The sequence below is a fragment of the Corynebacterium sp. USCH3 genome (assembly GCF_037619475.1).
Lineage (GTDB): Bacteria > Actinomycetota > Actinomycetes > Mycobacteriales > Mycobacteriaceae > Corynebacterium.
Map to the genome: position 1 here is coordinate 1 of NZ_JAQPZT010000008.1, position 57671 is coordinate 57671.

Consider the following 57671-nt stretch of genomic DNA (forward strand, 5'->3'; position numbering starts at 1 on the left):
ATCTTTTTTGTGTGTGGGAAGGCCTCATGGTCGTCAGTGTTGTGCTGGCGGTTGTGGGGTCTTCCCCTTTTTTTGTGCGTGTTCCGGGGGGGGTGGTGCCCACCACCACACGACGAGGGGCGGGGGGGGGGAGAAGAAGGCGGCTGGCGTCGCGGCGACGTTGCTGCACGAGCGGTCGAGACTACCCGTGGGGGGGACAGCCCCGTCGTGTCCGGCGTCGAGGATAGAGGGGGGCACCGCTCTGCCCGCTGAGTGCGCGGGTGGGGCTACGCCTCTGCCGGTGCCGTTGACGATTGACAGTGAGGGCCGTGGCCCCGGTAGCGCCGCTGGGTTCTCGGTCGGGGTACTTCAGCGATCACCCTGTCGGCCTATGTGGGTCTCGTCGGGGCACTACGACCTTGAGCGGAGCCGTCCCCTCAGCCCATACCGATTCAGTCCCGGCCCACAGTGCGTTGACGCAGTCGCGCCGCCGTCGGCCGGAGCATTGACCCCCGACGTAATGCGCTAGACCGAGTGCGTCACGTGTGGCGGTGGAGTGCCCGAGGCAACGAGCGTCTGCGGAGTGGTGCCCCCGTGTCTCACGGAGTAGTTCTGGAGTCTGGCGGGAGCGAATTGATGATTTCAGGGCCGCCGGACTCGCACGTGCTCCCGTGACGCTTCCCGGAAACGCTGCTAGGGGTGCGGCCATCCCGGGGCGCGGAAATCGGCAGCACCAGCGGCTGTGGGTTGACGGCATACATGCCCTCAGCACCACCGAAGGCGGTCGGCGGCCCCCAATCCCAGACCGTCGTGGAGGTCAGGAACCCCCGCCGCGGTGTTACGCGTCGGTGTGCTCCTCGAGCAACGGCACCAGCCTCTTCAACGCGAACTCAATCGCCGACGGCGAACCCAGTGCATACGCGCTGGAAATCTCCTTCGGCATTGCGAATGAATGCCCCTCCTCGGTCGCCGAGAGTCGCTGCCATGCGGCATTTCCCTCGACGTCCTCCGGGGTCACCCCGACGGCGAAGGCGACGACGAGATCAGAGTCCGCCTTCGACAACGTCTCGTCGCTGAGCTTCACCGAGAATCCGGTGTCACCGACATCCTCGCCCGCCAGCGTCGCATTCTCCTGGAACCCCAGATCCAGCAAGGTGTCGTAGCGCTCGGAGCCGCGGATGTACGCGCCCCAGCCTGTCGAGGACAGGGCGACTGTCGCCGCAGTCTTGTCAGCCCACCCGGGGTGCTCGTCGCGGATACCGGCGACCATGTCGTCGTAGCCTCGGGTGATCTCCTCACCGGCGTCGGGGCGGCCCAGGGCAGTGGCGATCATGTCGACCTGCTCCTCACGCGGCGTGAGATAGCTGTCCGCCCCGTCCGGGACGCCGATGGTTGTCGCTATGTCCGAGAGTTTGTCGTGTCGGTCCTCATCGCCGGAGCTGCGGACGTCGAGGATGAGGTCGGGTTCCAGTGCGGCGATTTGCTCGTACTCGGGTTCGAGGGTGCTGATGATCTCGGGGGAGGAGTCGTACGCGCCCTCCATCCACGGACCGACGCCGTCGCCGCCGAAGTCGAGCCAGTCGGAGGCACCGACAGGCTGCACGCCGAGGGCGAGTGCGGTCTCCGCGTCGCCCCATCCCAGGGCCACGACGCGGGTCGGTTGCTCCTCGACGGTGACGTCACCGAACTTCGTGGCGACAGTCTGGGGGAACGTTCCTTCCTCCTGGACAGCGCCGGACGACCCGGACGTTCCGGAAGAGTTGGAGTCGTCGGAGGAGCCCGAGCAGGCGGACAGGGCGAGGGCGCAGCCGACGGCGGTGAGGACGCCGACGGTACGCCGGGAGGCACGTAAGGTGGAAGTCATGAAGGTCAGCCTACGCTGACTGATTCATCCGCCGAAGGAAACTACCCCATAAGGTCGAGAGAGGCGATACGCGCCCCTTCGACCAGCGACTCGAGTTTCGCCCAGGCGATCTGCTCGTGCAGTCGACCGCCGAGGCCGCAGTCGGTGGAGGCGATGACGCGGTCGGGTCCGACGACCTCGGCGAACTGCAGGATCCGGTCGGCCACGGTGCGGGGATGCTCCACGACGTTGGTGGAGTGGCAGACGACACCGGGGTAGATCAGGGTGTTCTCCGGCAGTTCGTGGTCCTGCCACACGCGCCACTCGTGGGCGTGGCGGGGACTGGCGCCCTCGAAGGAGAATCCGCCGACCTCGGCCTGCAGCACCTCGTCGATGATGTCGGCGAACGGGATGTCGGTGGTGTGGGGGCCGTGCCAGGAACCCCAGCAGATGTGCAGGCGGGTCTGGTCCTTCGGCAGTCCGGACAGCGCCCGGTTGATCGCGGCGATACGGATGCGAATCCACGCCTGGTAGTCGGCGACGGACGGTTCCGGGTTGATCTGGTCCCAGGCCTCGGCGAGGTCGGGTGCGTCGATCTGGACGGTCAGCCCGGCGTCGGTGATGGCCTTGTACTCGTGGTGCAGCGCGTCGGCGCACGCGTTGACCAGGGCGGTCTCGTCACCGTAGTGCTCGTCGGTCAGGCGGGCGGCGGAGCCCGGGGAGATCGCGGCGATGAAACCGTCGGACGTGGCCTTGTCGGCGGCGCTCAGCGCGTGGGTCAGCAGACGGACGTCCGCGCCCACCTGGTCGCCACCGATGTAGCCGACCTCGCCGGTGAACTTCGGGTTGCCGACCTTGGAGCGGCCCGTGAAGATCCCGGACTCCGGGTCGTCGTAGGCGGCGCTGAAGGCGGCGCGGTCGCGACGGTCGGGGAAGGACGTCAGCCGGATGTTCCCGGGGGTCGAGCGGACCTTCTCCGCGTTCGCCCAGCGGTCGGTGTCGGTCATCGTGAGGCCGCTGAACCGGGAGAAGATGTAGTTCCACCAGGCACCGTAGTCGACGGCACCGGAGGTGACGTGGCCGTACTCGCCCTCGTTGATGATGTCGAGGCCCAGGTCGACCTGGCGACGGACGACCGAGTCGACGCCGTCCTGGAGGATACCGAGGAACTCGTCCTGGGTGATGTCGCCGGTGCTGCGGCGTTGGTTGGCCTCCAGCAGCTCCGGGGTGCGCGGCAGGGAACCTACGTGGGTGGTGCGGATCTGAGTCATGGGCACCATCGTAGTGGTTAGTTACCGGCCTTATGCAGGCGCGTCCAGTCGGCGGTCCGCAACCGTTCCTCCGCCCGGTCGAGCGTCTCATCGGCCTTGCAGAACGTCCACCGCACGAGGGTCCTGACCTGCTCGTCGACGTCCGCGACGAAGCTGCTCACCGGGATCGCGGCGACCCCCACCGCCTCGGGCAGTCCACGGCAGAACTCCTCGGCGCTGATGCCGAGGCCCAGCGGGGCGATGTCGCTGACCAGGAAGTACGTGCCGTCGCTGTGCAGGACGTCCTGCCCGGTCGCACGCAGCACCGCGGCCAGGCGGTCCCGACGGTCCCGCAGAAGTCGGCCCCACCGCCCGCTCCAGTCGTCGGCGTGGCCGAGGGCCCACGCGACCGCGGGCTGCAAGGGGGTGACCCCGACATAGCTGAGGAACTGTTTCGCGGCGGTGACCGCGTCCAGCAACGGCGGTGGGGCGATCGCCCAGCCGGTCTTCCACCCGGTGACGTTGAAGGACTTCGCCGCGCTGGACAGCGTCACCGTGCGGTCGGCCATGCCCGGCAGGGTGGCGAAGGCGATGTGGGGGCGGTCGAAGGCGAGGCGCTCGTAGACCTCGTCGCTGATGACGACCACACCGGTGCCGCGCACCGTGTCCGCGATGAACTCCAGGTCGTCGCGCCCCAGGACGGTGCCGGTCGGATTGTGCGGGGAGTTGAGGATCACCGCCGCCGGACCGTCGGCCACCGCGGCAGCGAAGCGGGCGCGGTCGAGGTGCCACCGGCCGTCGTCGAGCAGCAGGCGTACCGGCCGGGCGACGGCCTCGGCCAGCCTGATGGCCGCCGAGTAGGCGTCGTAGGTGGGTTCGAGGACGACAACCTCCCGGCCGCGGTCGACCAGGCCGAGGACCGCGGCCGCGATCCCCTCGGTCGCACCGACAGTGACCAGCACGTCGTCCGGGGCGACGTGGTGGCCGAGCCGTCGTGCCCGGTCGTCGGCGACGGCACGGCGCAACGACGGCAGCCCACGTCCGGGGCCGTACTGGTTGTTGCCGCCGGTGATCTCGGCGGCGGCCAACCGCAGCATCTCCGCCGGGCCGTCCTCGTCCGGGAAGCCCTGGCCGAGGTTCGCCGCGCCGGTGCGCACCGCCTCGGCGGTGATCGTCGCGAAGACCGTCGGGCCGACGCCGGCCACCCGGGCCGCCGGTGCCGCCGGAGACGACGGAGACGCCAGAACAGAGGTGGGGCCGTGATGCTGTGATGCCATGCCGCCATAGTATGGGGTCATGAGCATTCATCCGATCACCGGAACCGGGGCGGACCCGGACGAGACCGTCTTCCTCGAGCAGACCGACCCCGCGACGCTGCCGAAGGGGCATCCGGTGGACGCCCAGGCCGGCAGGGACGGCATCAGCCCCCGGGCCCAGCTCACCCAGCTGCTGAACTTCTTCGAGGACAGCTACCCGGAGATCTTCCGGTCGTTGACCACCGACGAGGCGGCGGCGTCGCCGGACGGGGTCACCGCCGAGCTCAGGGACCGTACCGAGCGCATGTGGGCGCGTGTGCCGGACCTGATCACCCACTGCAGCCTGCTGGTTCTTGGTGCGGGACTCGACCACGCCATGCCGACGTCGGCGTTCCTGAAGACCGGTCCCTCGGCGGAGCAGGTGACCGTCGCCGGGGTACCGGGCACAGTGCTCACCCCGAGTGAGCCGACGGGTGCGGTGGCGGTGAGCCTGCACGGCGGGCCGGGGTGGTTCGGTGACGCCGAATCCCACAACCAGCTCTGGCTGCCGTTGTTCGCCGCGCTGGCGGAGAAGTCCGGGGTGACCGTGGTGGACCTGGTGTACCCGCTGCCCGCCTACGGCGAGGGTGCGTCACAGGAGCGGACGCAGGCGGCCGTGGCCGCGGCGTTCCGCGAGGTGCGCGGCTGGGGGCGTCCGGACCAGCGCACCGGTCTGATCACCTTCGGGTCCGGTTTCGGACTGGCGCGGGACGTCGTCGAGGACGCCGACTTCCTGCTGGCCATGACGCCCCGGATCTCGCCGGAACTCACCGCCGCTCCTCCGGCCCTGTCGGCGGTCCCCACGCTGGTGTCGGTGGCGTCGGAGGACTCCCGGGGCACACCGGCGGAGCAGGTGCAGGACTTCTTCACCGGCAGCGCCCCGGACCACGAGTTCCGTGCCTACCTCTCCGAGCACCTCATCGGGGTCCCCGACGTGTGGCGGCGACGCATCAGCGACGACGCGGCGTGGCTGGCACGGTGGTAGAGGTGCAGGACATCAACCGGTACGACGCTCAGGGACGCCGGTGGCTCGCCGCGGCGATCGCGAAGGTGAAGGCGGACCAGTGCCGCTCCGCCGACACCCACCTGCTGTCCGTCCCCCTCCCGGAGACCTGGGGTGTGGACCTCTACCTCAAGGACGAGTCGACGCACCCCACCGGTTCACTGAAGCACCGGCTCGCCCGCTCGCTGTTCCTCTACGCGCTGAGCAACGGGTGGATCCGCCCCGGTGCGCCGGTCGTCGAGGCGTCGTCCGGCTCCACGGCGATCTCCGAGGCCTACTTCGCCCGGCTCGTCGGGGTGCCGTTCATCACCGTCGTCGCGGCGTCCACCAGCACCGAGAAGGTGCGTCTGATCCGGTCGTACGGCGCCGACGTCCGCTTCGTCGACGACCCGTCCACCGTCTACGCGGTCGCCGCGGACATCGCGCGGGAGAGCGGCGGCCACTACATGGACCAGTTCACCTACGCCGAGCGGGCGACCGACTGGCGGGGGAACAACAACATCGCCGAATCCGTCTTCCGGCAGATGGCGATGGAACGCCACCCGGAACCGACGTGGATCGTCGCGACGGCCGGCACCGGTGGTACCTCGTCGACGCTGGGGCGCTACGTGCGCTACACCGGACGGATGACGGGCCTGTGCGTCGCCGACCCGGAGAACTCCGCGTTCCTGCCCGGGTGGGAATCCGGGGACACGGGGGTGACGACGCAGGCGCCGTCGCGGATCGAGGGCATCGGACGCCAACGGGTCGAGCCGAGTTTCACCGGTACCGTCGTCGACCGGATGACGGGTGTGCCCGACGCCGCGGCCATCGGGGCGGTCCAGGCGCTGGAGCAGGTCACCGGGATCCGGGCTGGCGGGTCCACCGGTACCGGACTGTGGGCCGCGCTGATGCTGGTCGCCGAGATGGTGGAGGCCGGTGAGCAGGGCAGTGTGGTCTCGTTGATCTGCGACTCCGGGGAACGCTACCTCGACAAGTACTACTCGGAGGCGTGGCTGTCGGAGCGGGGGATTGACGCAGGAGTGTACCGCGATCGGGTGCTGGAATTCCTCGAGACCGGGGTGCTGTCAGGCGATCAGTGAGGACAGCGACTCACTCGTGGCCAGCAGGGAGGCCCGCAGCACGGACGCCGCCTCCGGACGGTCGCCGGCCTGCAACAGGGTGACGATACGCCGGTTGACCGGGACGAACTCCCCGTGGAACCCGGGATCGTGCCGCTCGGCCTGCAGGAACACCAGCCGCATCCGGGCGAGCAGGCGCTCCATCTCCTCGTTGAGCAGGTCTGATCCGGCCGTCGCCACCACGGCGCGGTGGAATTCCTGGTTCGCCGTCGCCGTCGCCGCCAGGTCACCGGCGGCCAGGTCCGTTTCCGCGGCGGCGACGATCCTGTCCAGGGCGGAGACGTCGGTCGCCGTGCCCCAGAGTAATGCCCCGGGTTCGACGACGGCCCGGGCACGGAAGAGGTTCTGCACCTCGGTGGCGTCGGGGGACGCGATGAAGACGCCCCGGTGGGGGATGCGCACGAGGACGCCGTCGGCGATGAGCATGGCGTAGCTCTCCCGCAGGGTGTTGCGGGAGACCCCGAGTCGCGCGGCGACGGTGACCTCGCTGAGTTTCTGGCCCGGTGCGAACTCGCCGGCGGAGACGGCCAGCCGGAGGCGTTGGGCGGCGTCCTGGGCGCGCACCTCCTAGTTCCCTTCGACCCGGGCGATGACGTCGCCCCGGGCGACCGTATCCCCGGGGCCGGCGACCAGGTGGACCGTGCCGGAGACCGGGGAGGCCACCGTCGACTCCATCTTCATCGCCTCGACGGTGGCGATCGTCTGGCCCTCGTCCACGCTCGAACCGTCCTCCACCTCCCAGCCGACCAGAGTTCCAGCGAAGGGGGCGCGGACGTCGCCGGGTTCGGCGTCCCGGTCGTCCGCCGTGACCGCCGCTGCGCCGCCGCCCTGCAGCAGCAGCACGGACGGGACCCGTACGTGCTGGAGGACGCCGCCGATCTCCACGGCGAGGGTGCTGCGCTCGGCGTAGATGTCGTCGAAAGATACGTCGGCCACGGTGTGCGCGCCCGGCACGTACTCGCGGTCGACCCAGTCGGTGCACATGGCGAAGTCGTCGGCGCCACCGGTCAGCACCGGCTCGCGGACGATGTCGCGGTGGAACGGCAGCACGGTCCGCACCCCCTCGACGCGGAACTCGTCCAGCGCGGCACGGGCCCGCCGGAACGCCACCTCGCGGTCCGGGCCCCACACGACCAGTTTCGCCAGCAGGGAGTCGTAGCTGCCCGGGATCGTCGAGCCAGAGCGCACACCGCTGTCCACCCGGATTCCCGGCCCTGTCGGCGGCTCGAAGCGTGTCACGGTACCCGGGCACGGGGCGAAACCGTGGGCGACGTCCTCGGCGTTGATCCGGAACTCCACGGCGTGGCCGTGGGCGACAGGGGCGGCGTCCGGGTCGACGGACAGCCTCCCGCCGGCGGCGATGCGGAACTGCTCGGCGACGATGTCGATCCCGGAGACGGCCTCGGTCACGGGGTGCTCGACCTGCAGGCGGGTGTTGACCTCGAGGAAGGACACCGTGCCGTCCTCGGCGACGATGAACTCCACCGTGCCCGCCCCGACGTAGCCCGCCGCACGGCAGACCTCGCGGGCACCGTCGATGATGCTGCGGTTCTGCTCCCCGGTGAGGAACGGGGCGGGGGCCTCCTCCACCAGCTTCTGGAACCTACGCTGGGTCGAGCAGTCCCGGGTGCCGATGACCGCGACCGCGCCGTGGGAGTCCGCCAGCACCTGGGCCTCGACGTGCCGGGGACGGGCGAGGAACTTCTCCACGAAGCACTCCGTCCGCCCGAAGGCCTCCTGGGACTCCCGTCCGGCCGCGGCGAAGGCCCCCTCGATCGCCGCCGGTCCGTCCTCCTCGGTGACGACCTTCAGTCCCCGTCCACCACCGCCGAAGGCGGCCTTGATCGCGATCGGCAGGCCGTGCTCCTCGGCGAAGTCGCGAGCCTGTTCCCACGAGGTCAACGGTTCGGACGTGCCCGGTGCCAGCGGGGCGCCGGAGCGCTCCGCCAGCTGACGTGCCGCCATCTTGTCGCCCAGGGTCTCGATCGTCTCCGGCGACGGGCCGACCCACACCAGCCCTGCGTCCTGTACGGCACGGGCGGCGTCGGCGTTCTCCGACAGGAACCCGTACCCGGGGTGCACGCAGTCCACACCGGCGCGGGACGCCACCTCGAGCAGCGCGTCGACGTCGAGGTAGGAGGACACGGCGTACGCCTCGTCGGCGATCTCGGTGTGCAGGGCGCCCACGTCGGCGTCGGTGGAGACGGCGACGGTGCGGATACCCAGGTCACGGGCGGCGCGGGCGACACGGACCGCGATCTCCCCGCGGTTGGCGATCAGGACGGACGAGATGGTGTTCACGGGTACTCCTCGAATCTGACCGTCGCGCCGGGCGCCAGCTGGGCGGCGGCGTCGAGGTCGTCGGCGATGACGGTGGCGATGACCGGGTAGCCGCCGGTGACGGCATGGTCCCGCAGGAAGAGGACGGGCTGGCCGTCCGGCGGCACCTGGACGGAGCCGGCGACCATGCCTTCGCTGGGCAGCTCCCGGTCGTCGCTGCGGTCCACGGCGGCTCCCGACAGCCGGACACCGACCCGGTTCGACGACGTGCTGACCGTCCACTCTTGTCCGGTGAGGGCGGCGACACCGTCGGTGAACCAGTCGTCGCGCGGGCCGGGGACGACGCGCAGCACGTCCGGGACACGCAGCGGGTTGGTGCCGGTGCGCGTGGGGCCGTGGGCACGCCCACCGACCCTCAGTACCGCTCCGTCGGACAGCGGGTCCGGCCCGAGACCGGAGAGGACGTCGGTGGACACCGACCCCAGCACCTCCCCGTCGCATCGCACACCCCCACGCACCGCGACATAGCTGCGCAGACCGGCCTGCGCCTCACCGACACCCACCGTGGAGCCCGCGGTGAGCAGCAGGGCAGTGGCGAGCGACCGTGGGCGACCGTCGACCGTCACCGCGGCCTCGGCCCCGGTGACCGCGACGACCACGTCCTGCACGGCGGTCAGCGACAGCCCCCCGATGTTCTCCAGGACCGCCTCCCCGGGACGGTTGCCGACGACGTCATTGGCGACCTGCGCCGAGGTCATGTCGGCGGCTCCGGAGGTGGTGACACCCAGCGCGCCGTGGCCCGGACGGCCGGCGTCCTCGACCAGTGTGAGCAGACCCGCGTGGGTCAGCGTCAGCGCCACCGGGTCCTCCGGGCCGCCGTGGTTCCGCGGCGCCGGTGGGCAGACCTCCACCCGCTGCCGCACCTGCCGGTAGACCACCCGGTCGCCCGGACGGATGAGGGCAGGCTCCTGCTCCGAGGCGTCCCACACCGGAGTCGCGGAGGTTCCGATCAGCTGCCACCCGCCCGGTGAACTACGGGGGTAGACCGCCGAGAACTCGCCCGCCAGGCCCACCGCACCGGAGGGCACCCCGGTACGCGGGGAGTCGCGGCGCGGGACCGACGGCACCCCGTCGCCCACACAGTAGGTGAAGCCCGGTGCGAAGCCACCGAAGGCTCCCGTCCACGTCGACGAGGTGTGGTGCTCGATCACCCCGTCGACCGTCGTGCCGAGCTGGTCCGCGACGGTCTCCAGGTCCGGGCCGTCGTAGACGACGTCGACGGTCACCGTGCGTCGGGCGTCGTGGCCTGCGGTGGGGGAGGGGTGAAGGGTCCCGAGCTGTGCCAGCGCGGCCGTCGCCGCCGCCGGGGAGTCGCACACGACGAGCACGGTCCGGGCCGCGGCGACGACATCGCGCTGGCCGTCGACCGGGGTGGCGGTGAGGTGGGCGTGCCAGGCCATCGCCGTGTCGAGGTCGGGGAGGTCGACGAGGACCGCCCGGGTGCCGACCCGGTGGATGACCGGGTGACCGTCCGGGGCACTCACAGGACGCTCCTGATGTCGATACCGTCGGCGCGAAGTTTCTCGACGATCATCCGGGAGAGCTCCACCGCGCCCGGCGAGTCACCGTGGATGCACACCGATTCAGCATCGACCCGCAGGACCGTGCCGTCCACTGCGGTCACCGCGCCGGTGGTCGCCACCTGCAGGACGCGGTCGCCGACAGCCTCGGCGTCGTGCAGGACGGCGTCCGGCCGGGACCGCGGGACGAGGGTGCCGTCGGGCAGGTAGTTGCGGTCGGCGAACGCTTCCCGGATCACCCGCAGCCCCTTCCCCTCGGCGAGGTCGATCGCGACACTGCCGGGCAGGAGCATGAGCGGCAGGTCGCCGAACGCCCGCACGCCGTCGACGACCGCCCGGGCCTGCGACGTGTCGTGCACGATGGTGTTGTAGAGCGCACCGTGGGGTTTGACGTAGCTGACCTTGGTCCCGTGGGCCCGTGCCAGGGCGTCGAGTGCGCCGATCTGGTAGAGGGTCTCGTCGGCGAGTTGGGCGGGGTCGATGTCGAGGGCGGTGCGCCCGAAGTTCCCCGGGTCGCGGTAGCCGATGTGCGCCCCGACGGTGACTCCGCGTTCAGCGGCGGCGCGGACGGTGGCGGCGATGTCGTGCGGGTCACCCGCATGGAACCCGGTGGCCACATTGGCGCTGGAGACCAGGGCGATCATGGCCGGGTCGTCGGCCACGGCGACGCCACCGGTGGTCTCGCCCAGGTCGGCGTTCAGGTCGATGGTGGCTGGACCGGTGTCGTGCATGGTGTCGTAACCCTCGCTCTCAACGACATTGTTGAACAAAGCCAAGCCTAGCGGAATGGTGGGGAGGGGTTGGGGGAGGCGGCGCAATCATCGCACCCCATCACTATCTTATGTTCCTAAAGGGCCTGGTCAGGTTTTCATAAAGAGCTGAAGGGGTGCGAAATCTGGTCAGTGGCAGTGACGGCCGCCTCGGGCCGGTGCTGCATCGGCTACTCTGAACCGGTGTCCACGGGGGTGGACCGAACGGAAGTACGGGGGAAGACGTATGGCGTACCGGGGGATACACCTCGACGATGACCTCATCCGTGGTTGGCCCACGCCGGGTGCAGACCGGGCACTTCGGCGTCCGGACACCCGGGAGAACATCGAGGCAGACCTGCGTGGTCGCGAGGACATCGCCGACAACTTCCTCCGGGTCGGTGACCTGTGGGTTCCCAGGGCGGCGGTCAGGGAACCTGCGCTGGTGGCGTGCGGAGCCGCAGAGCATCCCCGTGGCCTGGCCTACGATCTCGACGCCCTGACCAGGGTGCGGATGGCGCTTACCCGACGACCGGACTGGATCGCACACAGCTGGAGCGCCGCGCGGCTCTGGGGGATGCCGTACTTCTGCGACGACGCCGACACCTGCGTCCTGTCCGGCGGTCGGTGTCGGGCGGCGACGACTCCGCAGGAAGTCTCCCGGTTCCGCAAGGAGGGGACGCTGGCGGCGGTCACGCCCCGCTGGCGGGTGGACGGTGAGATGCCGGAGCTTCAGGTCACCCCGCCGGTGCTTACCGTCATCCACTGTCTGCGGTCTCTCCGCGCCGGTGACCATTCCTGGCGTGTGGTGCCCGGGACCGGGTTGGATGCGAAGCGCGTCCGGGCCGTGCAGTTCATCGATGCGTTCTGCGCCTTGTCCGGGTGTGATCCGCTCCGCCTCGTCGCTGCGTGTGGAGACCACTATCCCCAGCGGGACCTGGCGGTGATCGCGGCGATGGCGGACCGGGGTGCGGAGTCGCCGATGGAGACCGTGCTGCGGCTGCAGGTGCGCCGGATGTTCGGGGAGGGATTCATTTCCCAGCTGGTGATTCGACGGGACGGTACGGTGGCGGACCCGGTACACACGACGGACGTCGCCGGCCGTGGCGTCGTGGCGCGGGTGGACCTCGGTTCGCCGACGTTGAAGCTTGCCCTGCAGTACGACGGTTCAGGGCACCTGGACCGCCGTCGACGCGACACGGACTCCCGCATCTCGACGGAGCTGGCGAACCTGGGGTGGCATGTCCTGAGGCTGACCTACGGCCATCTCAGGGACCCGGACCTCCTGGAGCACACCATCGCGGGCGGTATCGCATTATGCCGTCGCCGGGAATCGGTTGACTATCGCACCCGATAAGGCGGTAATAGTTCCAAAAGGCCAGCTCGTCATGTCTATCAGCGAGTGATGGGGTGCGATAGTCGACCAGCTCGGGAACGGCGCCGCCACCTACTCCAGTTCCAGCAGCAGGTGCCGGGTCTTCTGCACGTCCTGGAGTCGGTCGATCAGCGACTCCAGCCGGGCCCACTCGGACTCCGGGATGGCCCTCTCCGCCTCAGCCACCACAGAGCGGTCCTGCGTCCCCCACGCCACCGGCATCGGGGAGATCTGCTCCCAGTGGTCCTGTTTACCCACCGAGCGCATGCCGGTGACCGCCATGGCAGGCACCCGCTCACCGACCTTGCGCTCCACCCCGGGGATCGAGGTCACGGTGCGCAGCGCGAGGGCCGGACGGGACCGGGCACCGCCGGTGGCGGCGGTGTCCACGAGCGACATCAGGACGACGTCGCGCGGGTTGACCTGGGCGATCACGGTGGGCGCCAGCGAGTAGGCGTCGTAGTACTGCTGCGGTGACCCGAGCTGGCGGGGGAACACCGGCACCATGATGAAGCAGATCACCGCCATGATCACGGCGGCGGCGCCGACGATCACGGCCCAGCCGCCGTCCACGACCACGAACAGGACCACGGCGGCGATGACCATGATCGCCCCCATCAGCCCGGCCGACCACTGGAACCGGCGGGAGTCACGGAAGAACTCGTTGTGCTTGCGGGCGAAGGACTCGTCGACGGGGAAGTTGAAGCTGACCACGGTGGATGATCCTACAGGTCGACCGCGTCGATGATGCGGTAGCCGTAGCCCTGTTCCGCCAGGAAGCGCTGGCGGTGGGCGGCGTAGTCGGCGTCGAGGGTGTCCCGGGCGACGACGGAGTAGAAGAACGCCGGGCCGCCGTCGGGCTTCGGGCGCAGGATCCGGCCGAGCCGCTGGGCCTCCTCCTGCCGGGACCCGAAGGTGCCGGACACCTGGACCGCGACCGAGGCGCCGGGCAGGTCGATGGAGAAGTTCGCGACCTTCGACACGATCAGGACGCGCAGCTCGCCGTGGCGGAAGGCGTCGTAGAGCTCCTCACGGCGGTGGGTGGTGGTGCGCCCGTCGATGACCGGGGCGTCGAGCTCCTCACCGAGTTCCTCGAGCTGGTCGATGTAGGCGCCGATGACCAGCGTCGGTTCGTCCGGGTGCTGGTCGAGGATCTTCTGCACGATCCGGTTCTTCGCCGGCGAGCAGGCGGCGAGCCGGTACTTCTCGTTCTGCTCGGCGGTGGCGTAGACCATGCGCTCGGACTCGGAGAGCTGTACACGGACCTCGGTGCAGTCGGCCGGGGCGATCCACCCCTGGGCCTCGATGTCCTTCCAGGGGGCGTCGTAGCGTTTCGGGCCGATGAGGCTGAAGACGTCGTCCTCACGGCCGTCCTCGCGCACCAGTGTGGCGGTCAGCCCGAGGCGTCGACGCGACTGCAGGTCGCTGGTCATCCGGAACACCGGTGCGGGCAGCAGGTGTACCTCGTCGTAGATGATCAGCCCCCAGTCGCGGGAGTCGAAGAGTTCCAGGGCACGGAACTCGCCCTTCGTCTTGCGGGTCACGACCTGGTAGGTGGCGATGGTGACCGGGCGGATCTCCTTCTTCTCCCCGGAGTACTCGCCGATCTCGTCCTCGGTGAGGGAGGTGCGCCGGACGAGCTCGTCCTTCCACTGCCGTCCGGCGACGGTGTTGGTCACCAGGATCAGCGTCGTGGTCTGGGACTTCGCCATCGACGCCGCGCCGACCATCGTCTTGCCGGCGCCACAGGGCAGGACGACCACACCGGAACCGCCTGCCCAGAACGACTCGGCGGCCATCTCCTGGTAGTCGCGCAGTTCCCACTTCTCCTGCTCGGTCGACAGGGCGATGGGGTGTGCCTCGCCGTCGACGTAGCCGGCGAGGTCCTCGGCGGGCCAGCCGACCTTGACCAGCTCCTGCTTGAGGCGTCCACGCTCCGAGGGGTGGACGATGACGGTGTCCTCGTCGATCTCCTCCCCCAGCATGGGGCGGATCTTCTTGTGCCGGCGGATCTCCGCGAGGACCGCACGGTCGGTCGACTCCAGGACCAGTCCGTGGGCGGGGTGGTTGGCCAGGATGAGCCGACCGTAGCGTTCCATCGTCTCGGCGACGTCGACCAGCAGGGGCTGGGGGACGGGGAACCGGGAGTAGGTCTCCAGGACGTGCACGACCTGTTCGGCGTCGTGTCCGGCGGCCCGGGCGTTCCACAGCGCCAGCGGGGTGATCCGGTAGGTGTGGACGTGTTCGGGTGCGCGCTCCAGTTCGGCGAAGGGGGCCAGCGCGGTGCGTGCCTCCTGCGCCCGGGCGTGACCGATCTCCAGCAGAACGGTCTTGTCCGACTGGACGATCAGTGGTCCGTCGCCGAGTCCCACGGGTGCCTCCTGACAGGGGTTGGTACAGGGTTGGTACAGGGTTGGTACGGGGTGACGAGCGGCTCTCGCCGCTCGTGCAACCAGACCATCCTACGCGTCGGCACCGCCGCGTGAGCAGGTCAGTGTTCCGGCGTCCCGACCCAGGCCACGCGGTGCGGCTGGATGTGCAGCGACTGCCCGCCGGCGTCGGTGACCCCGATGATCGACACGGGGCTCATCGTGACCACCGAGATCCACTCGTGGACGGCCGAGCCGGCGGCGTCGACGTACCCGATCTCCACGGAGGTTCCCGCGTCATAGGCCTGGCGCAGGGCGGTCATGATGGCGCGGGGCTCGCGGACCCGGGTGGTCTCCCCGCTGTGGCCCGACTCGTCCTCCTCGTCCTGCCGGGTGCGGCGGAACCCCTCCACCGCGCCGGCGAGCTGGTCGGCGACCCGGTCGAAGTCGGTGCCGGCCCGCTCCGGGTCCGGGACGGTGGAGAACACCGGTGCGGCGGTGGCGCGCCCGGCACCGGAATCACCGTCCACGCTGATCGTCACGCCCTCGTCCTCGAGTGCCTCGACGACCAGGGACAGCTGGACCGAGCTGGCGGCGACGGTGGGGGAGAGCAGGCGGAGCCCGGTCTCCGCCGCGGCGTCGGTGTCCATGATCGCCGCCATGGACTTCTCGTCGGGGGCGGTCAGCACACTGGCGGCGGTGCTGCCGACGACGGGTGCGTCGGGCCGGTGCGTCCGGAAGGTGTCCTGGATCAGGTACCAGAGTGACTGGGGGACGTCGGGTGCCATGCCGGCGAGGAAGTCCTCGATGCCCTCGGCGGTTTCACCGTGCTCCACGGCACGTTGCATGCTCTCCCTGGTCACCCGCCAGACGCTGGCCATACCGGTGGACTCGACGTCGGCGAAGGTGCGCAGCGTGGCCTCGGTGTCCCCGTCGAGCAGCCCGGGGGCCAGGATCGTCATGTCCGCCTGCACGATCAGCATCCGCACCGGGTCGGGCAGGATGGCCGCCAGTGCCGCGGTGAGGCCGTCCTCGTCGGACGGGTCGGTGACGGCGAGCGCGCCGGCCGCGGAGGACGGGTGCCCGTCCGCCGACAGGCCCAGGATCACACACTCGTCGCGCACGCTGTCCACGGCGAGGACGGAGGTGACCGCGGCGACGGAGGGGCGCAGCCGCCACAACTCCTCGGCGGTCGGTACGACGCCGCTGTCGGCGACGACGCCGCGCAACGCCGCAGTTTCCGGGGCATCGAGCGACTCCTGCAGCAGGTGGGCGTCGGTGTCCTCGTCCCTGGTCAACCACGGGGAGTGTGGACTGTGCCGCCACCCGGCCACCAGCATCGCCCACCGGCGGGACAACGGTGCGGAGAGATAGGTCGCGCCCCGCTCGGTGAGCGACCAGAACTCACCGGCGCCGACGACATCCTGCGGGGCGGGGACCGGAAGCCCGACGGCGACCAGGTCGGCGTGACGGCACAGGACGAGCGTGTCACTGACCAGCGCAGCGTCGAGGCCGAGGGCCTTCGAGAGCCGTGCGATCTCGCGGACGCCGACTCCGCCGGCGTTGAGCGGGCGTACCGGGGTGCGTCCGATCTGTTCCAGCACGTCGGCGACCAGGCGGACGGTCTCCACGACCCGGGCCACGGCGGTGGCGTCGGTACGGGAGTCGGCACGGGGGGTCCCGTCCCGCGTGTTCTGTGCGGTCGGCCGCGCGCTGAAGTCTCCGCCGGGGCGGGGGACGACGCGGCCGGAGACCGCGGCGGACACCCGCGGGGACAGGCGGGCGGTCTGGGCGTCCACCCGGTCCAGCAGTCCCGCGGCGATCATCCGTGCCAGGGGACGCTCCGGATCGTCGAGCGTGGCGGAATGCCCGATGCCCCCGGACACCTCCAGCGTGTCGAGCAGGCGACGTTGACGGGTCGGCAGGGCGGCGAGCATCTCCGGCAGGTCGTCGGTGGGGACCGGGCACCGGTACCCGTCGACGAGGACCCAGGGCAGGTCCGTCGTGGCGGCGAACAGCGGCGGCAGGTGCATCGGCACCTTCATCGCGCCGGGGTCCGTCGCACCGGCCGTGGCGGGATTCTGCGTGGACACCGACAGTCCCGGGCCGAACACCAGCCCCCAGGACGCGAGAGTGTGGACCGTCGCCGTGACCGTGGCGTGGTCTGCACGGCACGCGGCATCGGTGCCCGCGGAGTCCCACAGCCCGGTGAGCGTGGCCTCGACGTCCGACAGGGTCACCGGTCGGTGGTCGGCACCGGCGGTGACGAGCGCGTGCAGGACGGCCAGCCCGGTGGCGTCGAGCCGTCGTAGGGCGGCCACGTCGGAGACCGACCCCAGCGAACCGGGGTGGAAGGCACGCAGCCGCCAGAGCAGGTCGACGAGCACGTCGTCGGGGTGGCCGGACAGCCAGTCGGCGTAGGTGGGGAAGGAGTCAGGCATAACGTGGGCAACTTTACCCGGACGGGCTCCCCCGGGGTGTATGGCCCGTCGCCGGAAAGTCGCCCCATCGGGGCGGATGTGGAATGATCGACGGTATGGCTGACGCACACAAGAAGCACTACGTTGATCCGGGCTGGCCGCAGAACCTGCCCGAAGGTAAGCACGCCGTGACCGAGCTCGTGGCCGACGACGCCGGGGCGCTGAGCCCTTTCGGTGACGTCGAGCTCCCGGTGCCCGCGGAGCAGCTGTCCTACGTGCACCCGTACACGGTGATCAACCGCTAGATCGGCCGCTAGCCGCGGGACACGCGGGGGGGGGACCGAAAAAGTCTTCGCCCGGGTCATTCCGACTGTTCGGAATGACCCGGGCGAAGACTTTTTCGTCAGGTTGGGACCTGGGTGCCGGGGCGTGTCTCGCCCCGGCGGGGGTGCCTAGTGCGCGTCCGGCGGGGGACGCAGCGGACTAGAACAGGTTGCCGGCGAGAGCCTTGTACTGCTCGCCTGCGGCCTCGGCCTGCTTGACGGCGCCGGTGTAGTTGTCGTTGAGGGCCTCGCGGTTGTCCTTGTAGAGGGACTCCAGCTCGGTCGGGACCTCGATGCCGTTGGCGGCGAAGGCTGCGGTGACCTGCTCCCAGATGCTGTCGATGGCGAGCACGTCGGTCTGGCTGCTCAGGTCGGCGGCGGCCTCCTGGGGAGCGGCGGCGTAGTTGTCGGTGGCCGGTGCGGCCGGTGCGGAGCGCTGCTCGGGAGCGGAGTTCAGGCCCAGCTGGGAGGAGCAGGACGGCCATGCGCCCCAACCCTGTCCCTCGAGCACGCGCTCGGCGACGACGATCTGCTCTTCGCGGGAAGCCTGGTCGGCGGACGGGGCGAACTCGCCGCCGCCGTAGCCGCTCCAGGTGCTCGGGGAGAACTGCAGACCACCCTGGAAACCGTTGCCGGTGTTGATGTTCCAGTCGCCGCCGGACTCGCACTGTGCGAGGCGGTCCCAGTCGGAGTCGGGGGCGGCGTTGGCGGCCGGGGCGGCGACGGCGCCGAGTGCCAGGGTGGCCATGCCGGCGACGGCGAGGCGCTTGGTGCTGAAGCTGCTCTTACGGATGGTGTGTCGTCCCATGTGGGTTGATTCCTTTCGGAGTCGTGGTGCGGTGGTCAGGTCCCGTGGATCACCGCGGTGTTCATTGCTGGGGACCGACACTAACGGTTTGTCACGATTGAGTCACGCTGATTGGCCGGATTCGTGGCTGTTCAGGCGGCATGACGCCCGACGGGCTCCGGTGTGAGGGGGAGCGTCGACGGGGCGGAAACCCCCTTTGCCCAGTGCGTTACCGTTCCGTGTCTGGAACGTTATCGAACCGTTATTATTGGTGTGTGACCTTCGTCACATCAGCGTTCGTGTCGCCGGTGAGGATACCGTGCGGGGGTGGGGCGCCGGTGGCCGTCGATGGGTAAACTGGCGAATTCCCCAACCGTGGACAGACAAGTATGGAGAGAAAGGACAGGCCGACATCATGCCGACCGGAAAAGTGAAGTGGTACGACCCGGACCGGGGATTCGGCTTCGTGTCCAACCCCGACGGAGAGGACGTCTACGTCGGGTCGCAGGTGCTGCCCGAGGGTGTCACCGAACTGCACAAGGGGCAGCGGCTCGAGTACGACTTCGCCGAAGCGAGGAAGGGTCCGCAGGCGATGCGGGTCGCGGTGCTGGACGACGGTCCTGCGGCGTCGCAGCAGACCGGTGGCCGGGCACCGTCCCGCGGATCCGCCCGGGGATCGTCCCGGGGTCACAGGTACACCCCGGACAAGCTCCATGAGCTGGTGCAGGACACGGTCACACTGCTGGAGTCCCGGGTGCAGCCCAGTCTGGAGGCGGGACGCCGGCCCGACCGTAAGGAAGGGCACCAGGTCGCCGAGATCCTGCGCACCATCGCCCGCGAACTCGACAGCTGAGCGTCAGTTCCCCGTGTCATCCCCGGTGTCATCCCCGGTGTCATCCCCGGTGTCGGCACCGGCTTCGGGGTCCGGGTCGACCCCGGTGTTGAACGCCCACACCACGCCGTAGGGCACCTCCTCGCCGTCCTCCTCGCCGAGGATCAACGCGTGGATCTCGACGACGCTGAGCCGGGCAGTCCCGTCACCGTCGCTCTCGACGGAACCCCGCACGGTGACCTCCGACTTCTCCCCGGCCGCCCACGTGTTCTCGGTGTCCGCCGACTGGTCGTCGAAGATCTGCAGCAACGACCAGTCCTGGCTGGTGACCTCGTCCGGCAGTGACAGCGTGATCTCGTCGTCCGGGCCCACCTCGACCGTGGTCGGGTCGCCCTCCTCGCAGTCGCCGGTGAACCGCTGGCAGACGGAGTAGGGTGCGTACTCCTTCTCGTCACCGGAGGCGTCGGTCACCGTCACCCGCAGGTCCTGCGGGGCCGGTGCGGGGCGGTTGTCGCTCCAGTACTGGTACCCCAGCACGGCCGCGGCGACCACGACGACCAGCAGCACGATCGCGCCGAACGTCATGGCCTGCTTACGCTGCGCGGCCCGTCGCCGCTGCTTCTTCGACGGTTTCGGGGTCTGCTTCGGGGTCTGGTTCTCGGTGCTCATTCGGTGGGGAACTCCTGTCCACGGGGCCGGGACCGGACCTGTTCACCGGGGGCTCCTCGCCCGACCGATCAGGGCTCCCAGACCGACACCACGCGCCGCGGCGATGACATTGACGTACATCACTGTACCGACGACCGCGAGCACGGCCATACCGACAGTGAGCTCAGGGGGAAGCAGGATCCCCAACGTCCCGCCGAACACCCACGACAACTGCAGGGACGTCTCGGAGATGCCGAACGCCGACGCCTGTGCCGACGCGTCGAGACCGGACTGGATCGCCGCGTCCAGGCACACCTTCGACATCGCGCTGCCCAGCGACAGCACGGCGGTGGCGAGTGCGGCGGTGACCGTCCCGTCCCACACCGCCGCACACACCACCGACGCCAGGGACACCGCGCCCAGCGTCAGGACCGCGACCTGGGGCCGGGCGAACCGGACGCGTGAGCCCAGGGCGTTGCCGGCGAACGTCCCCACCCCGCCGGCCGCGCCGACGGCGGCGAGCATCGACAGCTGTTCGACGCCCGACAGGTGGGAGGACGACTTGGCGACGAAGGCGACGTAGATCGTCATGAACCCCGTCCCGCAGCGCTGCAGGGCCGTCCCCCACATGCAGGTCCGGGCGGCGTCGGGGAAACGCACCCGGATGGAGTGGCGCCAGCGGGTGAACCGGTTGCCCTCCGGCACGAACGGGCTGACGGTGACCTCGTCCTTCCCACGTTCGGCGGTGGCGGGGATCAGGGCGCACCCGTAGATCCCGGACAGGGCGACGACCATGAGGATCCACAGCGCCGCCTGCGGGTCGATGAGGTAGGCGACGGCCGCGGCGAGGCCACCGGCGACCAGGGACCCGCCGATGTGACCGGCGATCGTGAGCCGGGCGTTGGCACGCACCAGGTCCAGCGCCTCCGGGGCCACGCGGGGCGTGACCGAGGATTTCAGCACCCCGTAGGACTTGCTGAGCACCAGCATGCCGAGCGCCGCGGGGTAGAGCATCCAGGAATGGAAGTTCTGCAGCAGCACGGCCGCCAGGATCACCCGTCCCGCGAAGGTCAGGGAGAGGGCGAGGCGTCGGCCGGTGCGGATCCTGTCCAGGGCGGGGCCGATCAGGGGGGCGAGCAGTGCGAACGGGGCGATCGTCACCAGCAGGTAGGCGGCGACCGACGTCCGGGACTCCGCCTCCGCGGCGGAGAAGAACAGGGTGCCGGCCAGGGAGACCGCCAGGACGGCGTCCACCGCGAAGTTCGCGATGGAGGTGTACATCAGGGCGGTGAGCCCGGACTCGCGTGCCCCGTCGGCCCCCATCAGACCGGAGACCCGGTTGGCCGAGCGTGACATCACCCCGCTATTCCTCACGGAAGGTCACCTCGTAGAGCGTGTCCCAGAGCTTTCCGGTGACGAAGAAGCTGTCGTCGGCACCGCTCGCGGCGATGCCGTTGAGGACGTCGGCCCCGTCCCGGTCACCCGCCGGGAGGTCGAGCTCGGCGACCCCGGTCACCTCGCCGGTGGACGGGTCGATGCGCAGGATGTCGTCGGTGTGCCACACATTCGCCCACACCGTCCGGTCGTCCCCGGAGCCGGTGCATTCCAGTTCGTTGATCTCCTCGACCGGTTCGCCGTCGAGGGTGACCTCCACGGAGCCGGTCGCGGCGAAGGTGCCGGGGTCCCGGAACGTCAGGGTGGGGGAGCCGTCCGACATCACCAGGCGTTCGCCGTCGGAGCACAGCCCCCACCCCTCACCGTCGTAGGAGGCTTCGTCGGTGATCTCGAGTGTGTCGGCGTCCCGGGCGAACGCGACGCCGGACTTCCAGGTGAGCTGCCAGACGGTGTCCCCGTGCCGGGTGGCGCCTTCGCCGAAGTAGCGCTCGTCGAGGTCGTCGCTGACGGTGGGGGAGGCCGCGTCGTCGACGGGGGCGCGGTAGATGCGCGACTCACCGTTCAGCCCCGTCGACACCAGCAGGTCGCCCTCGGGCATGACCTCGAGTCCCTGGGTGAACGACGAGGGGTCGAAGCGGTGCTCGGCGGTGACGTCGGCAGTCAGTGTCGGGACGGTGGACCCGGCAGACCCGAGGCTGCCGGTGGCGTCGTCGGAGGCGTCGTCGGCCGACGAGCAGCCGGTCACCGTGGCCGCCAGCAGGGTGGCGGACAGGACGGACACCGTACGTGCGCCGCGCGGCGCGGACTGAACGCGGGGGGTCATGTCGTCCATGCTGCCACACCGCTTGCACGCAGGCCTGCCTGGTGCGATTCTTACTACTTATGTCAGATTCCACCGGCGAGAAGACCGCCGTACCAGCACCCGGGGCACTCGACCGGTACTTCCACATCACGGCACGTCGGTCGACGATCGGCACCGAGGTCCGCGCCGGTGTCGTGACGTTCTTCGCGATGGCCTACATCATCATCCTCAACCCGCTGATCCTGGGGACGGTCGAGGACGGCAACGGCGATGTCCTCGGGACGTCCCGGGTCGCCGCCGTGACCGCGCTGGCGGCCGGCGTGATGACCATCGCCTTCGGCGTGTTCGCGAAGTACCCCTTCGGTATCGCCGCCGGCCTGGGCATCAACACGCTGGTGGCGGTCACGTTCGTCGCCTCGGAAGGGCTCACCTGGCCACAGGCGATGGGTCTGGTGGTGATCGATGGTGTGATCATCGTGCTGCTGGCGGTCACGGGTTTCCGCGAGGCGGTGTTCAACGCCATCCCGAATTCGCTCAAGGCGGCGATCGGCGTGGGCATCGGGCTGTTCATCGCCATGGTCGGCGTGGTGGACTCCGGCTTCGTCCAGCGCATCCCCGATGCGGCGGGAACCACCGTGCCGGTCACCCTGGGCATCGACGGCTCCATCGCCTCCTGGCCCACCGCCACCTTCGTGCTCGGCCTGGTCGTCTGCGGCATCCTGGTCGCGAAGAAGGTGCGTGGCGGACTGTTCATCGGCATCATCGTCACCACGGTCTTCGCGATGATCGTGCAGGCCCTCACCGGCGACTTCGGCGAGGGAAAGGGATGGCAGATGGCCACCCCGGAGATCCCTGACTCGCTGGGGTCGGTGCCGGACCTCAGCCTGGTCGGGGCGGTCGACCTCGTCGGCGCCTTCGCGAAGATCGGGGCCCTGTCCGCCTGTCTGCTGATCTTCACCCTCGTGCTGGCGAACTTCTTCGACGCGATGGGCACGATGACCGCGCTGGGTAAGCAGGCACGACTCGTCGACGAGCAGGGCAACCTGCCGAACCTGCGCACCGCGCTGATCATCGAGGGTGCCGGTGCGGCCGTCGGTGGTTCGGTGTCCGCCTCGTCCAACACGGTGTTCGTGGACTCCGCCGCCGGTATCGGCGACGGTGCGCGCACCGGTCTGGCGAATGTGGTGACCGGCGTGATCTTCCTCGCGGCGATGTTCCTGACGCCGCTGTACTCCGTGGTGCCGATCGAGGCCGCGGCACCGGTGCTGGTCGTCGTCGGCGCGATGATGATGGGTCAGGTCACCGAGATCGACTTCTCCCGGTTCGAGATCGCGCTGCCGGCGTTCCTGACGATCGTGATCATGCCGTACACCTACTCGATCGCCAACGGAATCGGCATGGGGTTCATCGCCTACGCGATCATGGCGCTGGTGACCGGGCGCGGCAGGACCCTGCACTGGTTGATGTACCTGGTGGCCGTGCTGTTCGTGGTCTTCTTCGCCATCGACCCGATCATGGACGCGGTCGGGTAGGGGCGGTGGTCATGGACACCCCTGTGCCGGTCACCGATCCGACGGACCCCCGTCTCGACGACGTCCGCGATCTCAACTCCTCGGACAAGCGCCCCGACCTGCCCGGTGGTAAGGGGCTGGTCGTCGCCGAGGGCAACCTGATCGTCCCCCGCCTGGCGGCGTCCCGGTTCCCGGTCCGCCGGGTGGTCGGGTTCGCACACCGCCTGGAACAGCTGCGGGACGCCGCGGCCGCCGACCCGCAGGTCGCCCGGGGGCTCGAGGGGGTGCCTGTCCACGAGGTCACCCGGGACGTGCTCGCCGAGGTCGCGGGATTCGACATGCACCGGGGGCTGGTCGCCACCGCCGACCGGGTGGAGGAACCCTCGCCGCAGGACGTGTTGGACGACCTGCCGGCGGGGAACAGGGTGGTCGCCGTGCTGGAGGGCGTCGGTGACCACGAGAACATCGGTGCGCTGTTCCGGAATGCCGCCGGGATGGGTGTGGGGGCCGTCCTGCTCGGCGCCGGGTGCGCGGACCCGCTGTACCGGCGGGTGGTGCGGGTGTCGATGGGGCACGTGCTGCGTACCCCCTTCGCACACCTCGGTTCCCGTCCGACGACGTGGCAGCGGGGCCTGGAGGACCTGCAGTCGCGCGGGTACCGGGTCGTGGCGATGACACCGAACACGGAGACGACGTTGGCCGAGGCTGTTGCCGGGGCCGGCAAGGTGGCGGTCATGGTCGGCGCGGAGGGCCCGGGGCTGACCGAGCACGCGATGCGCGCCGCGGACGTGCGCGCGAAGATCCCGATGTCCCCGGGGACGGACTCGCTGAATGTGGCGACGTCGGCGGCGATCGGGTTCTACGCGACGCAGTTCTGACGGCCGTTCGGACGTCAGGCCCTGTCGCTCGGTGCTGTGTCCGGGCTATTCTGAGGTCATCGCCGACATCAGGGAGGCCGGGCATGGCTGGTGGACCGACAGTGACAGACGGGGTCGACGGTGCGCCGCCGGTGCCCCGGGTGGTGGGACCCGAGGAGTGGGCGGAGGCGCGCAGGACGCTGCTGCTGCAGGAGAAGGCCCTGACCCGGATGAAGGACAGCGTCGCCGCGATGCGCCGCCGGATGCCCGTCACCGAGGTCACCATCGACTACACCTTCGCCGGGGTGGACGGTCCGGTGACCCTGCACGAGCTGTTCGACGGTCGGCCGCAGCTCATCGTCCAGCACTTCATGTTCGCCCCGGACTGGGAGGAGGGCTGCGACGGCTGCTCGATGATGACCGACCACATCGGCCCACTGTCCCACCTGCACGCCCGCCGGACGTCCTTCGCGCTGGTTTCCCGCGCGCCGGTGGAGAAGCTGGAGCCGTTCCGGCGCAGAATGGGCTGGGACGTGCCGTGGGTCTCGTCGGGGGAGAGCACCTTCAACGAGGACGTCGGTGCGACGGTCGACGGCGAGGAACGCCAGGCGCTGAGCGTCTTCCTGCGCCACGGGGAGCGGGTCTTCCACTCCTGGTCCACCTTCGCCCGGGGTGAGGAGCCGTTCATGCTGGTCTTCGACCTCCTGGACCTCACCCCGTACGGGCGTCAGGAGACCTGGGAGGACTCTCCCCGGGGATGGCCCCAGGATTCGCCCTACACGTGGATGCGACTGCACGACCGGTACGAGGAGTGAGCTGATGTTGCTGAACGGGAAGAACGCCGTCATCTACGGTGGTTACGGCCAGGTCGGACGGGCCGTGGCCCACGGCCTCGCGGCAGAGGGTGCCGTCATCCACCTGACCGGGCGCAGCCGCGCGAAGCTCGACGAGGTGGCGGTCGGCATCCGTGCCGCCGGAGGCACCGTCCATACCGCCGTCGTCGACGCCCTCGACGAGGACCGGGTGACCGCACACGCGGAGGAGGTCGTGGAGTCGGCGGGGAGTATCGACATCAGTTTCAACGCCATCTCCCTCGGCGACGTCCACGGCACACCGCTGGCGGAGATGACGGTGGAGGCGTTCGAACGCCCGGTCGTGACCTCGGCCCGCACCATGTTCCTCACCACGCGGGCCGCCGCGAGGCACATGGTCAGGCAGCGGTCCGGGGTCCTGCTCTTCTTCGGCGGGGACGACGGGCACGACCCGATGCGCGACTACTACATCGGCGGGTTCCAGGTCGCCATCGGACTGGTGGACACCTTGCGCCGCCAGCTCGCCGCCGAACTCGGTCCGTACGGTGTCCGTGCCGTGACGCTGCAGACCGGGGGGATCACCGAAACCATGCCGGAGGACGACAGGGAACTGCAGGCGATCGCCTCGATGATCGCGGACAAGACGATGCTGAAGCGGGCAGCCACGTTCAGCGACGTCGGTGCCGTGGCGGCGTTCGTCTGTTCCGACAAGGCGCGGTCCATCACCGCGGCGTCAATCAACATCACCGCGGGTGCCGTGGCGGACTGACGTGCCGGTGTCAGCGTCCGGCGTTGCGGGCCCGCCGGCGGACCTCGTCGCCGATGCGGTGCGCGCCGGTCTGAAACAGGCGCACACTGCCGCGCAGGCCCCGGCCCACCCCGGTCACCACGGAGACCGCAGCCCCTTTGAGCAGGTCGGACGTGGCCCTGGTCGCGGACTCCTTGCCGTCGGCGTAGTCGTCGTAGCCGGGGGTGTTCGGGGTGACGGCACTCACCGGCCGGTGCGGGGCCGACGGTCCCGCACCGCTACGTCCGGGCCGGGGCGCGGGTCGGCCGTCCAGGGCGAAGGCGCAGACGGGAATGTCGATCCCCTCCCGCTCCACCCGGAACCCCAGCCAGTACTCCTCCGCTGCGGCGGCGAACTCGCCGGGCCGGAACGGCAGCTGGATCCCGGTGGACTCCACGTTGCCCTCCCAGAACGGTGCCTCGAAAGGCTCCGGCAGCCCGGTGTCCTCGAGGATCTTGTCGCGGGTGGCGGTGAAGCACCGCTTGAGCGCCCCTCCCGACCAGTGGGCGAAGCCGCCCAGCCCGTCCGGGTCGTCCGGGGTGCGGCACGTCACGTACAGGTCGGCCGCGGCGATCAGGTCGCGCAGCGGCTGTGGTACCTCTGAGAGCAGTCCCGCGCCGGGCAGGACCGTCTGGACGACAGACAGTCCGGAATAGCCCCCGATGTAGAACTCCCGGCGCCCCGGGGGCGCGGACCGGTTCATGTCGAAATCGCCGATATGGATCGGCGAGGAGAAGTCGCCGAACGCCGCTGACGCACCGCTACGTTCCGCCTCGAGGCGGACGCCGAGCTGGGCGAGGTACTTGCGGGCGAATCCTCGGTCCGGCGTCGGCTCAGCGGTGAGGACGTCGCGGGGGACGGCGGCCGTCGCGAACCAGAACGTCACCACCGTCTCGGGGGTGCCCACCGCCGCCTACTTCTTCTTGTTCCGGCCGGTGGACTTCGGGTTTGTCCGCACCCCGAGCAGGACATCCTCCCAGTGGGGGGTGACGGCCTTCTTTCTCCGCCTGGCAGGGTCGTCGTCACCGCCGGCAGGGTGGGTGCGCCGACCGAAGAGATCCACCGGGGCATCGGCGTCGGAGTCGGCGGCGGAACCGGCGGTGGAAGCGGGGGAGGCGTCGACGGGGACGTTGTCCGGTCGGGTCTCGTCGCCGCCGCGGGGCGGCACGCCGCCCGACCGGGACCCGGTGGTCCGGGCCTCGGTGCCGCCGTCGTGGCCCCGGTACCCGTCCTGCTCCTCGTCCTCGACATCGTCCTGTCGGCTGGAGGGGATGACCGGGGAGACCGTGCGGACGGGACGCTCGAAGCGCGGGTCGATCAGATCGGAGGCGACCGAGTTGACCGGTTCAACGGTCGACGGGCCGTCCTCTCCGGGGACGTAGCGGAAATCTGCGACGAAGCGCGAGGCCCCCTCCCGGTTCCCCTTCGTCCAGCTCACCGAGATGATCCAGTGGTCCGAGGAGTCCATCGCCGCCGACCAGTCCGCCGCGCGGAAGTTCTCGCCGCGCGCCGAGAAGGCACCGGCCAGGATCTCGCGCAGCGGGGCCTCCGTCGGCCCGTCGGCGCGCACGGGGTGAGCGTCCCGGGCCATGTCGGCGATGCGGTTGCGCTCCATGGCGATCGGCACGGCGAACGGACGGACGCGCCTGTCCTCCATGCCGGTCTCCGCGACGATCTGTTCGACGGTCTCGCCGTGGCGGATCCGGTCCTGGATCTCCTTGGGGCGCAGGTGGATGCGCTCACGCGTCGGGACGGCGACAGGCTCGGGGGTCGACGGTGCGGGGGTGGTCTCCCCGGCCGCGTCTGTCTCCGCCGGCTCCGCGAGATCTGAGGGATTCGAGGGATTCGAGGGATCCGGCGTCTCCGGGGAAGCTGCGGCGATGCCGAGGAACCCGGTCAGCTCGTCGGTGACCGGCAGGAAGAACTCGCCGGAGCCGTCAGCGCCGTCGGTGCCGTCAGTACCGGCGGCACCGTCAGCACCGTCGGTGGCGATGCGGAGAACGAGGGACGCCCGGTCGCTGTCGTCTCTGACGAAGCGCAGTTCCTGCATCGGTGGGACCTCCATCCACTGGGTGTTTTCCGCCACAGTAGCGCAGAAACCCCCGGAAGACGGTGAGCTTCCGGGGGTGAGTCAGCGACAGGGGTCCTGTGCGGGGTGGGTGCCGGTCCTACTTGCCGGCCTTGCTGGCGACGCCGGAATCGAGGATGTAGTCGATCGCCGTGGTGAGCGTCTTCACGTCCGCCGGGTCGATGGCGGGGAACATGCCGATGCGCAGCTGGTTGCGTCCGAGCTTGCGGTAGGGCTCGGTGTCGAGGACGCCGTTGGCGCGCAACGTCTTGGCGATGATGTCGGCGTCGACGGACTCATCGAAGTCGATGGTGCCGACGACCAGCGAGCGGCTGGACGGCTCGGTGACGAAGGGCGACGCCTCCGGGCGGGACTCCGCCCAGGAGTACAGCGTGGAGGACGACTCCGAGGTGCGGGCCACCATCCCGTCCAGGCCACCGTGGGCGTTCATCCACTTCACCTGGGCGTCCATCATCAACAGGGTGGACACGGCAGGGGTGTTGTAGGTCTGGTTCTTGCGGGAGTTGTCCACCGCGGTCTTCAGGTCCAGGAACGCCGGGATGTAACGGTCGGTGGCGGCGACCTCCTCGACGCGCTCCAGGGCGGCGGGGGAGAACGCGGCGAACCACAGCCCGCCGTCCGAGGCGAAGCACTTCTGGGGGGAGAAGTAGTAGACGTCGGTCTCGGCGATGTCGACGGGCAGTCCACCGGCACCGGAGGTGGCGTCGATCGCGACCAGGGCGTCGGTGGCGGGGCGGGTGACGTCCACCATCGCGCCGGTGGAGGTTTCATTGTGGGCCCAGCCGACCAGGTCGGCGTCCACCCCGTCGAGCTGGTCGGGGGAGGGGGCGGTGCCCGGCTCGGAGGCGACGACCTCGGGCTTGTCCAACCACGGGGCCTTCGCGGACACGGAGGCGAACTTGCCGGAGAACTCACCGTAGGTGAGGTGCGCGGACCTGTTCCGGATCAGACCGAAGGACGCCGAGTCCCAGAACGCGGTGGCGCCGCCCAACGAGGTGATGATCTCGTAGCCCTCCGGGAGGTTGAAGAGCGTCGCGAGACCGTCGCGGACGGAGCCGACGACATTCTTCACCGCGGGCTGGCGGTGGGAGGTACCGATGATGTCTCGGCCACCGGAGACGATGGCGTCGATCTGATCCTGGCGGACCTTGGAGGGGCCGCAGCCGAACCGGCCGTCGGCGGGCAGGAGATTCTCGGGCAGGGTGGGGAACTGGTCGCTCATGGTCGGCTTTCCTGATCTCTTCCTAAGTCTTCCAAGCACGGTCGTACGGGAACGTCGTCAGCCTAGCTGCTCGGGCCATTTCGTGGAACCGCACGTCCCACACTCCGGGACACAGCGGGGGTGGCTGACGGGGATACCGTACGACCCTACTGTGTCCGCCCGGGGGGTATTGGGTACAGTGTGTCCTATCCCACGATCGTCCACGGTCCGCAGCATGAGCTTTATTCACGCCGGGCCGCTCGGTTCGAGGCGGGCCCCGGGTCGGTGATCTCCGGCACAGGGGACACAACCGAAAGCATCGAAGTACCTGAATAAACGAAAGGGCTGTCAATGGCTTCCGACAACCAGGACAAGGCCGTTCTCCACTACCCCGGTGGCGAATATGAAATGCCGATCGTCAAGGCCAACGAAGGGAACTCCGGTTTCGCGCTGGGCAAGCTGCTCGCCGAGACCGGTCTGACCACCGTTGACCCCGGCTACGTGAACACAGGTTCCACCCTCTCCGAGATCACCTACATCGACGGTGGCGAGGGAATCCTGCGTTACCGCGGCTACGACATCGCCGACCTGGCCAACAACGCCACCTTCAACGAGGTCAGCTACCTGCTCATCAACGGCGAACTGCCGAACAACGACGAGCTCGAGAACTTCAACGCGAACATCCGTCGGCACACGCTGCTCGACGAGGACTTCAAGAGCCAGTTCAAGATCTTCCCGCGCAACGCGCACCCGATGAACGTCCTGGCATCGTCGGTCAACATCCTCGCCACCTACTACGAGGACGAGCTCGCCCCGCTGGACAAGGACTTCCAGAAGAAGAACACCTACCGCCTCATGGCGAAGGTGCCGATGCTGGCGGCCTACGCCTACCGCGCATCCAAGGGCAAGCCCTACATGTACCCGGACAACAAGCTGAACGCGCGCGAGAACTTCCTGCGCAACATGTTCGGCTACCCGACCGAGGACTACGAGGTCGACCCGGTGCTGTCCAAGGCACTGGACAAGCTGCTCATCCTGCACGCCGACCACGAGCAGAACTGCTCCACCTCCACCGTGCGTATGGTCGGCTCCTCGCACGCGAACATCTACTCCTCCATCGCCGCGGGCGTCAACGCCCTCTCCGGCCCGCTGCACGGCGGTGCGAACCAGGCCGTCCTGGAGATGCTCGAGGAGATCCACGACAACGGTGGCGACGCGACCGACTTCATGGACCGCGTGAAGAACAAGGAGCCCGGCGTCAAGCTCATGGGCTTCGGCCACCGCGTGTACAAGAACTACGACCCGCGTGCGGCCATCGTCAAAGAGTCCGCGCACGAGATCCTGGACCACCTCGGCGGCGACAACCTGCTGGATCTCGCGATGAAGCTTGAGGACATCGCCCTCAACGACGACTACTTCATCTCCCGCAAGCTGTACCCGAACGTGGACTTCTACACGGGCCTGATCTACCGTGCCATGGGCTTCCCGACGGACTTCTTCACCGTCCTGTTCGCCATGGGTCGTCTGCCGGGCTGGATCGCCCACTACCTGGAGCAGATCAACGAGCCGACGGCGAAGATCAACCGTCCGCGCCAGATCTACACCGGCGAGGGCAAGCGCGCCTTCGTGCCGCGCGACAAGCGCTAGACACGCACCCGGTCCGCACACCTGACGGACCACCGATGCCCGGTACCTGCCGCAGAGCAGGGGCCGGGCATCCGGCATTTCCGCTTCCGGTGGGTACGTCCTGGTAATCTGAGACGGTTAGCATGACAGCGAACCGTCAGGAGACATCCCATGAGCAAGCCCACCATCGACGTCCAGCCCGGCCCCGCGCCGACACAGCTCGTGATCGAGGACATCACCGTCGGTGACGGTCCCGAAGCCGTGCCCGGCGGCATGGTCGAGGTGCACTACGTGGGTGTCGACTACGAATCCGGTCAGGAGTTCGACTCCTCCTGGGACCGTGGGCAGACCATCGAGTTCCCGCTCTCCGGGTTGATCCAGGGCTGGCAGGAGGGGATCCCGGGCATGAAGGTCAACGGCCGTCGCAAGCTGACGATCCCGCCGGAGCTGGCCTACGGTCCCGCCGGTGCAGGCAACCCGCTGGCCGGACGCACCCTGGTGTTCATCATCGACCTGGTGGACGCCCGCTAGGACGGACCGGACTACTGCACCACCGTGCGCAGCCGGAGGGCGTTGATCCTCCCGAGCTCGCGCACGGTGGTGTCCCATTCGGTGACCGTGGGGTTCTCCAGGCGCCGTTTGAGCAGCAGCAGTACCTCGTGACCGCCGATCCCCTGGGCGCAGACGAGGAAGATGTGGTGGAAGCGTGCCTCGTAGCGTCGGCCCAGTTCGGCGATGTCGGCGAGGACCTCGGGTGGGGAGTCGAGGATGAACGACTGCTCCTCACGCGAGTAGGAGTCGGTGGTCTTCTCGCCGAGCACCGGGTGCGCCTGGATGCTCGCGAGGATCTCCACCCGGGGCAGGCGCAGCAGTTCGCGGTGGGCGGCGTCGAGCAGGTGCTCCAGACTTCTGAACGGTGCTGCGGCGGCGATCGCCGCACCCAGTTGGGGTGAGTACAGCAGGTCTCCGATGATATCGGTGACCTGGGTGGGGGTCATCCTGTTGAGGTCGTCGACGGTGGTGACGGGAACGGTGTCAATCATGGTCTCCAGTGAACTGGGGGTGCATTTCCGTCCCGTTTCCCCATGGTGAACTCCCGAGGCTGAGGAGACTGCGAGCTGAGCCACCGCACAGGTCATTTCCGGGGAGGAATGTGGCCCCTGCGGTGGCTCAGATGACACCGGCAGGTTCCTAGCTGGAGCGGATGGCGCGCATCCAGGTCATCTTCTTGCCGTTGTTCAGGATCGACCCACGGTAGATGCGGGCGACCAGCAGCAGGACCAGCAGTGTGGTCAGCGCGAGCACGCCGTAGGACGCGGCGAGGAGACCGAAGGACATGTCGCCGGCCGCGTAGCGCATCGGGGCGACACCCAGTGACATCGGCGGAATCCAGGCCAGGACCTCCATGACGGTGGAGTCCGGTGCACTCCACCCGAAGATCGGCGGGTAGAGGACCGTGAAGAAGGTCAGCATCACCGGCATCTGGGTGCTGCCCAGGTCCTCGGCCTTGCTGACCAGTGAGCCCGCTGCGGCATAGAGGGCGCTGAAGAAGAGCATGCCCAGCACGAAGGAGACGAGGAGTACCGGTATCGTCGCAGCATCGATGCTGACCTCGTCGAGCAGCCCCGCAACACTCAGCGACGCCACAGCGGCGCCGAGGATGACGACCGTCCCGATGAATCCGACGACCAGCATGGCGAGCACCTTGCCGATGAGCAGGTCGATCGGGCGGATGGTAGCCAGGATGATCTCGACGACGCGGGAGGACTTCTCCTCGGTGACCCGGCCACCGACATTACCGGCGAAGATCATGATGAAGGTGAGGACAACCATGGTGCCCAGCATGGTGGTGACCACGGCCGGGGTGGTGTCCTCCTGTCCTTCATCGGACAGGTCGACCGTGGTGACGCTGGAGTCGGGGAGGGCTGCGGCGAACTCCGCCGGGTCCACCCCCACCGACGACAGCGCCTCGTTCTGCGCGACGGCGGAGGCCGCGGCCTGTGCTGCGGCGGAGATCACCGGGTCGGGGGTTCCGTCACTGATCAGCTCGAATCCGTTGTCCGCCCGGACCAGCGCTGCGTCTGCCCCGTCCTCGACGGCGCTGACAGCCGCATCACGGTCGGAGGCGCTGTCGACGTCGACGCCGGTTCCGGCGATGTCTGCGACGACGGAGGTCTCGGTGCCGGCGACGACGAGGCGGGGATCGTCGCTGTCGCGGTTAGCGAAGAAGTTGATGACGAAGATGCCTGCGACCACGACCACCAGGACGATGATGAAGGTGGCGATGATGCCCTTGTTCTTCGTGGCGACCTGGATTTCGCGCCCGGTGACGGTGCGGATGGCGCTGGCCCGTGAATAACCGGTCTGGGTGTTCATCTGGGTACTCATGCGGAGACGACCTCCTTGAAAAGATCGGTCAGGTCGGGGACTCGTCGGGTGAATCCGTGGACGGTGCCGGCGTCGAGGGCGGCGCGGAGGATCTCCTGGTCGCCGACATGGCCGGCGTCGAGGATCACGGTGTCCGTGTCGGACTCGACCACACGGGTCCCCGCCGGGTACCAGTCGCGGGCGGTGGTCTCCACGGCGTACAGCGCGGGTCCGCGGCTGCGGAGGTCATCGACCGTGCCCTCGGCCTTCATCTGCCCCTTGGTGATGATTCCGACCCGGTGGCACAACCGTTGCACCAGGTCGAGCTGGTGCGAGGAGAAGAGGACCGGCACACCGTCAGCGGCCTTCGACAGGAGTATGTCGCTCATCACGGACACGGCGACGGGGTCGAGGCCGCTGAACGGCTCGTCGAGGATGAGCAGTTCAGGATGGTGTACCAGCGACGCGGCCAGCTGGACGCGCTGCTGGTTACCGAGGGAGAGCTCCTGGAGTTTGGCCTGGGAACGTTCAGCGAGTCCGAGTTGTTCGAGCAGCTCCTCGGCGGACGACGTCGCGGCTTGTTTGGTGAGACCGTGGAGGCGACCGAAGAAGACCAGCTGATCGGAGATCTTCTCCTTGTCGTAGAGCCCGCGTTCCTCGGGCATGTACCCGATGGTGCGGCGGATGTCGTCGTTGACGGGTGTACCGTCCACCCGGGCTTCGCCGGTGTCGGCGGTGAGCACGCCCAGCGCGATGCGCATGGCGGTGGATTTTCCGGCGCCGTTGGAGCCGACGAATCCGTAGATCTCGCCGGGGCGCACCGTGAAGGTCATGTCCGTGAGGGCCCGGACCGCGGAGTCACCGCTTCCGAACGTCTTGTTGAGGTGGTCGAGTTCCAGGGTGGGCATGAGGTTCTCCTCTGGTTGAGGGGCAGTGACAGCCAGACTAGTTGTTTGACGGGGGAACGGGTCCGAACGTCGTCGCGTAGGCGACGGTGGGCAGGGCCGTAGCTGTCATCATCCCGAGAATGCTGAAGAGCCCACCCGTGTAAACCCAACGGCCCAGGTTGTCCGGATTGAATACAGCGACGAGGACCATGAATAGGCTGACGGCGAGGATGATCATTGTCATCCACCCGTAGCCTGCGACCTGCCAGGTGCGAATGATCTTCGCTTCGTACTCATCCAGTTCTGCGTCAGGGGCGACATCACGGGTGTTGATCACGGTACGCAGCATCGTCCAGCTCGTGCAGACGATCACGGTGAACGGAACCCATGCGAACAGGAAAGGTGTCCAGAAGATCTGGGCGATCGCGGTGAGGAGCCCTGCCGCCAACGACCCGAGGTAGATCCTGATCAGAAGACGTACCCGGCTGTCCGTCCTCCATGCGGGTAGCTGGCTGGACAACGACTCCTCCCTGGCTGCCCAGCGTTCATCCCGTCGCTCGACACGCCTCTCCGCCCAGTCGTTGATGGTGTTGATAATGCTCATGAGGTATGTACCTCCTCATTGTCATCTCCGGAAATAAGAAGGTCTTTGTTCATGCCGTTCGCGATAGTCCGCAGGATGAGAAACGGGATGAAAAGCATGAATGCGGTGGTGCAGTACAGGCAGGCCACGACTGCGTCGAGGAAAGTCTCGAAACTTTCAGCTCCCTGGCGATTGAATATAGCGAGAAGCACGATGAGGGCGGTCCACAGCGTAACGAGGAAAGCTATTGCCCAGCGTAGGGCGGTGCGGTGAGCCCGATGTCTGCGTAGGAGCTCGTACTCGTCGAGCTCCTCCTCGTGTCGGACATCTTGACGCCGAATGGATCGTCTCAGACGATCGCAACTGACGGCAGTGATGAAGATTCCCACAACGGCACGTAGTTCGGACAGGCCGTCCCAACGGAACCTGAGTGCTGCGGCGAGGATGATGCAGGCGATACCGATGTCACCGAGGAGGCTGAATTGTCGTCGGTGCCGAACGGTTGTGAGTGTTGGTCGGTTCATTGCTGATCCTTCCGGTAGATCTCGGTGGACATCGGCGCGAACTCCGTGCGGCTGAAGACTGCCTCGACCGGCAGGTCGAAGACGTCGCAGAGGCGGAAGGCGAGGTCGAGGCTGGGGGAGTGGTCGCCCCGTTCCAGCGCGCCCACCGTCTGGGGGTTCACGTCGATGAGGGCGGCGAGCTCGGCACGCGACATGTCCCGCTCCGCACGTAGCACCCGGATCCGGTTGTGGATCGGGAGTGCCGGTTTCTTCTTCGGGGACATGGCACAGAGTGTTGTATAAACCCAATGACTTGTCAATACTTGTGGGTATCGGACAATGTTTTCGCGCCGATGCACGCACGGCGCAGGAGGCCTACGCTGGTCGCCATGACAGATTCGACGCAGACACAGGCAACAGTCATCCTCAACGACGGACACGAGATCCCCCAGCTCGGCCTCGGCGTCTGGGAACTCTCCCCGCAGGACGCCTACACCTCGACCCGCGCGGCGATCTCCGCCGGAGCACGGCACATCGACACCGCCGCCGCCTACGGCAACGAGAAGGACGTGGGCCGCGCGATCGCCGATGCCGTCGCCGACGGCGAGGTCACCCGTGAGGAGCTCTATGTCACCACCAAGCTCTGGAACGCCGACCAGGCACCGGGCAAGGCGGCAGAGGCCATCGACACCTCGTTGGACAACCTCGGCCTCGACTACGTCGACCTCTGGCTGATCCACTGGCCGCTGCCGTCCTACGGCCGGTACGTCGATGCGTGGCGTGCGCTTATCGAGGCCCGGGAGTCCGGGAAGACGAGGTCGATCGGTGTCTCGAACTTCTACCCGGAGGTCCTTGACGAGATCATCGACGCCACCGGCGTCGTCCCGGCCGTCAACCAGATCGAGCTGCACCCCGGCTTCTCCCAGCAGGCGCAGCGGGAGGACGACGCCAAGCGTGGCATCGTCACCGAGGCCTGGTCGCCGCTGGGACGGGGGCTCCTCGACCACCCGGTGATCACCGCGGTCGCGGAGTCGCACGAGGTGACCCCGGCCCAGGTCATCGTGCGGTGGCACCTGCAGCAGGGCATCGTCGTCTTCCCGCGGTCCAGTCGGCCGGAGCGTGTCCGGGAGAACCTGGACGTCGACGGCTTCGACCTCACCGAGGACCAGATCGCCGACATCACCGCCCTGGACGGTGACGCGGCCGCGGCCGGGCGGGTCGGTGCCGATCCGCGTGAGGCCGCGTTCGGCGTCCCCGAAGAGTAGGGCGGCCGCCGGAGACCCCCTCGATTGCGGTGTCCGCCCCACCTCCGCCCGTACTTTGGGGGACAATGGGGCACCGGAGAGACACTGGATAACCCGCTTTACGGTGAGAGGCAGTTGAGGGCATGGCAGAGACACAGGACACCCCGGTCGACGCAGGGATCCGGGTGGTGCGGGACAGCGCTGCGTCAGGGGTGGGGATCATCACCCTCTGCCGACCCGACAGGCGCAACGCCCTGGACGCCGACGTGTGCACCGGCATCGCCGAGGCAGTGGAGGGGTTCGTCGCCGCCGAGGACCCGGTGCGCATCATCCTCCTCCGCGCCGAGGGGCCGGCGTTCTGTGCGGGTGCGAACCTGAAGGGCGGGGTGTACGCCACCGACTTCTTCGGCAGTCTCGAGCGCATGATCCGGGCGATCACCGAGGCGCCGCTGCCGGTCGTCGCCGACGTGCAGGGGCCGGCGGTGGGGGCCGGATGCCAGCTCGTCCTCGCCTGTGACCTGCGTGTCATGGGGCCGAAGGCGCGTGTGTGGGTACCCGCCGTGCACCACGGTTTCAGCCTGGACCGCTGGACCATCCGGCGGGCGGTGGAACTGCTGGGCGGCTCGGTCGCGCGCAATGTCCTGATCGCGGGTGCCCAGGTCGGGCAGAGTATGGCGGTGTCCAGCGGCTTCGCCACGCTGGGCGGACCGTCGCACGACGCCCTGGAGCTCGCCCGCACCATGTCCCGGCAGGCGCCGATGCCCATGCACTACTTCAAGGTGGCGATGAACAACCCTGACCCGGACGCACAGCTCGCCGCGGAGATCGACCGGCTCGGTGGCGCCTGCTGGCTCAGCAGGGACGCGGCAGAGGCGCGCCGGGCCCGTGAGGAGAAGCGCGCACCCGTCTTCGAGGGGCGGTAGCGACGATGACGCAGACCACCGGCGCCGCGCTCAACGGACTCAGTGCCGCGGAGGTCTCCCGGCGCGTGGCGGAGGGGCGGACCAACACGGTTGGACGAAGCACGGGACGCAGCGTCTGGCAGATCATCCGGGCGAACGTCTTCACCCGGGTCAACGCGATCCTGGGTGTGCTGTGCGCGATCGTGCTGTCCACCGGGTCATGGATCAACGCCGCGTTCGGCCTGCTGATCATCGCCAACTCGGCGGTCGGTGTCATCCAGGAACTGCGGGCCAAACGGACCCTGGCCAACCTGCGCATCGTGGGCGAGACCCGGCCGACCGTCCTGCGCGACGGGGAGAAGCTCACCGTCCACCAGTCCGAGATCGTCGCCGACGACCTCATCGTGCTCAGGTCCGGCGACGAGATCGTGGTCGACGGCACGCTCGTGGTCAGCGCGGACTCCGGGTTCACCGTCGACGAGTCCCAGCTCACCGGTGAGGCGGACGCCGTGCACAAGCACGTGGGCGACGAGGTGCTGTCGGGCTCGTTCGTCACCGGTGGAACCGCCGTGTTCCGTGCCGAGAAAGTCGGGCAGGACGCCTACGCCGCGCGCCTCGCCGCCGAGGCCAGTGAGTTCTCGCTGACGGATTCGGTGCTGATGAGTGGCATCAACAGCATTCTGCGGGTCATCACGTGGCTGTTGATCCCCACCGGTGTGCTGACCGTCTGGACGCAGCTCGTCCGCTCGGGGACGGGCCTGCGGGAGTCGATCCTGTCGATGGCCGCGGCGATCGTGCCGATGGTTCCCGAGGGACTCGTGTTGATGACCTCGATCGCCTTCGCCGCCGGTGTGGTCAGGCTGGGGCAGTACAAGGCGCTGGTCAATGAGTTGGTCGCGATCGAGGGCCTGGCCCGGGTCAACACGGTGTGCACCGACAAGACCGGGACGCTGACCACCAACCGGATGGAGCTCGAGGGCGTCTACACCGCGACCGGTGAGACCGCCCCGGACGGCCTCCGCGAGGCGCTGGGGAGGCTGGTGGCCTCCCAGGAGGACCGCAACACCACCGCCGAGGCGATCCTCGCCGCCGCGGAGGCGGGTGCGGATGCGCCGGTGCCGTTCGAGGGCACGGAGATCCCCTTCAACTCGACATGGAAGTACTCCGGTGTGCAGTGTGCCGGGCACGCGTGGATCCTCGGTGCCCCGGACGTCCTGTTGGCGGACGGTCCTGCCGCCGACACGGCGAAGCGGTTCGGGGACCGGGGGTTGCGCGTCCTGGCGTTCGGTCGCGTGGACGGCACGGTGCAACGCCCGGACGACACCTCCGGGATGACGGGTGCCCCGTCGTTGGTGGAGCCGACACTGGTCACGCTGGGGCAGCAGCTGCGTCCCGATGCGCGGGAGACCCTCGACTTCTTCGACACCCAGGACGTCGACCTCAAGATCATCTCCGGGGACAACCCGGACTCCGTCGCCGCCGTGGCGCGCGGTGCGACCGACCGTGATCTCGTCGCCGTCGACGCCCGCACCCTCGACGATCTCTCCGAGGCGGACTTCGACGTCGAGGTCGGACGGGCCAACGTCTTCGGGCGGGTGCGTCCCGAGCAGAAGCAGCAGATGGTGGAGTCGCTGCACCGGGCGGGGAGGACGGTAGCGATGACCGGGGACGGTGTCAACGACGTCCTCGCCCTCAAGAAGGCCGACATCGGTGTCGCGATGGGCGCCGGTGCGCCGGCGACGCGTAGCGTGGCGCAGCTGGTCCTGCTGACCAACCGGTTCTCGGCACTGCCGAGGGTGGTCGGGGAGGGGCGTCGGGTCATCGGGAACATCGAACGGGTGGCGAACCTCTTCCTGACGAAGACCGTGTATTCGGTGGTGCTGGCCCTGGTGGTGGCCGTGCTGGGGATGTCCTTCCCGTTCCAGCCGATCCACGTGACCGTCACCGGCTGGTTCACGATCGGCATCCCTGCCTTCATCCTGGCGCTGGCACCCAACAACGAGCGCCCGCGCGACGGCTTCCTGCGACGGGTGCTCATGCTGGCGGTGCCGTCCGGCGTGCTCGTCGGCGGGTTCGCGGTGGCGATGTGGATCGTGGTCTACCCCGGCGGGGACGCCCCCGAGATCGAACGGGCGCAGGCCGGCACCGCGGTCCTGCTGGCACTGATCGTGATGGGACTGTGGGTGCTGGGCATCGTCGCCAGGCCGCTGGTCTGGTGGAAGGTGCTGCTCCTGGCCGGGTGCGTGACCGGCTATGTCCTGCTGTTCACCGTGCCGTTCCTCCGCGATCTGGTCCTGCTGGAGCCGGGGGACACCCGGCTGATGGCCCTCGGACTGGGCGTCGGAGCCGCCGGTGCGGTGGTCATCGAGCTGGCGCACCAGGTGGTCCGGAGGTGGCCGTCGCGAAAGTAGTTGACATGTCATCTACTTCGGGTGGATCATGGGTCCATGGACTTCGGAATCTTCACCATCGGCGACGTCACCCCCGACCCCACCACCGGGCGTGCCCCCACGGAACAGCAACGCATCGCCGACACGGTGCGGTACGCCAGGAAGGCCGAGGAGGTCGGTCTCGACGTCTTCGCCACCGGTGAACACCACAACCCTCCGTTCGTCGCCCCGGCCAACCCCCCGATCCTCATGGCCCACCTGGCCGCGCAGACCGAGAGGATCCGCTTCTCCACCGCCACCACGTTGATCACCACCAACGACCCCGTGCGCCTGGCCGAGGACTACGCCTACGTCCAGCACCTCACCGCAGGACGGGTCGACCTGATGATGGGCCGCGGCAACACCGGCCCGGTGTACCCGTGGTTCGGCAAGGACATCCGCACCGGAATTCCGCTGGCGGTGGAGAACTACCACCTGCTGCGCAGGTTGTGGCGTGAGAAGGACGTCACCTGGAAGGGCGAGTTCCGTACCCCGCTGCAGAACTTCACGTCCACGCCCCGCCCACTCGACGACACCCCGCCGTTCGTGTGGCACGGGTCGATCCGCTCCCCGGAGATCGCCGAGCAGGCCGCGTACTACGGCGACGGCTTCTTCCACAACCACATCTTCTGGAACATCGAGCACACCACGCAGATGGTCCAGCATTACCGTCAGCGCTTCGAACACTACGGTCACGGGGCGGCCGACCAGGCGATCGTGGGCCTGGGCGGTCAGGTGTTCATCGGCGAGACCGAGAGGAAGGCCACGGAGTTCTTCCGCCCGTACTTCGACAACGCCCCGGTCTACGGTCACGGGCCCAGCATGGAGGACTTCACCCGGATGACCCCGCTGACGGTCGGGACGGTGGACCAGGTCATCGAACGTTACCTCGGCTACGCCGACGCGGTGGGTGACTACCAGCGACAGATGTTCCTGGTCGACCATGCCGGGCTGCCGCCGGAGGTCGTCCTGGAACAGATCGAGATCCTCGGCACCGAGGTCGTCCCGGTCCTACGCCGTGAGCTGGAGGCCCGACGTCCCGCCCACGTGCCCAGCGGGCCGCCGACGCACGACGCCCTCGTGGCGGCAGGAATGGACGACCCGTTCCACGACGTTGAACCGGTGAAGGAAAGGAGCAGAGAGTGAGTACCCGACAGCTCGTCGTCGTCAACGCGGGCCTGAGCAACCCGTCCAGCACCCGTGACATCGCCACCCGCGTCGCTGACGCCGCGGAGCACGAGGTGGCGGCCACCGGTGGTGCGGTGGAGGTCACCGTACTGGACCTCCGGGCGCTCGCCGGTGACCTGGCGACGTACATGACCACGATGATCCCCACCCCGGACCTCGAGGACGCCCGCACGCTGGTCGGCAGCGCCGATGCGCTGGTCGCCGCCACCCCGGTGTTCCAGGGCAGCTACGCCGGTCTGTTCAAGATGTTCTTCGACACGCTCGACAAGCACGCGCTGCAGGGTGTGCCGGTGACCCTGGTGGCCACCGCCGGCACGCCGCGGCATTCCATGGTGCTGGATTACGCGATGCGGCCGTTGCTGTCCTTCCTGCAGGCCACGGTCCTGCCGACCGGGGTGTTCGTGGCGACGGGGGAGTACGGCGAGGACGGTGGCGCCGGGGGTGTGGAGGACCTGCGCGTGCGGATCGCCCGTGCCGGTCGTGAACTGGCTGCGGAACTGGGGACGGGCCCCTCCACCGGGACAGCTGATTCCGGCGCGCAGCCGGGGTCCGGTCAGGACCGTGGTGCCGGCGAGTTCGGCGGGTTCGAGGCCCTGCTGCGGGTGCATTCCGGGGCCTGAGGCGCGGACGGGCCGCCGCAGAGGCTGGTGCTGAACCGGTTTTGACCATCAATTTACGGTCGGAGAGTTCTGGCATTCTTGGGGTGCACACGACGTCGACCCAGGAGAGTGCACCATGCCGGACGCCCGACCCGCCCGCCCGCGATCATCCTGGTGGCGCCTGCTCCCCGCACTACTCATTCTGCTGTGGCTGGGTGTCGCCGCCGTGGGCGGGCCGAAGTTCGGTGAGATCAGTGAGGTGGCCACCAACGACCAGTCGTCCTTCCTCCCGGAGTCCGCGGAATCGACGAAGGTCAGCGCCCGGCTGGAGGATTTCCAGGACTTCGGGTCGGCACCGGCGATCGTCGTGGTCACCGCGGACGTGGACGGGCGGCCGGTGGACCCGACGTCGCTGGAGGACCTGCCTGACCGCCTCTCGGCGGCGGTGGACGGTGCCGCCGGTGTGACCGGGACGGAGGCCAGCCCTCCCGTGCCGTCCGACGACGGTGAGGCTGTGCAGGTCATCGTGCTGCCACCGGAGGCGGCGGCACCGGCGGACGCTGTCGACGCGCTCCGGGGGAGCCTGGATTCTGAACTCCCCGCCGGACTGCAGGCGCAGGTCACCGGGCCGGCAGGGTTCAGTGCGGACCTGTCGGAGGCATTCGCGGGCATCGACGGTCTGCTTCTGCTGGTCGCCGTTGCCGCGGTGCTGGTCATCCTCGTCCTGGTGTACCGGTCGCCGTTCCTCCCGTTGATCGTCCTGCTGAGTTCCATGGTGGCACTGTGTGCCGCAGTGCTGGTCAACGTGGCGCTGGCGAGGTCCGGCATCGTGATGATCAACGGACAGATCCAGGGCATCCTGTTCATCCTGGTCATCGGCGCAGCCACGGACTACGGTCTGCTCTACACCGCACGCTACCGGGAGGAACTCGGCAGGCACGACGGCACCTGGGGCGCGACCGCCGCGGCCCTGCGGGGCACCTGGCAGCCGGTGCTGGCGTCGGCGGCCACGGTGATCGCCGGACTGCTCTGCCTGCTCCTGTCCGACCTGGCCTCGAATGCCGGTCTGGGACCGGTGGCGGCGGTGGGAATCGCCGCAGCATTCTGCACGTCTCTGACGTTCCTCCCCGCCGTGTTGGCGGTGGCGGGCAGGCGCGTGTTCTGGCCGAGGGTTCCGCGACCGTCCGCTGCGCGTCCGCAGGAGCCCGTGGCCGGTGGCGACGGGATCTGGGGACGCGTCGCAGCCCTCGTCGGACACGCTCCCCGACGCATTGCCGCCGGCGTGGGTCTTCTCCTCCTCGCCGGGTGTGCGGGGCTGGCCACCCTGGACGCCGACGGCGTCCCCACCAGTGACTACGTGATCGGACAGAGCGACGCCCGCGACGGGCAGGCCGTGCTCGACCGTCACTTCCCGGCGGGTGCGGGTGCACCGACCTACGTTCTGGCGCCTGCCGCGAGCCGGGACGCCGTCGAAACACGGGTCGACGCGCTCGACGGCGTGCAGTCCGTCGGGGACGGGCAGGCGGGAGGGCCGTCCGTGGTGGACGGTGAGGTGCTGCTGGAGGTCACGCTCACCGATTCCCCGTACTCCGACGCGGCAGAGGACACCGTCCGGGAGATCCGTGACGAGGTGGGGCAGTACGGGGCGCTGGTCGGTGGGACGACCGCCACCGAACTCGACACCAAGGAGACGTCCGTCGCCGACCGCACCGTGATCATCCCGGTCGTGCTGCTCGTCATCACGCTGATGCTCGCCCTGCTGCTGCGGGCCGTGGTCGCACCGCTGGTGCTGCTGGCGACCACGGTGCTGAGTTTCGGGACCGCCCTGGGAATCGGGGCGGCGATTTTCGCGCTCGTCGGCTTCAGCGGCTCAGATCCCTCGGTTCCGCTGTACGCCTTCGTGTTCCTGGTGGCGCTGGCGATCGACTACAACATCTTCCTCATGACCCGGGTGCGTGAGGAGTCCATGGTCCACGGGACCGCGGCCGGTGTGAGCCGGGGACTGGTCAGCACCGGTGGTGTGATCACCAGCGCGGGCATTGTTCTCGCTGCGACGTTCGCGGCGCTGCTGGTCATCCCGATCCAGTTCCTGGTGCAGCTCGCGGTCATCATCTCCCTGGGGGTGCTGATCGACACGTTCCTCGTCCGGTCGTTCCTGGTGCCGGCGGTGACCCACATACTCGGCGACCGTATCTGGTGGCCGGGGAGGACGAGAAAGACCGGTCACGCAGATATGCCATGACCGGTCGCTGTCGAGAATCTGTGCCCCAGGGCAGATTCGAACTGCCGACACCCGCTTTAGGAGAGCGGTGCTCTATCCCCTGAGCTACTGGGGCGCACCGCAACAGTGTAGCGCGTCGGCACCGCGGGGTCGGGAACGTGGTGCCCTGTGTGTGGTCACCCCCGGTCGGACGGAGAGTCTGCGGCGGGTCCGTCGGGTCGCGACGGGCCGATGAGTGGGGCAGCCAGCGGGAAGATCAGGACGGTCAGTGCTCCTCCGGCGACGAGGAGCGACGCCTCCTGCTGCCCGATGATCCCGGACGAGGTGGCGACGCCGGTGACGGCGACGATGATCGGCAGGCCGGTGGCCGCGTAGAGCGACATCTCGAGTTTCTCCCGCCACCCCTGAAGCTCTGAGCCGGTGCGGGTCCACATCTCGCGCAGAAAGACCGGCATGCCCCGGGTGAGGAGGATGACCGGCACGATGCCGAGGACGAACCACGGGCGTTCGGCGATGACGCCGGTGTCGATCGCCATACCGGAGGTCACGAAGAACACCGGGATGAAGACGCCGTAACCGACGGTCTCCATCTGTTTCTCCAGACCCGGGCGGTAGTCGTCGGGCACGATCTGGTGCAGGATGATGCCGGTGGCGAAGGCGCCGAGCACGACGTCGAGGTCGAAGACGGCGGCGACGGCCATGAGGACGGCGAGCATCAGTACCACGGAGCGGATCACCGTCTGGTTCGTCGATCCGGCACCGTCCCGGATGGCCCACCCGATCCAGGGCGTCAGCGTGCGAACGGTCCGGGGGACGAGTGCCACGATCAGCGCGATGACGAAGAACACCGCCAGCACGGCGGCGCTGGCCCACGTCGTTCGCGCGGACAACAGGACGGCCATGGCGATCACCGGGGCCAGCTCGCCGATCGCGCCGTGAATCATCACGCTGTTGCCGACCGGGGTGCCGCTGAGGTCGTTCTGTTTGAGGATGGGCATGAGGGTGCCCAGAGCCGTCGACGTCAGTGCGATGCCCAGGACGACGGACACGCCGGCGTCCCCCGAGGTCAGCACCATGGCGCCGCCGAAGCTCAGGACGAGGCACAGGACCCAGGTCACCAGGGCGTGTCCACCTTCGCGGGACTTCAGCATGGACGGGTTGATCTCCATGCCGGCGAGGAGGAACAGCAGGCCCAGGCCGAGCTCGCGCAGCAGGTCCACGGCTTCACCGTCGCCGGCGAGTCCGGCACCGAAGGGGCCGATCACCAGTCCGAGGATGAGCAGGAAGACGACGGCGGGGACACGCTTGCCGGTGAGGAAGGCGAGCACCGGGGCGAGCAACCCTGCGGCGGCGATCCAGGCGAAAGAGACGAGGGCGTCGGTCATGGTGCTGAGACTACCGAGCGTTGTCCGGCAGGTGGGAAAACGCTCCCCGCCCCCTCCGCAGTGGTGGGGCGGAGGGGGCGGGGGACGGGTGTGGTTGCGGTGTGCCGGTGGTGAGTGGTGTGGGGGAGGGTCGCTGGAAAAAAGGGGGTGGGGTTGGCCTAGTGGTCGACCGGTGCCTCGACGCCGACACCGGTGAGGGAGCGGACCTCCATCTCGGCCTGCAGTGCGTCCTTGTTGTCCGGCTTGCCGAGGTAGGTGCCCACGATGCCGGCCAGGAAGCCCAGCGGGATGGAGATGATCGCCGGGTTGGTCAGGTCGATCAGCGACCAGTCGGAGTTGGCGAACATGGCCTTCTCGGTCCCGGAGACAGAGTTCGAGAAGAACAGCACGACCAGGGAGGAGATCAGGCCGACGTAGATCGAGGCGACGGCGCCGGTGGTGTTGAAGCGCTTCCAGTACAGGGAGTAGAGGATCGTCGGCAGGTTGGCCGAGGCGGCGATGCAGAACGCCAGGGAGACCAGGAAGGCCACGTTCTGGTCCATGGCCAGGATGCCCAGGATGATCGAGGCGATGCCGATGACGACCACGGTGATCTTGGAGACGCGGACCTGTTCGGCTTCGGTGGACTTCCCGCCACGGAGGACGGCGTCGTAGAAGTCGTGGGCGACCGAGGCCGAGGCGGTGATCGCCAGGCCGGCGACCACGGCGAGCACGGTGGCGAAGGCGACCGCCGAGATCAGGGCCATGAAGATGGACCCGCCGAGTTCGAGTGCCAACAGGGGTGCTGCCGCATTGGCGCCACCCGGCGCACCCTGGATGCGGTCCACACCGACATAGGCGGCCGCGGCGTAACCCAGGATCAGGGTCAGCAGGTAGAACCCGCCGATCAGGACGATGGCCCAGGTCACGGACTTGCGGGCCTCACGGGCGGTGGGCACCGTGTAGAAGCGCATCAGCACGTGCGGCAGGCCGGCCACACCGAGGCACAGGGCCATGGCCAGGGAGATGAAGTCGAGCTGGCCCATGAGCGAGCCGCCGTACTGCATGCCGGGTGTCAGGATGGCCTCCGGGTTCTCCGTACCGGCTTCGGCGTGCTTGTCGATGGCCATCTGCAGCAGCTCGGAGAAGTTGCCCTTGACCATCACCATGATGATCACGGCCATGATGAACACACCGGTGCACAGCAGGACTGCCTTGATCATCTGGACGTAGGTGGTTCCCTTCATACCGCCGATGAGCACGTAGGCGATCATCACGACACCGACCACGGCGACGACGGCCGCCTGGGCGGGCTTCTCGTGGATGTCGAGGAGCACAGAGACCAGCGAACCGGCACCGGCCATCTGGGCGATCAGGTAGAACAGCGACACGAACAGCGTCGCGAAGGAGGCCGCGAGCCGGACCGGGCGCTGCTTCAGGCGGAAGGACAGCACGTCCGCCATGGTGAACTTACCGGTGTTACGCAGCGGCTCGGCGACGAGCAGCATGGCGACGACCCAGGCGACGAAGAAGCCGATGGAGTAGAGGAACCCGTCGTAGCCGTTCAGCGCGATGGCACCGACGATGCCGAGGAAGGAGGCCGCCGACAGGTAGTCACCGGCGATGGCGAGACCGTTCTGGGTTCCCGAGAAGCTCGCGCCACCGGTGTAGAAGTCCTTGGCGGAGTCCTTCTGCTGGGACTTGCTGGCACGGGTCACGATGTACATCGTGATCACGATGAAGCCGACGAAGATGGCGATATTGAGGACGGGGTTGCCCGCGTCCGACTGGGCGAGGAGATGTGTCTGCATAATTTCTCTCAGTTCGTTAAGGGCTTACGCCGTGGCGGGGCCGGTCTCGGCGAAGTCACCGGTGCGCTCGAGACGGTCGCGCAGTGCGGAGGTCCGCGGCTCGATCTCGCGGTCGGCGAACTTCACGTAGGCGTAGGTGATGGCGAAGGTGGTCACGAACTGGAGCAGACCCAGGACGACGCCGACGTTGATGTTGCCGAGCACCTTCCCGGAGAACAGGTCGGGTGCGAACATGGCGAGCACGACGTAAGCCGCGAACCAGATCAGGGCGCAGATCGTCACGGGGAAGGCGAATCCCCGCTGCTTCTTTCGGAGTTCCTGGAATTCGGGGCTCTTCTGGGCCTCGACGAACTCCTCGGGGGACGGTGTGTGCCGCAGGTCGGGTGTCGACATCGGCTCCCTTTCTTGTGAGTGATAATGGTCACAGACTCGCTGTGGATGGGTGACAAGTTACAGAACCCACGGAAACCATTTCAAGGCAAAAGAGGGTGTGTGCAGGGGGCTGAACGCAATGCACCCCCGCTGGTCGTCCTGACATGCAACTAAGCAGGAGCCTAACGGGGGTGGGTACTGAACCGGTGCAGTCGCAGATCTGCGGCAGTGTGCGCCGAACTGCTTCCGAAAATATGTGCTTCTGTGGGGGGGGGGCTACCCCAACTCGGCGAGCTTGGCGCGCACGTCGTCCGCCGGTGGGTTGGTGGCGTAGGTGCCGTCGGAGTACTTGACGGTGGGCACGACGCGGTTGCCGTCGTTGACGGACTTCACCCACTCACCGGCGTCGGGGTTCTCCTCGACGTCGATGCGCTCGTACGGGGTCTCGGTGGCGTCGAGGTCAGCGGTGAGCCGCTGGCAGAAGGGGCACCAGGTGGTGGTGTACAGGGTGACGGACAAGGGATTCTCCTAGGACTTCTCTTCGGGGGACGTGGAGGCCGTGTACTCGCAGATACGGTAGCGCAGCGGGTCTTCACCGGTCAGGGCGCTGCCCTTGGCGGACTCAAGCCAGGGGCCGTCTGAGACGGTGAAGGAGCCGTCCTGCAGCGTCGCGCGCATGTCCGGCGCGACGACGGTGAAGCGGTCGGGGGCACCGCAGGCGATCTCGGTGACGACGACGCGGTCGGCGACGGGCAGGCACTGGCGGTAGATCTCCCCACCACCGAGGATCCACACCGTCGGTACGCCCGCGGCGTCCTCTCCGGCGGCGATCCGGTAGGCGGCGGCCACGGCCTCCGGGATCGAGGCGCTCACGGTGCCGCCGGGGGCGTCGAAGGACGGGTTCCGGGTGATGACCACGTTGTCCCGGCCCGGCAGGGGGCGGAAGCGCGGGTCCAGGGCCTCCCAGGAGATCCGCCCCATCACCACCGGTGCCCCCACGGTGGAGTTCTTGAAGTGCTCGAGGTCCTCGGGCAGGTACCAGGGCATGTCGGTGCCGTCCCCGATGACCCCGTCGGTGGTCTGTGCCCAGATCATCGCGATCTCGACGCCGTCCGGCAGTCCGGCGTCCCGCAGCTCACCGCGGGTCAGGGGGGTGCGTGCGTCACCGCTCGTGTCGTTGCTCATGGCGTCCTCCCTCATACCGCCACCGGAGCCTTGATGCCCGGGTGAGGGTCGTAGCCTTCGACCGAGATGTCGTCGAAGGTGTAGCTGAACATGTCCGCGGCCTTGGCCAGCGACAACGTCGGGTACGGACGTGCCGTCCGGCTGAGCTGACGCTCGACCTGCTCGACATGGTTGTCGTAGATGTGGCAGTCGCCGCCGGTCCACACGAACTCGCCGACCTCCAGGCCCGCCTGCTGGGCGAACATGTGGGTCAGCAGCGAGTAGCTGGCGATGTTGAACGGCACACCGAGGAACATGTCCGCGCTGCGCTGGTAGAGCTGGCACGACAGCTTCCCGTCCGCGACGTAGAGCTGGAACAGCAGGTGGCAGGGTGGCAGGGCCATGTCGCTGAGCTCGGAGACGTTCCACGCCGAGACGATGTTGCGCCGGGAGTCCGGGTTGGACGTGAGCGTCTCCAGGGCGGCGGAGATCTGGTCGACGTGGTGTCCGTCGGGGGTGGGCCAGCTGCGCCACTGCACGCCGTAGATCGGGCCGAGGTCGCCGTTGTCGTCGGCCCACTCGTCCCAGATGCTCACACCGTGCTCGTGCAGCCACCCCACGTTCGAGTCACCACGCAGGAACCAGAGCAGTTCCCCGACGACCGACGTCAGGTGGACCTTCTTCGTGGTCAACAGCGGGAACCCGGCGGAGAGGTCGTAGCGGATCTGCCGACCGAACAGGCTGCGGGTACCCGTGCCGGTGCGGTCGCCTTTCGCGGTGCCGTCGGCGAGGATCTCGGCCAGGAGATCCTCGTAGGGGGTGGGGACGGTCGGTCCGGCGGACCCGGGGGACAGAGAACTCATGGGGACTAGAATAGGGTCAGGACGGGGTCCGCCACCACCCGGCCGGGCTCCGGTCGACTGCGGCGGTCACAACACCTTCCGCAACGGCATGAGGGCGATCTCCGCCACCCGCGACAACGGGTGCTCGTCGCGCCAGGACGTGGAGTCCACCGTCTCGCAGTGCTCGATGTCGGCGGTGAAGACCTTCTCCATCTCTGCCGCGAAATCCTTGTCGGTGACCTCGATGTTCGTCTCGTAGTTGAAGGACAGTGACAGGCGGTCGATGTTCGCCGTGCCCACGGTGGACCATTCCCCGTCGATGGTCGCGGTCTTCGCGTGGATCATGGTCGCCGCGTAGAGGTGCAGGGTGATGCCGTGCTCCAGCAGTTCGCCGTAGAAACCCCGGCTGACCCAGTCGGCGACCATGTGGTTGGACTCCTTCGGCACCATCAGCCGTACGTCCACACCCCGGTCCGACGCCCGGTACAACGCCTGCAGGATCTGCTGGTCGGGAATGAAGTAGGGGGTGGTGATCCAGATGTGGTCCCGGGCGCGTTCGATGGCGGTGAGGTACATGTTCCGCAACGGGTAGACCAGCTGGACGGGGAGATTCGCCACGACCTGGATCCGGGAGTCCCAGCTGTCCGGTGCCGTCCAGGGGATGTCGCCGCCGTCCGACCACTTCTGGTTCCAGACCCGGGTCACCGCATTGCGCAGGCCCCAGGTCTTCGGACCGACCTGGCGCACGTGGGTGTCGCGCCAGTGTCCGGCGAACTGGGAGCCGATGTTGTAGCCGCCGATGAACCCGGTGTGGTCGTCGATCACCAGGATCTTCGAATGGTTCACCCCGGTGGTGCGGACCGGGGCGGTCCACAGCTTGCGGGTGACGAACGGCAGCCGGGCGACATGGACCGCGTCGGAGAAGTTGCGGTAGAACGAGCGGGGGACGACGAGGTTGCCGAAGCTGTCGTAGATCACGTAGACATCCACGCCCCGCTCTGCGGCGGCGTTGAGCGCCTTGATGAACCGCAGGCCGTCCTCATCGTCCTTCCACAGGTAGTTCTGCATGAGGATGATGTCGTCGGCACCGTCGATGGCCGCGATCATGTCGTCGTAGAGGGTGCGGCCGTCGGTGTAGACCGTCAACGCGGAGTCGCCGACGGCGGCGGAGAACGTACCGGGGCGGGGTGCCTCCCGCTCCGTCCGGCCGCGACGTTTGACGAGGTCGGCGGTGAGCGCCGGCAGTGCCGCGGCGGCGGCCAGGGCGGCGGTGCCGGCGACGGCGAGTCCGGCGTATGCGGCGGGTGACGATGTGCTCATCACGCCGATTCTAGTGGTCGCCGGTCACACGGTGGTGTACGAGCCGTGCTCCGCCGAGAAGTCCGCTGCGGCGGCGAGGATGTCGTCGGCGATGTCCGGCCGGCAGATCAGCAGGTCAGGAAGATAGGTGTCCTCGTTGTTGTAGACCAGCGGGGATCCGTCGAGCCGGCTGCAGTGCAGACCGGCGGCCTGGCACACACCCACCGGTGCGGCGTTGTCCCACTCGTACTGTCCCCCGGCGTGGATGTAGGCGTCGTTGTCGCCGAGGAGCACGCTGATGGCCTTCGCGCCGCAGGAGCCCATCGTCGTCAGCTCCGCACCGAGCGTCTCGGCGATGTGGGGCGCCACCTCCGGGGTGCTGTTGCGGGAGATGACGAACCGGTTCGTCGGTGCGCCTGTGACGGCGCGGGATTCCGCGGAGGTGAAGACCTGGCCCAGGTCCGGCATACCGACGGCGGAGACGGTCACGGTGCCCTGCACGGCCAGGGCGATATGGACCGCCCAGTCCTGGCGCACCCCGGCGTACTCCCGGGTGCCGTCGAGGGGGTCGATGATCCAGACCCGGTCGCGGCCGAGACGCGAGAGGTCGTCGGTGGCTTCCTCGGAAAGCACGGCGTCGTCCGGGCGGTGGATGGCGAGGGCACGGGCGATCCAGTCCTGGGCGATCGCGTCACCGGCCGCCCCCAGGTCGCCACCCCGGAGCAGTCCGACGTTGCGGACCCCCTTGAGGATCTCTCCGGTGCCCTGGGCGAGGCGACCGGCAAGGGTCTCGTCGTCGATGAAACGCGTCATGGGGACACAGTGTAGTCGCTGCAGCGGCCTGCCGGGACCTGACGGGGACGTGGTGGCGGCGTGGCGGAGGCCATGCAGCCGCCCGGAGGGCGTTTCATGTCCGTACCGCGTGGTTGACTGGTGGGCATGACCGACACCAGCGACCAGCGTGACCCCCTCGACCGGTTCGCGGCACCGGTGGCCTCCTGGTTCCGTGAGGTCTTCGCCGAGCCGACGGTGGTGCAGTCGCAGGCCTGGGACGCGATCAGCCGTGGCGACAACGCCCTCGTCGTCGCCCCGACCGGGTCGGGGAAGACGTTGGCGGCGTTCCTCTGGGCGCTGTCCCGCCTGAGCGCCGAGGGGCTGATGAAGGACCGGCAGGACGCCGGCACCGGCACCCGGGTGCTCTACATCTCGCCGTTGAAGGCACTGGGGGTGGATGTGGAGCGTAACCTGCAGGTGCCGCTGGCCGGGATCGCACGGACGGCCGCGGCGTCCGGCACCGACATCGCCCCGGTCCGCATCGGGGTGCGCTCGGGGGACACCCCGCAGGCGGAGCGGGCGAAGCTGCTGCGTACTCCGCCGGACGTGCTGATCACCACCCCGGAGTCGTTGTACCTCATGCTCACCTCCAAGGCGGCCGGGACGCTGCGGGAGGTGGACACGGTGATCGTCGACGAGGTGCACGCGGTCGCCGGCACGAAACGCGGTACCCATCTGGCGCTCAGTCTGGAACGGCTCGACCGTCTCAGCGAAGCCGGGGTGCAGCGCATCGGCCTGTCCGCCACCGTCAACCCGGTCGACACCGTCGCGGCGTTCCTCGGCGGGGATCGTCCGGTCACGGTGGTGAACCCGCCGACGCAGAAGTTGTGGGACGTGCGTGTACGCAGTGTGGTCGACGACTTCCAGGACCCGCCCGCGGTCGAGGACGTCGCGGCCGCGGCGGTGGAACCGGGTGGGGACGGCGCGGATGTTGGGGACGGAGTTCCCGTCGATGAGGCACTGCTCGGGCCGTCGCTGATCGGCGAGGGCGTCGGCGGAGTCACCGATGCGGGCAGCGGAAGCCGGGTCGCCTCCGGCGTGGACCGTGAGTCCGCGCTGCCACAGCAGAAGTCGGTGTGGCCGCACGTCCAGCGCGCGATCTACGGGCAGGTGATGGACAACCGCTCGACCCTGGTGTTCGTCAACGCACGGCGCACCGCCGAGCGCCTCACCGGGGCCCTCAACGAGCTGTGGGCCGAGGAGTACGACCCGGAGTCGCTGGCCGCCCCGACCCGGCGTGACCCGGCACAGTTGATGGCGCAGTCCGGCGCGGTGTCCGGCGCACCCCAGGTCATCGCCCGGGCGCACCACGGGTCGGTGTCCAAGGACGAACGTGCCGACATCGAAGCGGCGTTGAAGGACGGGTCGCTGCGCTGCGTGGTGGCGACCTCGTCCCTGGAACTCGGGATCGACATGGGGCTGGTCGACCACGTCATCCAGGTCGGCGCCCCGCCGAGCGTCTCCTCGGCGGTGCAGCGCTGCGGGCGCGCCGGGCACTCCGTCGGGGCGGTGTCCCGGGCCACGGTCTACCCCCTGCACCGGCAGGACGCCGAGGTCGCGACCGTGATCGTCGACCGGATGCTCGCCGGCGACCTCGAACCCCTGCAGGTGGTGTCCAACGCCCTGGACGTCCTGGCCCAGCAGACGGTGGCGGTTGCGGCGCAGCTCGCCGCCGGTGGTGGCCATGTGGCGGCGGAGGGGGCGGGGGTCGACGTGGAGGAGTGGTTCCGCACCGTCCGGCGTGCCCACCCCTACGCGGCGCTGCCGCGGGAGGCGTTCGACGGCGTCGTGGAGCTGGTGAGTGGACGCTACCCCTCCACCGATTTCGCCGAACTGCGTCCCAAGGTCATCTACGACCCTGCCACCGGAACCTTCGAGGCGCGCCCCGGGGCGCAACGTACCGCGGTGACCTCCGGGGGCACCATCCCCGACCGCGGGCTGTTCGGAGTGTTTCTGCCGGCGGACGGTGACGGCGGGGCCAACGCCGGTGGCCGGCGCGTCGGTGAACTCGACGAGGAGATGGTCTACGAGTCGCGGGTGGGTGACGTGTTCACCCTCGGGGCGTCGTCGTGGCGGATCGCCGAGATCACCCGTGACCAGGTCATCGTCACCCCGGCCGCCGGGCACACCGGGCGCCTGCCGTTCTGGGTCGGCGACGCTGAGGGGCGCCCCGCCGAACTCGGGCCGGTGATCGGTGCGGCACGCCGGGCGTGGGGTCGTGGGAGCGACGGGGACCTGCGGGGCGCGGACTTCCTCGACGACAACACCCGCACCAACCTCGACTCCTTCTACACCGGGCAGCGCGAGGCCACGCAGGTCATCCCGGACGAGCGCACGATCCTCATCGAACGGTTCCACGACGAGGTCGGCGACTGGCGGGTCGTCGTGCACACTCCGTGGGGGCGGTCGGTGAACGCTCCGTGGGCCTTGGCGATCGGGGCGTCCCTGTCCCGGCGGTCCGGCATCGACGCGATGGCGGTGGCCGGCGACGACGGTATCGTCCTGCGCCTGCCGTACACCGAGGACGCCCCCGGGGCGGAGCTGCTCACCGGCGGTGGGGACGGTGCTGCCGGAGGTGACACGGCACCGGTCGTCGACTCCGTCGTCGCTGAGGTGACGGAGTCGGTCGGGTCCTCGGCACTGTTCGCCGGACGCTTCCGCGAATGCGCGGCCCGGGCCCTGCTGCTGCCCCGGCGTAACCCGGGCAAACGTCAACCGTTGTGGCAGCAACGCCAACGCGCCGCCCAACTGCTCGACGTGGCCCGTCCCCACCCGGAATTCCCGATCATGGTCGAGACCATGCGCGAATGTCTGCGGGACGTCTACGACCTGCCTGCACTGGAGCGAATCGTCGGCGCGGTGGGGAGCCGGTCGATGCGGGTCGCCGAGATCACCACCGACGCGCCGTCCCCCTTCGCCGAATCCCTGCTGTTCAGCTACACCGGCGCGTTCCTCTACGAGGGCGACTCCGCCGAACGGGCCGCCGCCCTGACCGTGGATCCGGGCCTGCTCGCCGCCGTCCTCGGCACCAGGGGAGACGGCCTCGTCCTGGATGAGGACGTGGTCGCCGAGGTCGTGGAGTCTCTGCAGTGGCTCTCCGAGGGCCGGCGCGCCCGGACGGCTGAACAGGTCGTGGACATGCTCCGCGCACTGGGGCCGCTGGCACCGGAGGAGGTCTGGCGACGGACCGACAATGTCGACCGTGCCGAGGTCGAGGCGATGATCCCGCGCCGGATCTGTGCGGTGAAGGTCGGCGGCGTGCTGCGCTGGGCGGTCGTGGAGGACGCCGCCCTGCTGCGCGACGGACTGGGCATCCCCGTACCCCCGGGTGTCGCCGCTGCACGCGAGACGGTCGGCGACGCCGTCGACCAGCTCGTCCTGCGGTGGGCCCGGACACACGGACCGTTCACCGCCGCCGACGTCGCCGAAGAATTCGGTCTCGGCGTGGCCACCGCCGACTCCCTGGCGAAACGCTGGGTCAGCGGACGCCGACTGGAGTCGCACAAGGGCTGGGACGGGGACCAGTACGTTGATGCCGGTGTCCTGCGCCGGTTGCGTGCCGCGACCCTGGCGAAGGCACGTGGGGCCCTGGAACCGGTGAGCGTGCAGACCTACGCCGTGGTGCTGGCCGACTGGCACGGCCTGGGCACCGGTGAACGGGAGGACCTGCCCGGGGTCATCGAGCAGCTCGCCGGAGTCGCGCTACCGGCGAGTGCCTGGGAGACCGTGGTGTTGCCCGCCCGGATCCCCGGCTACCGGACGACTGACCTGGACGACCTCGTGGCGTCCGGCGAGGTCCTCGTCGTCGGGGCCGGCACCGCATCGGCGACGGACCCGCGGATCATGCTGCTGCCCGCCGACCTGGCACCACTGCTGGTGGACGGGGCCGTCGACGCCGACCGGCCCGAGCCCGGCCCCGTCGCCGCGATGGTGCGCGAACGGGTCAGTGGGGGAGGGGCGTTCCTCGCCGCCGAGATCGAGCGCGGCCTCGGTGACTCCGGTGACCCCGGTGACTCAGGAGTCTCGGGCGTCTCCGGAAGCGCCGGGCACGACGCCGTCGACGCCGCCATCTGGGAACTCTTCGACGCCGGGATGCTCATGCCGGACACCTTCGCGCCGGTCCGGGCCCGGCTGGCGGGGACCGGGTTTACTGACCGGACGGGGAACCGGGCCGGGGGTTCCGGTGCGCACAAGGCACCCCGACGCGACCGGGGCCGTGGTACCACCCGACGACTGCGCATGGGTCGCAGCACCTTCGCCCAGACCGTCGCATCCGAAGAGGTGCGCTCGCGTCGGGCGGCGATGAACGCCCATGCCGGGGTGCCCGGACGCTGGTCACAGGTGCCCCCGGCATCCGGCGCAGTGGCGGACCGGGCAGTCGCCACCGGCGAAGCCTGGCTCGACCGCTACGCCGTGGTGACCCGCGGCGCGGTGATGGCCGAGCACACCGAGGGCGGGTTCGCCGCCGCCTACCGGATGCTCACCGCCTGGGAGGACAACGGCACCGTGCTGCGCGGCTACATCGTCGAGGGTCTGGGCGGGGCACAGTTCGCCTCCCGCGGGATCATCGACCAACTGCGCCGTGTCGAGGAGGACACCGGTTCGCGCGGGGAGGCCACGGGTACCCCGGTGCTGCTGGCGGCGTCGGACCCGGCGAACCCCTACGGTGCGGCGGTACCGTGGCCTGAGGCGCCGGACGACGCACCGCGTCCCACCCGCGGAGCCGGTGCACTGGTCGTTCTACGTGACGGTCGGCTGCTGGCGCACCTGACCCGCGGAGGCCGGACCGTCACCGTCTTCACCCGACCGTCGCTGTCCGACGGGCCGACGCCGCTGGACCCCGGCGACGTGTCCGCCGTGGTCGCCGTCCTCTCTGATGCCGTGCAGGCCGGACGGCTGTCACCGGTGGCCGTGGAGCGCATCAACGGCGTGGAGGTGATGGGTGCCGCGACAGGGGTGTGGACCGAGGCCGGCGCGCGGCTGACCCCGAAGGGACTGATGGTGCGGTGACCGGTCCCGTGCGTGCCCGTCATCCAGGGCTGTTGAAGGCGTACCCTGTCCGGGAAGGACCGCAGTAGGCGACGGTGACGTAAGGAGGTGTGCGCGGCAGATGCCCGAGGGCGATTCCGTGCTGCAGCTCTCCAACCGCATGCAGTGGATGACCGGCAGGACCGTGACCCGCTCAGACATCCGCGTGCCCCGCTTCGCCACCGAGGACCTCACCGGCCGCGTCGTCGGCAGGGTGTGGCCCTACGGCAAGCATCTCTTCATGGACGTCGACGGTCGCATCCTGCACACCCACCTGAAGATGGAGGGTGTCTGGTCCATCCACGCCGCGGGGTCGCGGTGGCGTCGCCCCGGACACACCGCCCGGGTCGTCCTGCGGCTGTCACCGCAACACCCCGGCGGTCCGGAGATCGAGACCGTGGGACACAGCCTCGGATTCCTCCGACTCTTCGACCGCGACGACTACGACGGGGTCGTCGCACATCTCGGGCCGGACATCCTGGCGGCAGACTGGGAGAGCGCGGCGTTCGGACGCGATGAGGCACTGGGCAGGATCCTCGCCCGCCCCGAGCGCAGTATCGGTGCGGCACTGCTGGACCAGCGCAACGTCGCGGGTATCGGCAACGAGTACCGGGCGGAGGTCTGCTTCCTCGGCGGGGTTGACCCGCGGAGGCCTGTCGGCACGGGACCGGAGGCGGAGACGATGGCCGGCCACCTGCTCGACCTCTCCCGGAAGGTGATGTGGGAGAACCGTCTCGAGCCCCGGCGGCTGTTCACCGGTGACCGGCGTCCGGGTATGGGCAACTACGTCTTCGGCCGGGCGTCGAAGGCCTGCCGACGCTGCGGGTCCCCGATCCACAAGGGATTCCTCGGGGGAACCGACGCCGGTGGGGACGACGGGGAGCTCGAACGGGTCATCTGGTGGTGCCCGGTGTGCCAGGCAGGCTGAGCCGCCGGGAAGACAGGTGCCGGGTGACAGGGTAGGTCTGCCATGCCCACCCTGGGGCGGACATGTTGCAGGCAGCGGAGCGGCCGCGCTACCGCTTCCGGTTGCGCAGGATGTGGCGCAGCAGGGAATCGGTCGACGGGTCGCCGGTGTCGACGTCCGCGGTGTCGGTGGT

General features: G+C 69.0%; 51 protein-coding genes and 1 tRNA gene (1 of these 52 running past the window's edge). 19 read left to right on the forward strand and 33 right to left on the reverse strand.

Going from position 1 to position 57671, the window contains the following annotated elements; all coding sequences use genetic code 11:
- Positions 1-817: 817 nt before the first annotated feature.
- The 3 genes from PQI66_RS14880 to PQI66_RS14890 are packed head-to-tail and all read right to left on the reverse strand — an operon-like array spanning position 818 to position 4349.
- Positions 818-1843: an iron-siderophore ABC transporter substrate-binding protein gene (locus PQI66_RS14880; protein ID WP_339999313.1), complete on the reverse strand. Its 1026-nt coding sequence runs from the start codon at positions 1841-1843 to the stop codon at positions 818-820.
- Between the two features lie 41 nt (positions 1844-1884).
- Positions 1885-3093, reverse strand: a complete 1209-nt coding sequence (locus PQI66_RS14885) for a cobalamin-independent methionine synthase II family protein (RefSeq protein WP_339999314.1) — start codon at positions 3091-3093, stop codon at positions 1885-1887.
- Positions 3094-3110: 17 nt separating this feature from the next.
- Positions 3111-4349 carry an aminotransferase class I/II-fold pyridoxal phosphate-dependent enzyme gene (locus PQI66_RS14890; protein ID WP_339999315.1) on the reverse strand — a complete coding sequence of 413 codons (1239 nt, stop codon included), beginning with the start codon at positions 4347-4349 and terminating at the stop codon, positions 3111-3113.
- Between the two features lie 19 nt (positions 4350-4368).
- Here PQI66_RS14890 and PQI66_RS14895 point away from each other — a divergent pair, with 19 nt between their 5' ends.
- Together PQI66_RS14895 and PQI66_RS14900 are read left to right on the forward strand one after the other, a co-directional pair.
- A complete protein-coding gene (locus tag PQI66_RS14895) occupies positions 4369-5352 on the forward strand; it encodes a hypothetical protein (RefSeq protein ID WP_339999316.1) in 984 nt (327 codons plus the stop codon).
- Between the two features lie 2 nt (positions 5353-5354).
- Positions 5355-6452 carry a PLP-dependent cysteine synthase family protein gene (locus tag PQI66_RS14900; protein WP_339999317.1) on the forward strand — a complete coding sequence of 366 codons (1098 nt, stop codon included), beginning with the start codon at positions 5355-5357 and terminating at the stop codon, positions 6450-6452.
- Here PQI66_RS14900 and PQI66_RS14905 read toward each other — a convergent pair.
- The 4 genes from PQI66_RS14905 to PQI66_RS14920 are packed head-to-tail and all read right to left on the reverse strand — an operon-like array spanning position 6438 to position 11082.
- On the reverse strand, positions 6438-7055 hold the full coding sequence (locus PQI66_RS14905; RefSeq protein ID WP_339999318.1) for a GntR family transcriptional regulator: 618 nt from the start codon (positions 7053-7055) through the stop codon (positions 6438-6440). The genes PQI66_RS14900 and PQI66_RS14905 overlap by 15 nt on opposite strands.
- Positions 7056-7058: 3 nt before the next feature.
- Positions 7059-8783: an acetyl/propionyl/methylcrotonyl-CoA carboxylase subunit alpha gene (locus PQI66_RS14910; protein WP_339999402.1), complete on the reverse strand. Its 1725-nt coding sequence runs from the start codon at positions 8781-8783 to the stop codon at positions 7059-7061.
- A gap of 5 nt (positions 8784-8788) precedes the next feature.
- Positions 8789-10315 (reverse strand): 5-oxoprolinase subunit B/C family protein, encoded by a 1527-nt coding sequence (locus PQI66_RS14915; RefSeq protein WP_339999319.1) that lies wholly within the window; start codon positions 10313-10315, stop codon positions 8789-8791.
- Complete coding sequence (locus PQI66_RS14920) at positions 10312-11082, reverse strand: LamB/YcsF family protein (RefSeq protein WP_339999403.1); 771 nt, start codon at positions 11080-11082, stop codon at positions 10312-10314. Before PQI66_RS14920 ends, PQI66_RS14915 begins: the two co-directional genes overlap by 4 nt.
- Positions 11083-11347: 265 nt before the next feature.
- Here PQI66_RS14920 and PQI66_RS14925 point away from each other — a divergent pair, with 265 nt between their 5' ends.
- Complete coding sequence (locus PQI66_RS14925; protein WP_339999320.1) at positions 11348-12457, forward strand: hypothetical protein; 1110 nt, start codon at positions 11348-11350, stop codon at positions 12455-12457.
- Between the two features lie 90 nt (positions 12458-12547).
- Here the strand turns inward: PQI66_RS14925 and PQI66_RS14930 are convergent, their stop codons facing one another.
- The 3 genes from PQI66_RS14930 to PQI66_RS14940 all read right to left on the reverse strand — a co-directional run bounded on the left by PQI66_RS14930 (position 12548) and on the right by PQI66_RS14940 (position 17285).
- Positions 12548-13189: a DUF3239 domain-containing protein gene (locus PQI66_RS14930; protein WP_339999321.1), complete on the reverse strand. Its 642-nt coding sequence runs from the start codon at positions 13187-13189 to the stop codon at positions 12548-12550.
- An 11-nt stretch (positions 13190-13200) separates the two neighbouring features.
- Positions 13201-14847, reverse strand: a complete 1647-nt coding sequence (locus PQI66_RS14935; RefSeq protein ID WP_339999322.1) for a DNA repair helicase XPB — start codon at positions 14845-14847, stop codon at positions 13201-13203.
- 119 nt (positions 14848-14966) lie between these two features.
- Positions 14967-17285, reverse strand: a complete 2319-nt coding sequence (locus PQI66_RS14940) for a helicase-associated domain-containing protein (RefSeq protein ID WP_339999323.1) — start codon at positions 17283-17285, stop codon at positions 14967-14969.
- Between the two features lie 95 nt (positions 17286-17380).
- On the opposite strand from PQI66_RS14940, the gene PQI66_RS14945 reads away from it, so the two are divergent.
- Positions 17381-17569, forward strand: a complete 189-nt coding sequence (locus PQI66_RS14945) for a hypothetical protein (RefSeq protein ID WP_339999324.1) — start codon at positions 17381-17383, stop codon at positions 17567-17569.
- Between the two features lie 178 nt (positions 17570-17747).
- Here the strand turns inward: PQI66_RS14945 and PQI66_RS14950 are convergent, their stop codons facing one another.
- Complete coding sequence (locus tag PQI66_RS14950) at positions 17748-18395, reverse strand: resuscitation-promoting factor Rpf1 domain-containing protein (protein WP_339999325.1); 648 nt, start codon at positions 18393-18395, stop codon at positions 17748-17750.
- A gap of 394 nt (positions 18396-18789) precedes the next feature.
- On the opposite strand from PQI66_RS14950, the gene PQI66_RS14955 reads away from it, so the two are divergent.
- Positions 18790-19227 carry a cold-shock protein gene (locus tag PQI66_RS14955; RefSeq protein ID WP_339999326.1) on the forward strand — a complete coding sequence of 146 codons (438 nt, stop codon included), beginning with the start codon at positions 18790-18792 and terminating at the stop codon, positions 19225-19227.
- A gap of 3 nt (positions 19228-19230) precedes the next feature.
- Here PQI66_RS14955 and PQI66_RS14960 read toward each other — a convergent pair whose 3' ends face one another.
- From PQI66_RS14960 to PQI66_RS14970, 3 genes are read right to left on the reverse strand one after another with little or no spacing between them, the layout of a single operon-like run.
- A complete protein-coding gene (locus tag PQI66_RS14960) occupies positions 19231-19875 on the reverse strand; it encodes a DUF2771 domain-containing protein (protein WP_339999327.1) in 645 nt (214 codons plus the stop codon).
- A gap of 42 nt (positions 19876-19917) precedes the next feature.
- The gene (locus tag PQI66_RS14965; protein ID WP_339999328.1) at positions 19918-21210 is read right to left on the reverse strand and encodes an MFS transporter; all 1293 of its coding nucleotides are present in this window, start codon (positions 21208-21210) and stop codon (positions 19918-19920) included.
- Between the two features lie 7 nt (positions 21211-21217).
- Positions 21218-22072 carry a glutaminyl-peptide cyclotransferase gene (locus PQI66_RS14970; RefSeq protein ID WP_339999329.1) on the reverse strand — a complete coding sequence of 285 codons (855 nt, stop codon included), beginning with the start codon at positions 22070-22072 and terminating at the stop codon, positions 21218-21220.
- Between the two features lie 59 nt (positions 22073-22131).
- Between PQI66_RS14970 and PQI66_RS14975 the strand changes: the two genes are divergently transcribed.
- The 4 genes from PQI66_RS14975 (at position 22132) to PQI66_RS14990 (ending at position 26000) form a co-directional block, all read left to right on the forward strand.
- Positions 22132-23583 (forward strand): NCS2 family permease, encoded by a 1452-nt coding sequence (locus PQI66_RS14975; protein WP_339999330.1) that lies wholly within the window; start codon positions 22132-22134, stop codon positions 23581-23583.
- A gap of 11 nt (positions 23584-23594) precedes the next feature.
- Positions 23595-24440, forward strand: coding sequence for a TrmH family RNA methyltransferase (locus PQI66_RS14980; RefSeq protein ID WP_339999331.1), 846 nt, complete (start codon positions 23595-23597; stop codon positions 24438-24440).
- Between the two features lie 83 nt (positions 24441-24523).
- Complete coding sequence (locus PQI66_RS14985; RefSeq protein WP_339999332.1) at positions 24524-25234, forward strand: DUF899 domain-containing protein; 711 nt, start codon at positions 24524-24526, stop codon at positions 25232-25234.
- Positions 25235-25238: 4 nt separating this feature from the next.
- Positions 25239-26000, forward strand: coding sequence for an SDR family NAD(P)-dependent oxidoreductase (locus PQI66_RS14990; protein WP_339999333.1), 762 nt, complete (start codon positions 25239-25241; stop codon positions 25998-26000).
- A 10-nt stretch (positions 26001-26010) separates the two neighbouring features.
- Here the strand turns inward: PQI66_RS14990 and PQI66_RS14995 are convergent, their stop codons facing one another.
- The 3 genes from PQI66_RS14995 to serC form a co-directional block, all read right to left on the reverse strand.
- Positions 26011-26925, reverse strand: a complete 915-nt coding sequence (locus PQI66_RS14995; protein ID WP_339999334.1) for a DUF6928 family protein — start codon at positions 26923-26925, stop codon at positions 26011-26013.
- A 6-nt stretch (positions 26926-26931) separates the two neighbouring features.
- On the reverse strand, positions 26932-28104 hold the full coding sequence (gene sepH, locus PQI66_RS15000) for a septation protein SepH (RefSeq protein WP_339999335.1): 1173 nt from the start codon (positions 28102-28104) through the stop codon (positions 26932-26934).
- A gap of 82 nt (positions 28105-28186) precedes the next feature.
- A complete protein-coding gene (serC, locus tag PQI66_RS15005; RefSeq protein WP_339999336.1) occupies positions 28187-29329 on the reverse strand; it encodes a phosphoserine transaminase in 1143 nt (380 codons plus the stop codon).
- 330 nt (positions 29330-29659) lie between these two features.
- Between serC and PQI66_RS15010 the strand changes: the two genes are divergently transcribed.
- Together PQI66_RS15010 and PQI66_RS15015 are read left to right on the forward strand one after the other, a co-directional pair.
- Complete coding sequence (locus tag PQI66_RS15010; protein ID WP_339999337.1) at positions 29660-30955, forward strand: citrate synthase; 1296 nt, start codon at positions 29660-29662, stop codon at positions 30953-30955.
- 150 nt (positions 30956-31105) lie between these two features.
- A complete protein-coding gene (locus tag PQI66_RS15015) occupies positions 31106-31465 on the forward strand; it encodes an FKBP-type peptidyl-prolyl cis-trans isomerase (protein ID WP_339999338.1) in 360 nt (119 codons plus the stop codon).
- 11 nt (positions 31466-31476) lie between these two features.
- On the opposite strand, the gene PQI66_RS15020 is transcribed toward PQI66_RS15015, so the two are convergent.
- The 6 genes from PQI66_RS15020 to PQI66_RS15045 form a co-directional block, all read right to left on the reverse strand.
- On the reverse strand, positions 31477-31977 hold the full coding sequence (locus tag PQI66_RS15020) for a 2-oxo-4-hydroxy-4-carboxy-5-ureidoimidazoline decarboxylase (RefSeq protein WP_339999339.1): 501 nt from the start codon (positions 31975-31977) through the stop codon (positions 31477-31479).
- A gap of 148 nt (positions 31978-32125) precedes the next feature.
- Positions 32126-33322 (reverse strand): ABC transporter permease, encoded by a 1197-nt coding sequence (locus PQI66_RS15025; protein ID WP_339999340.1) that lies wholly within the window; start codon positions 33320-33322, stop codon positions 32126-32128.
- Complete coding sequence (locus PQI66_RS15030; protein ID WP_339999341.1) at positions 33319-34209, reverse strand: ABC transporter ATP-binding protein; 891 nt, start codon at positions 34207-34209, stop codon at positions 33319-33321. Before PQI66_RS15030 ends, PQI66_RS15025 begins: the two co-directional genes overlap by 4 nt.
- 37 nt (positions 34210-34246) lie before the next feature.
- Positions 34247-34792: a hypothetical protein gene (locus tag PQI66_RS15035; protein ID WP_339999342.1), complete on the reverse strand. Its 546-nt coding sequence runs from the start codon at positions 34790-34792 to the stop codon at positions 34247-34249.
- On the reverse strand, positions 34789-35295 hold the full coding sequence (locus PQI66_RS15040; RefSeq protein ID WP_339999343.1) for a hypothetical protein: 507 nt from the start codon (positions 35293-35295) through the stop codon (positions 34789-34791). Before PQI66_RS15040 ends, PQI66_RS15035 begins: the two co-directional genes overlap by 4 nt.
- Entirely contained in the window at positions 35292-35558 is a 267-nt protein-coding gene (locus PQI66_RS15045) for a helix-turn-helix transcriptional regulator (protein WP_339999344.1), read from the reverse strand. The genes PQI66_RS15040 and PQI66_RS15045 overlap by 4 nt, the downstream gene beginning before the upstream one ends.
- A gap of 105 nt (positions 35559-35663) precedes the next feature.
- On the opposite strand from PQI66_RS15045, the gene PQI66_RS15050 reads away from it, so the two are divergent.
- The 6 genes from PQI66_RS15050 to PQI66_RS15075 all read left to right on the forward strand — a co-directional run bounded on the left by PQI66_RS15050 (position 35664) and on the right by PQI66_RS15075 (position 43878).
- Positions 35664-36539, forward strand: coding sequence for an aldo/keto reductase (locus tag PQI66_RS15050; RefSeq protein WP_339999345.1), 876 nt, complete (start codon positions 35664-35666; stop codon positions 36537-36539).
- A gap of 122 nt (positions 36540-36661) precedes the next feature.
- Positions 36662-37441, forward strand: a complete 780-nt coding sequence (locus PQI66_RS15055; RefSeq protein WP_339999346.1) for an enoyl-CoA hydratase — start codon at positions 36662-36664, stop codon at positions 37439-37441.
- Between the two features lie 5 nt (positions 37442-37446).
- On the forward strand, positions 37447-39831 hold the full coding sequence (locus PQI66_RS15060; protein ID WP_339999347.1) for an HAD-IC family P-type ATPase: 2385 nt from the start codon (positions 37447-37449) through the stop codon (positions 39829-39831).
- Between the two features lie 36 nt (positions 39832-39867).
- Entirely contained in the window at positions 39868-40995 is a 1128-nt protein-coding gene (locus PQI66_RS15065) for an LLM class flavin-dependent oxidoreductase (protein ID WP_339999348.1), read from the forward strand.
- On the forward strand, positions 40992-41657 hold the full coding sequence (locus tag PQI66_RS15070; protein WP_339999349.1) for a CE1759 family FMN reductase: 666 nt from the start codon (positions 40992-40994) through the stop codon (positions 41655-41657). Before PQI66_RS15065 ends, PQI66_RS15070 begins: the two co-directional genes overlap by 4 nt.
- A 115-nt stretch (positions 41658-41772) precedes the next feature.
- Positions 41773-43878, forward strand: coding sequence for an MMPL family transporter (locus PQI66_RS15075; protein WP_339999350.1), 2106 nt, complete (start codon positions 41773-41775; stop codon positions 43876-43878).
- 21 nt (positions 43879-43899) lie between these two features.
- Here the strand turns inward: PQI66_RS15075 and PQI66_RS15080 are convergent.
- From PQI66_RS15080 to PQI66_RS15120, 9 genes are all read right to left on the reverse strand, one after another.
- Positions 43900-43972, reverse strand: a tRNA-Arg gene (locus PQI66_RS15080).
- Between the two features lie 61 nt (positions 43973-44033).
- Positions 44034-45242, reverse strand: coding sequence for a cation:proton antiporter (locus tag PQI66_RS15085; protein WP_339999351.1), 1209 nt, complete (start codon positions 45240-45242; stop codon positions 44034-44036).
- Positions 45243-45400: 158 nt separating this feature from the next.
- Positions 45401-47032, reverse strand: a complete 1632-nt coding sequence (locus tag PQI66_RS15090) for a solute symporter family protein (RefSeq protein ID WP_339999352.1) — start codon at positions 47030-47032, stop codon at positions 45401-45403.
- A 24-nt stretch (positions 47033-47056) separates the two neighbouring features.
- Entirely contained in the window at positions 47057-47425 is a 369-nt protein-coding gene (locus tag PQI66_RS15095; protein WP_339999353.1) for a DUF485 domain-containing protein, read from the reverse strand.
- A 255-nt stretch (positions 47426-47680) separates the two neighbouring features.
- Positions 47681-47923 carry a mycoredoxin gene (locus PQI66_RS15100; RefSeq protein ID WP_339999354.1) on the reverse strand — a complete coding sequence of 81 codons (243 nt, stop codon included), beginning with the start codon at positions 47921-47923 and terminating at the stop codon, positions 47681-47683.
- Positions 47924-47932: 9 nt separating this feature from the next.
- The gene (locus PQI66_RS15105) at positions 47933-48589 is read right to left on the reverse strand and encodes a dihydrofolate reductase (protein ID WP_339999355.1); all 657 of its coding nucleotides are present in this window, start codon (positions 48587-48589) and stop codon (positions 47933-47935) included.
- 11 nt (positions 48590-48600) lie between these two features.
- Positions 48601-49431: a thymidylate synthase gene (locus PQI66_RS15110; protein WP_339999356.1), complete on the reverse strand. Its 831-nt coding sequence runs from the start codon at positions 49429-49431 to the stop codon at positions 48601-48603.
- Between the two features lie 66 nt (positions 49432-49497).
- Positions 49498-50730 (reverse strand): phospholipase D-like domain-containing protein, encoded by a 1233-nt coding sequence (locus PQI66_RS15115; protein WP_339999357.1) that lies wholly within the window; start codon positions 50728-50730, stop codon positions 49498-49500.
- Between the two features lie 24 nt (positions 50731-50754).
- Complete coding sequence (locus PQI66_RS15120; RefSeq protein ID WP_339999358.1) at positions 50755-51522, reverse strand: 3'(2'),5'-bisphosphate nucleotidase CysQ; 768 nt, start codon at positions 51520-51522, stop codon at positions 50755-50757.
- A gap of 126 nt (positions 51523-51648) precedes the next feature.
- Here PQI66_RS15120 and PQI66_RS15125 point away from each other — a divergent pair, with 126 nt between their 5' ends.
- Together PQI66_RS15125 and PQI66_RS15130 are read left to right on the forward strand one after the other, a co-directional pair.
- Entirely contained in the window at positions 51649-56553 is a 4905-nt protein-coding gene (locus PQI66_RS15125; RefSeq protein ID WP_339999359.1) for a DEAD/DEAH box helicase, read from the forward strand.
- Positions 56554-56653: 100 nt separating this feature from the next.
- A complete protein-coding gene (locus PQI66_RS15130) occupies positions 56654-57499 on the forward strand; it encodes a DNA-formamidopyrimidine glycosylase family protein (protein WP_339999360.1) in 846 nt (281 codons plus the stop codon).
- Between the two features lie 88 nt (positions 57500-57587).
- On the opposite strand, the gene pgi is transcribed toward PQI66_RS15130, so the two are convergent.
- Positions 57588-57671, reverse strand: the end of a protein-coding gene (gene pgi / locus PQI66_RS15135; RefSeq protein ID WP_339999361.1) for a glucose-6-phosphate isomerase. 1620 nt of this gene lie beyond the right edge of the window; the window shows 84 of its 1704 coding nt (coding positions 1621-1704); its start codon lies beyond the right edge, outside the window — the gene reads right to left on this strand; its stop codon occupies positions 57588-57590.

Coding starts and splice junctions, on each gene's coding strand:
- PQI66_RS15015 (WP_339999338.1), top strand. CDS start 31,106: ATGAGCAAGCCCACCATCGACGTCCAGCCCGGCCCCGCGCCGACACAG.
- PQI66_RS14890 (WP_339999315.1), bottom strand. CDS start 4,349: ATGGCATCACAGCATCACGGCCCCACCTCTGTTCTGGCGTCTCCGTCG.
- PQI66_RS14970 (WP_339999329.1), bottom strand. CDS start 22,072: ATGACCCCCCGCGTTCAGTCCGCGCCGCGCGGCGCACGTACGGTGTCC.
- serC (WP_339999336.1), bottom strand. CDS start 29,329: ATGAGCGACCAGTTCCCCACCCTGCCCGAGAATCTCCTGCCCGCCGAC.
- PQI66_RS14880 (WP_339999313.1), bottom strand. CDS start 1,843: ATGACTTCCACCTTACGTGCCTCCCGGCGTACCGTCGGCGTCCTCACC.
- PQI66_RS15115 (WP_339999357.1), bottom strand. CDS start 50,730: ATGAGCACATCGTCACCCGCCGCATACGCCGGACTCGCCGTCGCCGGC.
- PQI66_RS15050 (WP_339999345.1), top strand. CDS start 35,664: ATGACAGATTCGACGCAGACACAGGCAACAGTCATCCTCAACGACGGA.
- PQI66_RS14955 (WP_339999326.1), top strand. CDS start 18,790: ATGCCGACCGGAAAAGTGAAGTGGTACGACCCGGACCGGGGATTCGGC.
- PQI66_RS15040 (WP_339999343.1), bottom strand. CDS start 35,295: ATGAACCGACCAACACTCACAACCGTTCGGCACCGACGACAATTCAGC.
- PQI66_RS15120 (WP_339999358.1), bottom strand. CDS start 51,522: ATGACGCGTTTCATCGACGACGAGACCCTTGCCGGTCGCCTCGCCCAG.
- PQI66_RS14920 (WP_339999403.1), bottom strand. CDS start 11,082: ATGCACGACACCGGTCCAGCCACCATCGACCTGAACGCCGACCTGGGC.
- PQI66_RS15085 (WP_339999351.1), bottom strand. CDS start 45,242: ATGACCGACGCCCTCGTCTCTTTCGCCTGGATCGCCGCCGCAGGGTTG.
- PQI66_RS15060 (WP_339999347.1), top strand. CDS start 37,447: ATGACGCAGACCACCGGCGCCGCGCTCAACGGACTCAGTGCCGCGGAG.
- PQI66_RS15130 (WP_339999360.1), top strand. CDS start 56,654: ATGCCCGAGGGCGATTCCGTGCTGCAGCTCTCCAACCGCATGCAGTGG.
- PQI66_RS14885 (WP_339999314.1), bottom strand. CDS start 3,093: ATGACTCAGATCCGCACCACCCACGTAGGTTCCCTGCCGCGCACCCCG.
- PQI66_RS15110 (WP_339999356.1), bottom strand. CDS start 49,431: ATGAGTTCTCTGTCCCCCGGGTCCGCCGGACCGACCGTCCCCACCCCC.
- PQI66_RS14985 (WP_339999332.1), top strand. CDS start 24,524: ATGGCTGGTGGACCGACAGTGACAGACGGGGTCGACGGTGCGCCGCCG.
- PQI66_RS15095 (WP_339999353.1), bottom strand. CDS start 47,425: ATGTCGACACCCGACCTGCGGCACACACCGTCCCCCGAGGAGTTCGTC.
- PQI66_RS14960 (WP_339999327.1), bottom strand. CDS start 19,875: ATGAGCACCGAGAACCAGACCCCGAAGCAGACCCCGAAACCGTCGAAG.
- PQI66_RS15035 (WP_339999342.1), bottom strand. CDS start 34,792: ATGAGCATTATCAACACCATCAACGACTGGGCGGAGAGGCGTGTCGAG.
- PQI66_RS15065 (WP_339999348.1), top strand. CDS start 39,868: ATGGACTTCGGAATCTTCACCATCGGCGACGTCACCCCCGACCCCACC.
- PQI66_RS15010 (WP_339999337.1), top strand. CDS start 29,660: ATGGCTTCCGACAACCAGGACAAGGCCGTTCTCCACTACCCCGGTGGC.
- PQI66_RS15020 (WP_339999339.1), bottom strand. CDS start 31,977: ATGATTGACACCGTTCCCGTCACCACCGTCGACGACCTCAACAGGATG.
- PQI66_RS14945 (WP_339999324.1), top strand. CDS start 17,381: ATGGCTGACGCACACAAGAAGCACTACGTTGATCCGGGCTGGCCGCAG.
- PQI66_RS15025 (WP_339999340.1), bottom strand. CDS start 33,322: ATGAGTACCCAGATGAACACCCAGACCGGTTATTCACGGGCCAGCGCC.
- PQI66_RS14980 (WP_339999331.1), top strand. CDS start 23,595: ATGGACACCCCTGTGCCGGTCACCGATCCGACGGACCCCCGTCTCGAC.
- PQI66_RS14965 (WP_339999328.1), bottom strand. CDS start 21,210: ATGTCACGCTCGGCCAACCGGGTCTCCGGTCTGATGGGGGCCGACGGG.
- PQI66_RS15055 (WP_339999346.1), top strand. CDS start 36,662: ATGGCAGAGACACAGGACACCCCGGTCGACGCAGGGATCCGGGTGGTG.
- PQI66_RS14950 (WP_339999325.1), bottom strand. CDS start 18,395: ATGGGACGACACACCATCCGTAAGAGCAGCTTCAGCACCAAGCGCCTC.
- PQI66_RS14895 (WP_339999316.1), top strand. CDS start 4,369: ATGAGCATTCATCCGATCACCGGAACCGGGGCGGACCCGGACGAGACC.
- PQI66_RS14975 (WP_339999330.1), top strand. CDS start 22,132: ATGTCAGATTCCACCGGCGAGAAGACCGCCGTACCAGCACCCGGGGCA.
- PQI66_RS14940 (WP_339999323.1), bottom strand. CDS start 17,285: ATGCCTGACTCCTTCCCCACCTACGCCGACTGGCTGTCCGGCCACCCC.
- PQI66_RS14925 (WP_339999320.1), top strand. CDS start 11,348: ATGGCGTACCGGGGGATACACCTCGACGATGACCTCATCCGTGGTTGG.
- PQI66_RS15090 (WP_339999352.1), bottom strand. CDS start 47,032: ATGCAGACACATCTCCTCGCCCAGTCGGACGCGGGCAACCCCGTCCTC.
- PQI66_RS15075 (WP_339999350.1), top strand. CDS start 41,773: ATGCCGGACGCCCGACCCGCCCGCCCGCGATCATCCTGGTGGCGCCTG.
- PQI66_RS15105 (WP_339999355.1), bottom strand. CDS start 48,589: ATGAGCAACGACACGAGCGGTGACGCACGCACCCCCCTGACCCGCGGT.
- PQI66_RS15030 (WP_339999341.1), bottom strand. CDS start 34,209: ATGCCCACCCTGGAACTCGACCACCTCAACAAGACGTTCGGAAGCGGT.
- PQI66_RS15045 (WP_339999344.1), bottom strand. CDS start 35,558: ATGTCCCCGAAGAAGAAACCGGCACTCCCGATCCACAACCGGATCCGG.
- PQI66_RS14990 (WP_339999333.1), top strand. CDS start 25,239: ATGTTGCTGAACGGGAAGAACGCCGTCATCTACGGTGGTTACGGCCAG.
- PQI66_RS15125 (WP_339999359.1), top strand. CDS start 51,649: ATGACCGACACCAGCGACCAGCGTGACCCCCTCGACCGGTTCGCGGCA.